Source organism: Brevundimonas nasdae, from assembly GCF_016654005.1.
Lineage (GTDB): Bacteria > Pseudomonadota > Alphaproteobacteria > Caulobacterales > Caulobacteraceae > Brevundimonas > Brevundimonas nasdae.
Genome location: NZ_JAEPWN010000015.1, coordinates 1 through 57,671, shown reverse-complemented (window position 1 = coordinate 57,671; position 57,671 = coordinate 1). Strand labels below are relative to the sequence as shown.

Genomic DNA, 57,671 nt, shown 5'->3' with positions numbered 1-57,671 from the left:
TGATATAGTACGGGATTCAATAGGGGAGGGCGGTTCTAGCCAGGCGGCTGCCAACACGGGGCTATCGAGGTGAGGTTTCGCCGGGGGCTCTGGCTGTTGCGCCCATCGCAGTGGTGGCGGTGGCGGCGCCGATCTCTGTGGTTCGGCCCGTGCTTTGATCCGTGGGAGGAACGGGACGTGCTCGTCTTCGCGATTCTCTACCTAGGACGCAAAGACCGCGACGTCTTTCTGCTCCATCGGTTTAGGGCGATGGGCTACGAGTCCATTGGCTTGCATATGGGAATTCTTCCCGACGAGGTCACCACACGTTTGGCGCAGGCGCTCGTTGGCATCGGCCAAATGACTGCTCTGATCGAACGCAGCCGACCAAAACGGCGGCGCCGTTAGATCAGCCTGGAGGGAGCTAGTAACGTCCCGGTTTGACTCAAGGCGGTCATTGACGACGTCCGCTTTCGGGTAAGATGCCGATTGGCCACCCCAAAAGCAGGTTTGACTCTCAGTGGCGGCTCACAATGCGCACTTTGCGCCGGTCTTCGCTGGATCCGGTGCGGCAAAACTCAGCGCAGCCGTATGGGCGCATCACGTAAGAAAAATTGACCGACCGGCACGCCAATAGGCATCCTCATCAAATCGCTTGCGCACTTTGAATTGCGGGGGCTATGCCCAGATATGGCTGGTTTAATAGGCGATCTGGACGTTCGGCGCGCCGTTCACGCGCGGATGCTACGGTTCGCCCGGGATCGTCAGGATACCCTAGTCATCGACGAGCTTGGCCTCGATCACGGGGCGTGCCGGATCGATATCGCCGTAATTAACGGTCATATCCGCGGGCTCGAGATCAAGTCCGAAGCGGACACCCTGAGCCGGCTACCTAACCAAATTGCCGCCTACGGCACCGTCGTTGACAAGGCTTCCCTCATCGTCGCGGAACGCCATCTAGTTGCCGCATCCACAATGCTTCCGGCTTGGTGGGGCATTGTTCTGGTTAGCCGCGCCAAAAACGGCCAGGTCGCGCTAAAACGGCTCCGTGAGGAGCGCGTTAACCGCAACACCGACGCGTTGACCCTGGCGAGACTGTTGTGGCGGCCAGAAATCGTACAGATGCTGCGAGATCTCGGACATCCGGAGCGGACACTGCGAGCGCCGCGGGATGAGCTCTACGGTGTCTTAGCGCTCAGCCTTCCACGTCGTGCGCTTGGGCAGCGTGTTCGCGCGGCGCTGAAGTCTAGGGAATCCTGGAGAGATCGTCCAAGACCACAGTGATGTGGTGATTGGTCGCAACCCATTTCCAAGTCGTCGGATTGCCCCTTGTCACGGTGCCTGACTGGCAGCCCTGGATGTAGGCGCTGCCTTGCGAAAACGTTGGCCCCATGTACTGGCCTGACGTGATGATCGACAGGCAAAGGCCTGGATACGCGTGGTTGGTCTGACCCTTGACGCGCTTTGTTCTGGCCACCAGCTAGCCGTCCTGAACGGCGTACCGAACATTCGGTGAGCCGCGCATGAAGCGCATGTCGCCCTTCGGGAAGGCGATCGCGGCGACCGCGTAGTCGCCAAAGGCGGGTCGGCGCTCCTCGGCCGTCAGCACGGCGACGAGCGCTTTGTAGAGTCGCCACTCCGGACGATCGACCGTCTGGATCGGCAGAGACAGGGCCGTCAGCGTCTCGGGAAACGAGGCTCCCAGAACGGCCGTGCTGCGTGCGCCGAGGAAGGTCGGCGATGCGAGCGCAGAACGGATGATAGCGATCAAAGCGGACTGCGGCTCGTATGCCGGTGATCGGAGGTCGAGCACGATGTCCAGCTGCGACAGGTCTATGGCGATCCTTCCAAGCAGGGTCGCGACATTGACTGCGAAGTCAGGATCGAGGGCCTCGTCGAGGGTGCAGCGCAGAACCGCGCCATTCATGTCGTGGGCATCTATGTCATGGACAGCGAGCAGGTAATCGACATCGCTGTCCAAGGCTACGACCGGGGTCAGAACCGCCCCCTGCGCCCGCGCCGCGGTGAACAGGAAGGTCATCGGATGGCTTCCATCCGCCATCCGCGTCGCCGGGAGGAGCTGACGCCCGTCCAGCAGCGCCGGGAGCTGTCCCCAGCTCTTCTGAAGTTGTGCTCCGAAGTCCGACAGCTGCTTGTCGATCGTTTTTACCGGTCGCGACTTCTCGAAGTCGAAGTCAGGCTCAAGAACTTCAATCAGGGGGACGACTAGAGATTTGCCAGCGCTGCCAAGCTTGGACAAAGCCCGATACTCCCCTGCGCGCCAACGAAGGACAGGGACATACTGTTTAGGCGTTATGGTCATCACCGATCCTCACAGTCCGAACTGGTGACGGACCTCGCCCGCCCCGACAAGACCCCGCAACAGGGTGTAGTCCCCCGCCTCGCGACGAACCCTCCCCGCGATGACAGCCGGGCCGACTCCGAACCGCTTAGCGTCGATCATCACTGATTGTTCGGTCCGGCTGAATCGGGAGACCGCAAGCCCCCACTGAGCAGCCGGAAGTAAGGCCTCCTGCGCGAATAAATCCGCTTCACTTTCGTGGTCGCTGTCCGAAGGGCTCTCGGTATCATCGAAGATCGCGGCGAAGGCCTCATCTGCCCCGATGTGGAGCTTCAGGTGCCCGATCTCGTGCAGAAGCGTGAACCAGAAATTGTCCAGCCGATCGTGTCGCAGCGTCAGAGCGACGAGGCCAAAACCGTCGAGAGAATATAGGGCCGCTCCGTCGAGCAGGGTCCCGGGGAGATGCCGTTCTATGATCAGGGCAATGCCGGCGTCGCGCAGGTAGTCCACAGCAAGGGCCGGCCCAATCGGTTGCAGCGAAAGGCTGACAAGACCTCGGATCCAGACATCGTCGATCCGCCGACGATCGAAGGCGACAGGCGGAGGATTGATTTGGGCCAAACGGCGCACACGCGCCTCCCAGGCGGCGATCGCGGACTCATGGACAGAGCCGCTGGCCCTGACGGACTTGCGATGGAACGCCAGCGGGGCGAACTGGGCGTTGGCGCCTCTGAGAAAGGCCGGCACAAGTTCGCTGGCGGACTTGCGAGCCTGCGCCATTGTGCCGGCGAAGTCCTCGAACCAGCCGCGCTTGTACATTTCCGCAATCGGGAAGGACCGCCAGGCGACAGGGTCAACCGACTCCATGCGGCTGTCGCCGACTAAAGAGGCTCTGTTCTCGATCGCCACGCCAAGGGCGTCGGAGATTTCGACAAGCCGTTCCAAGCTCGCCGACCGGTACCGCTCCGCTTCGTAGCGCTGGACCTGCTGTTCCTTCATGCCGAGAAAGTCGGCCAGATCCTTCTGGCTCATGCCGCGCGCGATCCGGGCGCGAACGAGGCTATCGGGTAAATCGGACAGCGTCGCGGCCCTGAATTCCTTCACGGTGCCCGACTTCAGGCGCTCATAGTCGGTGACAAGCTCTTCAAGTTCAGCAACCTGGCTGGCGATGGCGCTATCGGCTATTCTGGCGAAGATCGGGTCAACGCCCGCGGCAGCCGGCGCATTGGCCGACGCCGTGAGCTTGTCGAGCATGGCCCGGGTGGATCGATACTGCTTTTCGTTCGTAATCATGGTGCCGCCCCTGTCGAGGTCGTCAATAAAATCCGCAGAATGCCTTTCGGCTGGCCTGAAGCTTTCTCAACTTGGAAAAAATCGACGAATGCTCCGGCACCACTTTGCGCGTAGGCTGGGAACATCTCGCCGAGGTATTTGGCCTTTTGGGCTTCTCGTTTTCCGGTGAAGTCTTGGAGAACAGGATCCAGCCTGGAGAAATCCATACCTGCGTGATCCCAGCATCCGTCAAAGTCGCCGGGGTGGTCTTTGGCCGTGGTGAAACTGCCGTCGAGAAAGACGACATTGCAGCCCGCGGCGCGGAGGCTGTCGACTGCCCGCACGAAGCCCGCGAACAACCACGCGCGATGCGGCGTCGTAGCGAAACGGGCGGCGATCTCCTCGATCGTTGCATCGTGAACACCCGGGGGCAAAACGCCCCAAGGCGCACCGTGACCAATATCGATTAGCGCAGGAATCATCAAACACAACATTATTGTTGGGTGGGATGCAAGTCAAGTTACTGCGGAGCTGGACCGGCACCGTGTCGATGCCGCCAAATACAGAAATCCCAACGCACAGCCGTTCCTACCTCGCCCGTTGGCGCTGTAGCGTCGCGTGAACATCGCGTTTTCGGCTAGCTATCGATTTCCGCTCATGGCGCTGCCCAGACCGGTAGCTCCCGTCGCAACTCGTGGCGCTGGAACAGCCATCCTGGCAGACAAGCGCGCATCCATGGAATGGGAGGCAGGCAGTTATCTAACGATCAATCATCCTCAAGCCAAAAATGCGGCCTAGACGCCCGTCAAGATTGTGGTATCTGCCCAGTGCCGCAACGGGGGTTGTGGGATTTAACTGCCTCGGGGGAAATGTGTTTTTGAAGACGATTGCGGCCGTGTTGGTCGCTGCTGCCGCGTGCGCCGTCACCGACCAAGCTTACGCCCAATCCAGTTCATTGGTGCTCGAAGCCAATGGCGCCGAAGTCTCGGATGTCACGGGCGCTGAGGTTGGTATTGGCTGGCGATTTAATGCCGGTAACTTCCACCTGACGCCGGCTGTTGGCGGGTTCGTCTACCAAGGCGACAACGATCGCTATCAGATGTACGATCAGATCAACGGTTCGCGCTGCCGCGACACCACCAACGGACAATATGCAAAAGAAGAGCTGTGCGATAACACGGCTGTCGATGCCTACGGGCGGATCGAAGCGACGGTGAGCTGGCGCAAGCTCGAGTTCGGAGCCGGATATCGAGTCGCTGATATCGACAGCGCTCTCTACGGCACCGTTGCTCTCCGCGTCACCGACGGCGTTGCGATCAAAGGCAACTTTGGCAGCGACTACATTGGCGTCGGTGTTGCGGTTCGGAGTTGGTGATGCGTAGTTTCGGCATAATCGCGGCGATCATCGCTACGGCTTTGCCAATTACCGTGTCGGCTCACTCAGGTGGCCTAAACGCCGAGGGTTGCCACAACGATCGTCAAAGGGGCGGCTATCACTGTCACAGGGGTAGTGGAGCGAGATCTGTCCCTGCCAGAACGCAAGGTCTAATGTCTGTTCCGTCGTCCGGTCGCGCATTCGCGAACTGCTCGGCGGCGCGGGCGGCTGGCGCAGCTCCCGTTCGCCGGGGTGATCCGGGTTACGGCAGACATCTCGACCGTGATGGAGACGGGGTAGGGTGCGAGTAAGAGCCGGGGCTTTTGGATAAGGCCTTGTTCGCAGTCCTTTGCTCCAAACCTCGCCACTATGGCCACGTATTGGTTTACTAGTGCTCGATATTCAGGGGCGGCAGGCGGGTTGTTCCGATGGTTGTCGTCACGCGACTATCAATCTTGGCTTCGGTTGGACGGACTGAAGAGTGTGCTGGAAGCCACTAGGCTTCGGGAGAAACCTATGACCCGTTTGACCGCCGCCGCCGTATCCGCTGCCTTACTGCTGTCTGGCTGTGCATCAATAGGGACCAACTACAACACTGCTGTCCTCGCGCAGTTGATGCCGGGAATGACAGAGGCCGAAGTGATCGCCCGCATGGGGCCTCCGAATGGGCGCACCGAACTCTATGGCGGCTCCACTCAGCTGATGTGGCTGCATTCCAGCGCCAACGTGTTTGGTTCGGGCGGAGCGAAATCCGCTGCTGTCTTGATCGACCGAAATGGGAAGTTTGTCAGCGTCATCTCGACGACCGAGACGAAGCTCAACTAAGAGTCTCCCGCGTCAGTTTAGCCGCATCACTTCCGCTGACGCGTAGAACCCGGCCGGCCCCATTTTCGGTAGGATGGCGTACTGTCGATCCTCGACCTCGTATAGATGCGTGACCAGCGTATCGAACTCTTCTTCGCAGTCCGGCCTGGGCTGGATGAGGATCGCGCCCGTCAGCGGCACGCAGATGTGGATGTCGCTGCCAGCGGCTAGATCTTCGAACGAAACCATGGCGTAGCCGTATATCGGCGCGGTTGCGCTGTCACGCGCCAAGCCGTCGTGCCTATCGCTTCAAGAACTCCCGGATCATCACCACGACGGCATCACGTTGTGGGTCATGAAGCTGCTCCCAGAGTTTGAGGATCGCACGCTCAGACTTGGTATTCGACGAGACTTCCGGCTCGCCATACAGGTGCGCGACCGAGCAATCGAACGCCTCCGCCAACTTCAGCATGGTGGCGGCGCTGACGCGGTTCACGCCGCGTTCGTACTTTTGCACCTGTTGGAAGGTGACGCCGATCTCACGCGCGAGTTCAGCCTGCGTCATGCGCTGGCTTATCCTCAATGTGCGGATCGTTGCGCCGATCTGAGCGTCGACGTCTGTCGTGGTGCTGCGTGCCATGAGCCTTGATACCTGATTGAGCTAGCGGTGTTTATCTCACACCGGACCGCTACCGCTACGTTTGGTGTTCGGTTCGATATGTAGATCGAACTCGCGTTTCCCACGCCGCCGCCATAGGGCCAACACCTCATCACGCCGGTCGCCGCGCAGCATCATTGCAGCGGTGAGAAACGCGCCATAGAGCGTGGCGCGATCGTCATCCGTCAGCTCGACCAAGCCAGACTTCGCCACCAAGCCGCCAAGCTCGATCAGATGGCGCGTGCGTTCCCGGCGCGTCACGACCCAGTCCCGAACGTCATGTCGTGCTCGGCCCAGTTCCGCCCGACGGTGCATCGTCTCCGCCTTGCGCAGGCTTGCCCCGGTTCGCGTCAGTTGAAGCAACAGGACCCCGTGACCCGTCGCGAAAGAACGCCGCCCCTTGCGCGCGCATGGTCTCCTTTCGACCCGCTTCGGTGACGGTGGTCATGGAGAGTAGACCGCCGGCGAGAACCTCAACGTCTAGAGCGTCGGCGCCCGTGGCGATCACCAGTTCGCCCAGTTGCCGGATTTTCCGCTCTTTTAGCGCCTGGGCCTTCTCGCTCAGCGCCTTCAACTCAGCATCATAGTCGCGGGGTTTGCGCACGGCAGTCTCCATCGGTGACGTGATGCAACCAGTGTAATCCTGGCGTGGATGGAATGCTTCAAGGTCGCCGGGACGGTCTGAGACAACCCGGTCCATCCCGAGATTTAATCTTGGGAGGGCGCGCTTATACGTCGTGCCGACGTGCTCTCAGGGGCGTATTTGGTCTGTCGCCATGGCGATCTACCATCTCTCCGTCAAAGTCATCAGCCGCGCCGCCGGCTCCAGCGTCCTGGCGTCCGCCGCCTATCGCTCGGCGTCTCGCCTGCATGACGAACGGCTGGATCGCGCCCATGACTTCACCCGCAAGACCGGCGTCGCCCATTCCGAGATCCTGCTGCCGGACGGCGCGCCGGACCATCTCGGCGACCGGGAGCGCCTGTGGAATGCCGTCGAGGCGGGAGAGAAGCGTAAGGACGCCCAACTCTCGCGCGAGGTCGAGTTCGCCATCCCGCGAGAAATGACCCAGGCCGACGGGATCGCCCTGGCGCGGGACTTCGTCCAACGAGAGATGGTCGATCGCGGCATGGTCGCTGATCTCAATGTGCATTGGGACATCGGCGCGGACGGTCAGGCCAAACCCCACGCCCATGTCATGCTCACCCTGCGCGAGGTTGGCGAAGGCAGGGCAGGCGCACGAGACTTCGGCGCCAAGGTGCGCGAGTGGAACGCCACGGGCTTGGTCGAGCATTGGCGCGAAGCCTGGGCTGATCACGTCAACGCCCAGCTTGCCGCCCTGGACATCGACGCCAGCATCGATCACCGCAGCCTTGAGGCCCAGGGCCTGGACCTCGAGCCGCAGAACAAGATCGGCGCGGCCGCCGCCCGTCGGTTGGGCAAAGGATTGGAGGTCGAACGCCTCATCGATCATGCTGAGATCGCCCGCCGCAACGGAGCGAAGATCATCGCCGAGCCGAGCATCGCGCTCGACGCAATGACCCACCAGCAGGCGACCCTCACCCGTCGCGACATTGCGATGTTCGTGCATCGCCACTCGGATGGCCAAGAGCAGTTCGACCAGGCCATGAGCGCGGTGATGAACGCGCCGGATCTGGTCGCGCTCGGTCAAGACGGCCGTGGGGCCGAGCGGTTCACCTCACGCGACATGATCGCCACTGAACTGCGGCTTGAGCGGGCTACGGCCCGGCTGGCGACGCAGGTTGGGCATCCCGTGGATCAGCACCATAGGACGGCCGCTCTGGCGCGGTCCCAGGCTGCTGGTCTGACCTTGTCAGGCGAGCAAAGGGCGGCGTTCGAGCACGTCACGGACAGCCGGGACTTCGGGGTGGTCGTGGGCTATGCGGGCACAGGCAAGTCCGCGTTGTTAGGCGTCGCCCGCGAGGCTTGGGAGGATGCGGGCTATACGGTCCGGGGCGCGGCGTTGTCCGGTATCGCAGCGGAGAACCTGGAGAGCGGTTCGGGCATCGCTTCGCGCACCCTCGCCAGCTTGGAGTTGGCTTGGAGCCAGGACCGCGAGCTATTGCGTGCCCGCGATGTGCTGGTGATCGATGAAGCCGGTCTGGTCGGCACACGTCAGATGGAACGGGTGGTGTCCGTCGCGCAGGCGGCGGGCGCCAAGGTGGTTCTGGTCGGCGATCCCGAACAGCTCCAGTCCATCGAGGCCGGCGCTGCCTTCCGGGCGACGGTCGAACGCCATCCCCATGTCGAGATCACTGAAGTTCGACGCCAGCGCGAGGGTTGGCAGCGTGACGCCACGCGGCATCTGGCGACCGGTCGGACGGCCGACGCGCTACAGGCCTATGCTGACCAGGCCATGGTCCACGCCGGCGAAACGCGAGCGGTGGCCCAGGCCGAACTGATCGCTCGCTGGGACAAGGATCGTCTTAAACATCCGGATCGGACCCGGATTATCCTCACCCATACGAATGAAGCGCGTCACGCTCTGAACGCCGCCGCGCGTGACCGGCTGAGCGACGCTGGGCAACTGGGGGAAGACGCGACCGTCCAGACCGCAGCCGGCGCGCGTGTGTTCGCGCCGGGCGACCGCGTCATGCTGCTGAAGAACGATCGCGGCCTTGGCGTGAAGAACGGAATGTTGGGTTCAGTCGGCGCCGTAACGCCGAGGCAGATGACGGTGGATCTGGATGCTGGTCGGTCGGTGGTCTTCGACCTGAGGGACTATGCGCACGTCGATCACGGCTACGCTGCCACCTTGCACAAGAGCCAAGGCGTCACCGTTGATCGCACGCATGTGCTGGCGACGCCGGGACTGGACCGACGCTCGACCTATGTGGCGCTGTCGCGCCATCGCGACCGCGTCGATCTGCATTACGGCAAGGACGACTTCGACGACGGTCCGGGCCTGGCGCGTCGTCTGTCGCGCGAACGCACCAAGGACATGGCGCTCGATAGCCGCGATCCGTCTGATCCTGACGCCGCGCGCCTCTTCGCGGAGCGGCGAGGGATCACCTTCCCTGACCGGATGAAGGCGGTCGTGCGGAAGGTTCGCGACATCTTCGCCGGCTTTAAACCGCTCGATCGGTCATCACCTGAAGCGTCGCAACCGGCATCGCCGGACAGGCCGGCCAAGACCCCGTCGCCCGCCAGTGACGACTTCGGCGATCTGCGCCGTCGCGCAGTACAGGGTCATGCGCGGGCGGTGGGCGAGATCTTCAAGGCGGAGGGGAGGGGACATCCTGCCCTGCCTCATCAGGTGACGGCTTTGCAGAAGGCTCGGACGGCATTGGATCGCTTCGATCGCAATGCCTCATCCTCCCTTGAGCGGTCATATCGCGCCGATAACGGTCTGCCTGAAGAGGTGGCTGGCGGGCGCACGCAGCGTGCCATTCGCATCCTTCAACTGGAGGCGGAACGGCAAGCCGATCCGGTCAAACGCGCCGATCGCTTCGTCAACGACTGGACGCATCTGAATGCGCGCCGCGCCGAGGCTTACGGCGCCGGTGACATGAAGATGATGTCCGACGCGAGGGATCGCATGGCGGCGCTGGCAAAGGCGCTGGAGCGCGATCCGCAGATGGAGTCGGTGTTGCGCGGTCGGCAGGCGACGCTGGGTATCGAGACTGAGGTCGGACGCTCCCTGGGTCAGACGCTGGCGCGGAGCATCGGCGCCGACCGGGGGCGTGGCCGAGGGATGGGCATCTAAGCAGAGGAGCTGGTTTGATGGATACCGACGAAAGCGATGTGGGAGGCGAGGTGACCGCCGCCGAGGCCTTCGAGGCCTTGCGGCGAGAGGTGGCGCTGATGCGTCTCGGTGTAGAAGCGCTGGCCGGGGAACGGCGTGCGCAGCCGGACTATACCGAGACCCTCGGACAGCTCGCTGCCGACATGGCGACCAGCTCGGCGGCGATGGGCCGCCTCGCTGAGCGAGGAGCGTTGAGCCTCACGCCCGAGGACGTGGCGCGGGAAATCAGGATTGCTCAAGGGCATGCGCGCAGGGAAGCCACTGAGATGATGCAGGAGGCCGTGAGGCATCTGTCCGGCGCCGCGCGGGAGATTGGACGGTGGGTTGAACAGGCACGCACTGCGGATCTGCAAAACCGGCGGCTGCTGCAAGTCGGTGTGGTGGCACTGTTGCTTGGAGGCGTGATTGGCTGGGTCCTTCGGGCTGCCTTCTGACGGATCGGACACGATGACGGGGAATGACAGTTGCAAAAACGGTCCGGCGACAACCGCTCAGCTAACCGATTTTCGAGCAGCGCCGTCTATGGCTCAATCATCAAGTCGCCGCCCGGCGCTGTAGCGGTCAGACTTATGCGACGATTCAGGATTTGCGCGGCCCAGCGACCTGGCGCCTCCGCCTCAACGGTGGCGTAGTCCAGAATCTTCTCGCCGCGCTCGCCGTCGATCTCGGCATAGGCTCGAATGAGCGGTGTCCCCCGGCGCCAGCCGTCCAGTACATAGACGATGCGCATGGGTACGCCGAAGTCCACCGGCTCAACGGAGACGTCGGCGTCTTCGGCATGTCCGACGAAACGGACCTGTTCGACCAGCATGCCATGATCGAAGGCTTGACCGTGGGCCACGTAGCCAAGGCTGGGGACGGCGCAGTTCGCTTCCCACCGCGGTTGCCGCGTCCGGGGGCTACGTCCCTGGTAGGGGGCGCACCAGGAGAGCTTTCCGCCGTTGAGTCTTACAGCATAGACGGGCGTCCCGCCCGGTAGTGGGGCGGCGCCGGCGGAATAGCCCCGGAAGGTCAGGGGGCTTCGCAGCCGGCCAGTCAGGCCATGGCGCGCGGGTGCAGACGCGAGGATTTGGCCGACAGCGGCCGTGCCACTGCTGAACTCAAGCGGTCCGCTCGGGGAGAACGCGGCGTCGGATTGCCGTTGAAGCTCGATTTCAGGCTGAAATTGGCGAGGTGGTGCGACACGTTGCCGCGCGCCGCTTGCCGGTGTTTGTGACGGAATGTTTTGAAGACTTCCGTGACCCGACAGTAAGAGGAGAGCAGATAGGGCAAAACCGGCAAGCATTTCAAAGTTCTCGCAATTTGGCTGTCGGGTGGAGGATTGAGGTAGCTGGGACGATGAAATCCCACTGTTGCGGAGAGACTATCAACAACTTCTCTGAATAATGTGTGCGCAACGTAAGCTCCATGCCTTCGCAACCCCAGCCCCATGTGTCATGCCTGCAATATTGGGGGTGCGATACCGATGAATGATGGGCCGGGGGTCAGGAAAGATCTTTGCGAGGTCAGGCTTGCGCTCAGTTGGGTGCGGCTCGCCCCGTCCGGACTCGCCCGGCGGCCTGTGAGGCGATCACCGACGCGCGGCGGCACCCATCACCGGCTCAGGCAGTTCTGCTCTGTCGCCGATCCTTGCCTATCGAATGGTGCGGCGACGTCGCCTATGCTTGAAAAGTTTGGCCAGCGGGGCCGCAATGACCGCATCCAGAAATTCGCAAGTTGTGAGCGCGCCTACGCCCCATGCGTGATGCCTCGTGTCAAAGCGTACGGGGTCAAGCTGGAGTTTTGATGTGAAGTCAAGCCTACTCGAAAGCAAGAAAAACGGGTCCTTGTCTGGATGGCGCGTGAAGACTCTGCTTTGCGCATCCGCCTCGCTCTTCGTGTCATCATGCGGTGCCTACATACCGCTGTGCAAGGGACCGAAGATGACGGAGCAGCAGGCAGTCGAGGCCGCGATACGTTGGATAGAGCGAGACGCGGGAGGCGTCTATTTGCTGGCTGACGGTAGGGTCCAATCTGACCATCCGTTGAATAAAGAAACTTGCTGCGAAGTAAAGAAGAAGCCAATGTCTATCGACAGCCCCGAAGTCTGGTCTGTTTTTATTGAAGCTCCGACTATTAACGGTGGCCGAGTTGTCGCTTTCGTCGAGTTCGATATGTGTGGCGTATTGTTTTCAAGCGGTATTGATATCGATCGCATGTCCGGGGGTGTGAAGTGAATAATGCTGTAACGATTTATAGGGCAATGCAGTATTGGGCCAATCTCGGGCTCGGGCAGTTCAGGCCCGCCGCCGACAGGTATGAGGTTCAGCTTTCCGATGGGCGGAAGTGGACTTATAGCGATTTCGCTCGACACATGGTCAATGGCGCTCAAGCGCCGAATGTTTGGGTCCCGGGCGAAGCTGGCAGGAGAGGCGGGAGAGTGTCGACGTCGACTCATATTGGTATATGCGTCATGGACCAGGTCAAAAGCTAAATATCGGATCTATTGAAGCTGTAAAAGATCTGTTCAGTAGAAACGATCTGTCCCCGGGGACCTATAGTTTTGAGGCGCTATATAGCAAAAGTCAGAGATCCGCTGATCTGAATCAATACATGGAGGATCCGGGAATCCCAGATTATGCGTATCGTGTCGCCGTTTGGGGTAGGACCTCGTTCCTGATCAAGGGCGGAACAGTAGAAGTTTCGGCAAGCGGCGTGGTGAAGTTGATCGGGGCGGAAGTTAAGCCGTTCAACGACAATTTTGATTTTTCCCCTTCCGGGAAGCCATTGGGTTATCAGTTCTTTTCCGACATAGAGCGTCGGAATTTCGACCCGAACCTCGTTGGTGATGGGTTTGAGATCACCTTCGAGGGCGACGGCATGGTGATCGACGAGTTGAATTCAAACAACACGTCATTCTACGGGACGTACGGCGCCCATCGGGACACCCATTGGCGGTACCGTTATTGCTTTGGCGGCTCGACACAGATTTCGATGGCGGACGGGTCGCAACGCGCTATCGCAGACATTCGGATTGATGACGAGGTACTAGCTTTTGACCCGAGCGAAGCCGGTGGCCGAGGGGTATTGTCGCGAGGCCGGGTCACCCGCCTGTTTGAGACGCCCGATCAGCCGGTTTTTGATTTTCATGGCGTCATCGTCACAGCGGACCATCCCTTTCTGACGGAGGAAGGCGCCTTTCGGCCGCTCAGCGAGATCGTTGCCGACGATGGGCTGATCGTTGATGAGAGTGGGGCGTACCATCGCGCCTGCGGCAACTCGCGCACCGATGTCGAGCGGAATACGTCGGCCGAAGCTAGATGGAGCCTCAAGAGCGCCGGAACGGCGACGGTCTACAACATCGAAGTCGAGGGGTTGCATACCTATGTTGCGGCTGGTTGGAGAGTTCACAACGAGTCTGTTTTCTCGCCTGACACCGAAGCAGGTCAGCAAGCCGACCGACTTCTCGACCAGTTTGCGCGCCTGACATTCGCGGATGATCCTCTCGAATACATCGCGTTCGGCTCGGCGCTCAGGGCTCTCGGGAGCACGGCCGTCGACAGCATAGCTGGAGACACGCCGTTCGATTTGCCCCACGTCATGGGGCGTTTCGCCATGACGGCCATCGGCTCCGTCGGCGGCTACGCAGCGCGTGCTCTCGTGAGCGAGCTGCTCGAGGAAACGGGACTGCCGAGCGATCTGGTTGGCGCCTTATCCATATTCGCCGAGACTGCGGGCTCGACTGCGGCGCAGATCGAGGCGATCAGGTTTATCCTGTCAATATCGGAAGATGGGTCGCCTCTCGCTCAGGCGGCGCAGACGTCGCTTGACGCTCTAAATCCCGACCTCTTCTTGAAGAGTGCCGCCTTCTCCGCAATCGCCTCGTTTGCTGCGACCAAGTTTGCGGACCTGATCGGCGTTGACGGCGAACTGGCGCCTTTTGTCAGCGCGCCGGCGGGAGCGGCTCTCAACGAGATCGGTCAAAACCTGCTGGAGGGGCGCCCATGGTCTACCGGCCTGTCAGCTGCGGGTTTCAACGCCCTCGGCTCGGTCGCTGCCAACTACATTTCCAATGAGATCGCCGAGTGGGATTCGTATGGCGAAATCGTCGGTTCAAATCTCGGGAGCGGACTAGGCGGAATAGTCGGGCAGACGCTGATCCCGATCCCCTTCGTCGGTGCCTTCGTCGGGTCGATCGTCGGCGATTTGATCGGGGGGCTGCTTGGCGGATTGATCGGCGGGGATACGCCCATCGCCTGGGCTGACCTGCAGTATGACGCGGCCGCTGGCACGCTCTTCATTTCTCGGGTTTCCTCCGAGGCTGGGGGTTCGCGAGAGCTCGTCGAGGATATCGCGTCGATCGTGCGCGACAACGTGAACTCGGTTCTGCTTTCCGTCGGCGCCGTTACGCTCAATGCGGAAGATATTTCGTCCAGCGGGTACGGCCAGGTCGGTCAAGATAGTCGACTGAAGATGGGCTCCGCTGCGGAAGCCAACTTCGGACAGGACATATCCCAGCTGGTTGAGAATGGGGTCATTCGACTGCTCGAGCAGTTCTCGCTCGGCGGCGGCGATCCGTATGCAATGAGGGCGTTGGCGGCTTCGCTGGAACGAGCTCGCGATGAGAACGGCGACATCGTCGCCGGTGCGTCCACGCTGGTGATAAGCGACATGATCGTCGCAAAAGATTTTCAAACCTATTTGGCCAACGTCGACACCATCAACGCGTTGATTGCGGCTGATCCAAACTCCAACGAATCCGTGGGTTGGCAACTGCTGCTCCAGCGGGCGTTTGATCTTGGACTGCATCGTCGAGCGGAAGTCGACTGGAATGGCGGCTGGACGTTCCTGTTCGAGCAGTGGGGAGTCAATGCCGAGAATATCGGTCTGACCTATATCGACGGCGAGAGGCTGACCTTCGCCGGCGAAGGCGACGATCCGCTGGTGATCGGGGATGTCATTCCGACTGGTTCGAAGGACGAGATCCTCGGCGATGCCGGTTCCGACAGGATCATTCTTGCCGGTGACGTTCTTGACGGCCGCCATTCAATCAGCGGTGATTCTGATAGCTTCATCGCGTTTAATGGCGTCCGGACTTCCAAGAACTTCACGGTGACGGTCGCGGCGAGGGTCGCTGCGGGTGACGGCCACGATTATGTCGTCGCCGGCGACCTCGGTGCCGATGTATTCGGCGGAGCTGGTCACGACAGTCTTCAGGGCGGAAAACTGGACGACTGGCTGTTTGGGGAGTTTGGAGATGATCGCCTTTACGGTCTGGGTGGCCACGGCGACTACCTTAACGGTGGCGCTGGCGATGATGTCGCGTACGGAGATGAAGGCGACGATTGGCTTGAAGGGGGAGATGGTGATGATGAGCTCCATGGCGGTTTAGGGGATGATATCCTGGAGGGCGGCACGGGGCGGAATATTCTGAACGGTGGGCAGGGCTCAGACCATTTCATTCATCGCGGGGGCGGCACAGATCGTGTCGACGACGCGGGCCTCGGTGCGGCCATCGACGAGCTTGTCTTCGCCGATGTGGCCTCGACAGCTATCTCCGTTTGGCTCTCGGGCTCAAGCGAGGACGTCCGGATCACGGTGGCTGGACAGGATGGCGTGGCCGTCGAACTACTCGGCCAGACCTACGCTAACCTCGGTGGGGTCGAGCGCATTCGCTTTTCCGACGGGGTGATTTGGACTCGGTCACAGTTGTTGGCTCAGGCGCAGGTCCCCCATGCAGGTACGACATCGACTGCCACAGGCACGATCTTCGACGACGTACTCTCCGGGGACACCGAGGCCGGCGTTTTGGTGGGCGGCTACGGCTCGGACACCTATGTCATTCGAGCCGGGGATGGTGCCCAGACCATTCGCGATATCGGGGCGCTGAGCGACTACGACCGCCTGGTTCTCGAAGACGCGGCCTCGTCCGCAGTCTCCGTCGTGCGGTCCGCTGATGACGCCTCCCGCTTCGTCCTGATCGCCGGTGGCGTCACCCTAGCCGTTCTGGACGGTCTGGAAGAGGACGATCAAGGGGTAGATTCGGTCGTATTTAGCGACGGCGTCACTTGGACCAAGGACGACATTCTGAGCCGCGCAGTCACTCAAGGTGGGTTCTACGATGACATCGTCGTGGGAACGCGAGGCAATGAGAGCTTGGATGGCGAATTCAACGACGACATACTCGTCGGCGGCAAGGGGAATGACACGCTGCGCGGTGGAGCCGGCGACGACGTTTACCGCTTCAATCTCGGCGACGGCCGCGACAACATTGTCGACATAAGTGGCCAAGATCGTTTGGAGTTTGGAGCCGGAATTTTGCCGGATGACATAATCGTCGAACGGTCCGTGTTCCGCACCGATGAACTCGTACTGAGCATTCCGGGGACCGGTGACCAGATCACACTGAAGTCGCAGAACTCCGGCTCCTACTGGGAAGGGATTGATGAGTTCGTCTTCGCCAATGGCGTCGTCTGGTCACGCGCCGATCTGAATGCTCGTGCCCTGGCGCAGGCGGCCTCGGTCGGAAATGATGTGATTACTGGATTTGACACAGACGATGTGTTGGATGGGGGGGCGGGCGACGACACGCTGCAGGGCGGACGTGGCGCGGACACCTATCGCTACGAGCGTGGCGGTGGCCTCGATCGGATTGCCGACGGCGGCGTTGACGCGGCGATCGACCGCCTAGTGCTCGGGACAGGCATCACACCGGACGATGTCCGCGTGACGCGGTCGTTGAGCAACGACCGGGAGATGATGTTGGCCATCGGCGACGGGGGCGTAGTCATCGGTCCCGACTTGGAAGAAGTTGTGTTCAACAACGGAACAGTCTGGAGCGCCGCTCAACTGCAAAGCCTAGCGATCGCTAGTCGGCAAACGAACGGCGACGACGTCATCGTCGGCGGGACGGGAGCCGATGTGATCGGGATGACCGCCGGCAACGATCTTGTGAAGGGTGGCGCTGGCGTTGACCGCTACGAATATGCAGCGGGGGACGGTTTTGATCGCGTCGCCGCCGGTGCTGCAGGCGAGGGGAGCGCCGACGTTCTAGTTCTGAAGAACGTCACGGCGCAGGAGATCGTGATTGGCCGGCCGAGCTTCGGCTCCGCGGAGTTCGTGCTGTCGTTCACGACCGGCGCGGGAGCAGTCATGCTCGAACGCAATGCCATCGGTCATGTTCAGTTCGCTGATGGCGTCACCTGGTCGATGTCGGGACTGCTCGCGGCTTACCTCGCTCAGGGCGAGGCAGGGACGGCCTCCCTTACTGGAACGACCGGTGAAGACATACTGGTGGGTGGTCCCGGCGCCGACCGTCTAAGCGGCGGTGCGGGGAGTGACGTCTATCGTTATGCTCTAGGCGATGGAAATGACATCATCGCGGACGCCGGGACGGCAGGCGTCGATGTGCTGGCGTTCGGAGCCGGAATCACGGCGTTGAATGTGCAGGTACGCAAGGTGATCGGCGACAACGCTGCCCTAGTCCTGACTGTCGGCGCCGAAAAGATTCTCCTATCGGGGTTTGCGACCGGCGCAAGCATCGATCAGGTGTCTTTCGCTGATGGTTCGCTTTGGACGACGGCTCAACTTCAGGCCTTCGCCGACGGCGCCCCCGCCGTGGCTGTTGATATGCTCGAATTCGCACGATCGCCCACATCAGGGAATGACGACCTTCCCGGGTCCTCATTAAGCGAGGTCTTAGTTGGCGGGGCCGGGAACGATGTAATTATCGGGGGAAGCGGCAGCGACACATTCCTCTTCAACCTTGGCGACGGGTTCGACTTCATCAACGATCAAGGAACCGGGACCTTCGACAGCGACCGGATACTGTTCGGCGCCGGCATCACGCCGGAAATGATCCACATCTCGCGTTACGGCAGCGACACCCTATTGCTTCAGGTTGGTGCAGGCGGAGATGCCATCCTGTTGGACCGTCAACTAGGTCGGTTCTCCGGCATTGAGACCGTTGAGTTTGCCAACGGCACGATATGGGCCAAGACGGAGCTTTTTGCGATCTACGCTCAGGGTCAGGCCGCTTCGAGTTCCTCGGTGATCTTCGACACCGACTACAGCGATGTGATCTATGCCGATCCCGGTGACGACCATTTCATCCACGACACCGGGTCGGACGTTTATGTGTTCGGTCGCGGCGATGGACGTGATGTCCTAAGCGGCGGACCGGGTCACGTATCGGACACGGCGGTTTTGCGCTTTGAGGCTGGAATCTCCGTGGCCGACATTGCGATCACCCGTTCGGACGACGATTATCTTCTGAGTGTTCGCGGAACCACTGACAGCGTGCTTCTGGTAGGCCAGAACTGGATCTACACCGGCGTGGACAGGGTTGAGTTCGCCGACGGCGCTTTCTGGACGCGCACTCAGATCTTTGCAGAATATTTGAAGACTGTCACGACTGGCGGCAATGATAGAATTCTCGACTCGTATGGCTCTGACGTATTCCGCGGAAGCGCTGGAGACGACTATTACGACTCAGATAACGGGTCTGACACCTACTACTTCGGCTTGGGTGACGGTAACGACGTCATCAAAGAGGGCCCTGGTTATGTGTCCGACATTGATCGGTTGATCTTTGAAGAGGGAATTGCACCGGACGACGTGATTGTCACCCTCCCGTCGCTCTATGGGGGCGATGTCAGACTCCAGATCGCCGGACGACCTGACAGCGTTTATATTGTTGGCGGGATAAACACATACTCGGGGATCGAGCAGATATCGTTCGCAGACGGCACGGTTTGGACGAAGGCCAGCTTGGTGTCACTAGCGAGCGGTACTGCCAACGGGCTGCCTGTCGTACGCGGCACAAGCGCTGCCGAGGTATTGAACGGCGGTCTGGGCGCTGACCATCTGATCGGTGCGTCTGGCCATGATGTTCTGCGGGGCGGTGCGGGCTCCGACGTCTACGTCTATGATTTGGGCGATGGTCGCGACTCCATCCAGGACTTCGGTCCCGCCACCGATGTTGATCGCCTAGTGATGGGCGCGGACATCCTTCCCGAAGACGTGCTGATCCTGCAGTCGAGCTCAGACGTCAACGATATCGTTCTGGTGTTGCCGGGCTCCGACGGGGCTATTTACCTCGACCAGCAGGCCGCCGGCGGCGGGATCGAAGAAGTCGTCTTCGCTAATGGCGTGATCTGGACCCGTCAGGATCTGGTTCCTACAGCGATCGCTAATGCCGGAACAGTCGGAGTCGATACTATCGTCGGTACTGGTCTGGCCGATGTCCTGAATGGCGGCGCCGGAGATGACCGTCTAGTTGGGGGCTTCGGCGCGGACATCTATCTCGTCGCCTCCGGAGACGGCCACGACGTCGTCGAAGAACAGGTCGGTTCAACCGATACCGACACAATCGTGTTTGGGACAGGTCTGTCGCTTGCGGCGATGACCGTCTCTCGCTCGGGGCTTGACGTCATTCTGTCGTTCGGCGCCCAGCAGTCGATTACACTCAAGAACCAAGGCGTCGAGGCAGCAGGCTTGGTGGAAGCGTTCCGGTTCAGTGACGGCCAGACGCTCGCCTATGCCGACCTGAAGGCGATCTACCTCGCTGACGCGGCGACGGCCGGCGACGACCTCATCGTCGGTTTCGACGCGGTAGAGGATTTGACCGGCGGCGCGGGTGACGACCAGCTCCGCGGCGAGGGCGGGGCCGACACCTATCGTTACGCCTTAGGCGACGGCGACGATGTGATCGTTGACAACGGGACCGATCTCGGGATCGATCGGGTCGTTTTCGGGCCCGGCGTCACGCCCGCGATGATGCGGGCCGAACGAACCGACGAGCCGGGCGTGTGGCGGCTGAGCTTCTCTGGCGCGACGGGTTCGATCACGCTTCGCCTCGCCGCTGCGCCAGGGCAGGGCGTCGAGGAACTGGTCTTTGACGATGGCACGGTAGCGACGCTGGCCGACGTCGAGGCGCTCCATACCGCATCGGCGACGACGACCGGCGCTGATCGGATCGAAGGCTTCGACGGCGACGACACCCTTTCCGGCGGTGAAGGTGACGACGTCCTCATCGGCGGTGCCGGCGACGACGCCCTAAATGGCGGGGCCGGAAACGATATCCTGAAAGGCGACGCCGGTGACGATACTCTCTTCGGCGGAGACGGCGACGACCTTCTGTCTGGCGGCATGGGCCAAGACAGCTACGACGGGGGCGCGGGGTCCGACACTGTTGACTTCCGCTACTCGAACGCGGGCTGGACGGTCGATTTGACGGCGGGCACCGCCCGCACCACACAGGCGCTTGAGAACCTCACGTCTATCGAGAACGTCATAACCGGCGGCGGCAGTGATGTCCTTACCGGGGACGCTCAGGATAACCGCCTGCAGTCGGGCGCGGGCACCGATCGGTTGTGGGGCGGCGGCGGCGACGACTGGTTGGAAGGCGGCTCTGGGGCCGATCAGATCGACGGCGGCTCCGGTATTGATACCGTCAGCTATGCGAACTCCTCGGCGGCGGTCTCGGTCGCACTGGGCGGGGTCTACTCAGGCGGCGACGCTGAAGGGGATGTCGTGACCAACGTGGAGAATTTAATGGGTAGCGCGTTCGGCGACGCCCTCGTCGGCGACGCATTGGCCAATGCGCTGGATGGCGGCGCCGGGGAAGACATGCTGCTCGGCGGCGGCGGAGACGACTTTCTGACCGGCGGGCTCGGCGACGACCATCTGAATGGCGGGGACGGGCAGGATACGGCTCGCTACGTCCAGTCCCGCAACGCCTTCCTGTTCGCCCTGAGGGCGGACGGACTTGTGATCGCCACGCACACCGCCACCGGAGATGTGGACGTGCTGGAGAGCATCGAGTGGGTCCAGTTCGGCGATGAAGCCTCGCCGGTGGCTCTGGCAAGCCTGTTGGCCATCCAGGGCACAGAAGGGCCCGACAATCTGAGTGGAGGATCTGGCAACGACGTCATCGTGGGCCTTGGGGGCGACGACGTCCTCTATGGAGCGGCGGGCAACGATCTGCTCGACGGCGGCGCGGGCGAGGACCAAGCCTCCTTCGCTGGCAAGCTTGGCGAGGTGCGGTTCGAGCGCCAAGAGAATGGCGATGTTGTCGCGACCGACCTTATCGGGACGGACGGCGCCGACACGCTCCGCAACATTGAGGCAGTCTATTTCGACGGCGACGGCAACTGGAGGACTTTGATCGAGCTGGTCGGGGTCCACGGCACTGCCGGTGATGACGCCTGGATCAGCGGCACGGCCAACAGCGACCGACTGTTCGGCCTGGCCGGCGACGATACGCTCGTCGGTCACGCAGGCGACGACTTCCTCTATGGCGGCGAAGGCTACGATCAGGTCAACTACGCTGGCGACATCGCTGATTTTGTCTTCACACGCCAAGCAGACGGAGCGGTAACTATCGCGGATGTGACGGGCACGGAGGGCGTGGACACCGTCTTTGACATGGAAGCGGTCTATTTCGAAGCCAGCCAGACTTGGTCGTCGCTCAACAATCTTGTCGCCGACTATGGCACCGAAGCGGACGACGACTGGGTTCAGGGCACGTCGGGTTCTGATCGGATTTACGGTCTGGGCGGCGACGACTCACTCGTCGGCCGCCAGGGCGATGATTTTCTGTACGGCGGCGACGGCTATGATCAGGCCAACTACTTCGGCGCTTCCACTAACTTCAGCTTCACGCGCAACCCCAATGGGACTGTAACCATCACCGATCTGGTGGGTGATGAGGGCAGCGATCTTTTGAGCGGAGTCGAGGCGGTGTATTTCGATTCCGACAGTGTCTGGTCCACCTTGGAGGATTTGGTGGGCAGCACTCCGAGCTCAAGCGCCGCCGCTGGATCGGGCTTCCAACCGTCAACCTCGCGGGCGCACGTCCTCTCTATGGAAGCTGTTGACGAGCGGCCTTTCCTTAGTGCTTCCATCCCGGCGGCGGATAATCCGTTCATGCTGTCCGGCTTGCCGGCTATGGACGATGGCGGGTTCGAAGTGGTTCATGGCATGCCGTCGAGCTGGTTCGAGATTCGGGCTGGCGTGCTTCAGGATCACTCCTTCGTCTGAGGAAAAGGCCTGGCCGGGTGCACGCGCGTTCGGTCAGGCAGACCTTTGAAAATATGTTTTATTGACCGCGGGCTGGGAAGTCGAAAAGGCCTCCTCTCAGTGGGAAGACCGGTGTAGGTCGTGCTGAAACTCTTCTTTCCGACCCGCGCCGGCGCTGAGCCCCTCTCCGAGGCGCTGCAGGCCTGCCGCCGACATCTCCTCACGGCCGCCCTATTCAGCGCCCTAGTCAACATCCTCTATCTGACGCCGACCCTCTACATGATGCAGGTCTACGACCGTGTCGTGCCGACGGGGGGCGTCACCACCCTGCTTCTGGTCAGCACGGCGGCCTTGTTCGCCCTGCTGAGCCTTGCCGCGCTAGACTGGCTGCGCGGCCGGGTGCTTCTGCGCGCCGCCCTGCGGCTTGATCGTCTGCTGGCGCCTGTGATCCTGACCCGTGTGGTGGATGCCCCGTCCCAGCTGGCTAGGAGCCAGGCGTTGCGGGAGTTCGACAATGTGCGCTCGGCATTGTCGGGGCAGGGGGCGCTCGCGCTCCTCGATGCACCATGGACGCCGCTCTATCTGGCCTGTTGCTTCCTCCTTCACCCTGCAATCGGCGTGCTGACGCTGGTGGGGGGGATCTGTCTGTTTGTCCTGGCCTGGCTGAACGAGCGCGAGTCCCGCGCGCGTTTGGCGCGGTCGATGCAGTCGAGCGCAGCCGCCTACGTTTCGCAGGAAGCCGTCGCCGCCCAAGCCGAGGTCGTGCGCGCCTTGGGCATGCGCGGATCTAGCGTCGCCCGGCAGGTTGATCAACGCAGGCTCGCCGTGGGCCAACAGGCCGACGCCCAGCTGACCGGTGGAAAATACTCTGGCGCGATCAAATTCGTCCGTCTCGCCCTGCAGTCGACAGCTCTAGGCCTTTCAGCCTGGCTTGTCGTTCAAGGGCAGATGTCGGCCGGCTCGATCATCGCCTCCTCGGTTCTGCTGAGCCGCGCGGTCGCGCCGGTGGAGCTGCTGGTCGGCGCCTGGCCGGCACTGATCCAGGCGAGAACGAGCTGGAAGGTCTTGGTGGACCTCTTCGTCGGCACAGCCGCACAGACGCGAGATCGTACCAGCTTGCCGACGCCCGTCGGCAAGCTCGCACTCGAGGGGATCGGGGTGCGTCTTCCGGAAACAGAGCGACCGCAGCTCAACAACATCGGGCTACGGCTAGAGCCCGGGCAGACACTCGGCGTGATCGGAGCCAGCGGCTCGGGCAAGACGACCCTGGCGCGGGTCATCGCCGGCGGACTTAAGCCCGATCAAGGATCCGTCCGTCTGGATGGTGCGGACTATGATGCTCGGGACGGCGATGTCCTGGCCCGATACATCGGCTATCTGCCGCAGACGCCAAGTCTGTTCGCCGGATCGATCCGCGACAATATCTCCCGGTTCGCCGCCGCCAGTGGAGAAGATGCGGAGGCTGTCGATCAGGCGGTCGTCCGGGCGGCCGTCGCGGCCGGCGTCCATGAGCTCATCCAGCGTCTGCCTCAAGGCTATGACATGGTGCTCGGACCCTATGGTGCAGGCGTTTCCGCCGGCCAGGCCCAGAGGATTGCCCTCGCGCGAGCCCTCTATCGCGACCCGGTCCTGCTTGTGCTCGACGAGCCCAACTCCAACCTCGACCAAGAGGGTGAAACCGCGCTCATGGCCGCGATCCTCGCCGCCGCTCACCGGGGCGCCGCAGTCGTGATCGTCGCCCATCGGGCCGGCGTCCTTGCCCGAGTTGACCGGCTGATGGTGATGCGCGATGGCGCAGTCCAGGTGGAAGGCGCCCGTGAAGAAGTCTTGGCGAAACTGCGGAGCGCCAAGGCTCCTGCCGGCAAACCTGAGACGGGAGCGGATTTCGGATGAGCGGTCCATCGGCACACTCGACCCCGTCCGTTGGCGCTCTGAAAGATGGCGTAGGATGGGAGCTCAAGGTCGGCGGTACAGTCATCCTGCTGTTCTTCGGTCTCTTCCTCGGATGGGCGGCGCTGGCGCCGCTGGACGCCGGAGCCTACGCCAGCGGTCAGGTTGCGGTTACCGGCAATCGTCAGGCTGTTCAGCATCGTGACGGAGGCGTGGTCCGGTCGTTGTCCGTAAGGGAGGGCGACCGGGTCCGGCAGGGGCAGGTCCTGATGCGTCTCAACGCCGGCGAGTTGAGAGCCTCGGAGCGTGGTGTCGCCGGCCAGGTGCTAGCGCTTCTTGCCCAGCGAGCGCGTCTGGTCGCCGAACGCGATAGGACGGCGCGTGTTCAAGCGCCGCCTGAGTTCGCGGAGTTGCACCCGGAAGATCGCCAGCTGGCGAACGAGGCGTTGCTCCTTCAGCAACGTCAGTTCGCGGCACGCGGAGCGGGTCGTTCGACGGAAACCGGCGTCTTGAGCCAGAGGGTCAGTCAGTTGCAGGACCAGATGGAGGGATATGAGCGCCAGATCGACGCTAACGCCAAGCAGCAGCGGCTGATCGAGGAGGAGCTGACCGGGATTCGCTCTCTTGCGGCGCGGGGCTATGCGCCGCAAACGCAGGTCCGTGCGCTGGAGCGGACTGCGGCGGCGCTTGAGGGCGAGCAGGGCTCGCTGCGAGCCGAAGTTGCCCGTACCCAGGAACAGATCGGTGAAGCGCGGTTACAGACGCTCGGGGTCTCGACGGAGCTTGACGAGGACGTCGCCGAGCAGTTGCGGCAGGTCGAGGTTCAACTGAACGAACTACAGCCGCGGCTGGCCGAGCTACAGGCGCAGATCGCCCGCACGGAAATCCGCAGCCCCGTTACCGGTCAGGTCGTGGGCCTCACGGTCTTCACTCAAGGCGGCGTCATCCAGGCCGGGCAGCTGCTGATGGACATCGTCCCGGAAGAGGCCGAACAGGTGCTCGTCGCTCGGGTCGCTCCTTCGGACATCGACAATCTATCGATCGGCCAGCCGACAGAGGTGCAGTTCTCCGGATTGCGCGAGCGGAATCTGGAGACCCTCCGTGGGCGCGTGCGCCAACTTTCCGCTGACAGCTTCACTGACGAGGGGACAGGAGCTAGCTATTACCGGGTGGAAATCGTCATCCCTGCGCAAGAGCTCGCTAAACTCGGCCGGGCGGCCAAAACAATCCGTGCAGGCATGCCGGTCGAGGTCGTCATCCTAACCCGCAAACGGACAGCGTTAGCCTATCTGACCGAGCCCTTGATCAAGAGTCTTTGGCGTTCAGGTAACGAGCAGTAACGGACTTAGCCATCAAAAACCAGCTTTTGGCCGTAGCGGTGGCACTGGTTCAACACGACCTTCGATGCGGAGTTTAGACGAGAGCTGTCAGGATATGTCTTCCTCGGACGGATCGCCCTCCCGCACCCAAACAACCAAAACGCCCTCGCTCAAAACGCGAGGGCGTTTTGCTGTGTGCCCTACGCGCCCCTCACACCACGCCGCGCGCCATCACCACATGACGCAACGGCCCACGGAGCTTTGGCGTCGAACGGCCAGCGGGATCTGTCGACCGGGCCGCGGTTGGCAAGTGTTCACGTCGCTGATTTTGCCAGCTGCGAACGATCGTGTCGCAATCTTCGCCCCTATAAGCCCAACTCAGCGACCATGTCGTAGGCGTCGCCGCGGTAGAACGAGCGCGTCAACTCCACGGGTCGTCCATCGGCGAGGAAGGCGCGGCGTTCGATCAGCAGGCCTGCATGGCCTGCATCGACCTCCAGCAGCTTGGCGCGTTCGTCGCCGGCCGTCTCGGCGCGCAGGCGCTGCAGGGCGCGCACGGGGCGGCAGCCTGTGGCGCTGAGGGCGTCGTAGAGCGAGGCGCCGACCGCCTCGACGCCGGGCAGGGCGAAGCCGGTGATCGTTGACGCCTCAATGGCCATCGGCGCCCCGTCCGCCAGCCTGAGACGGCGGAAGCGGTGCACTGGCGAACCGGGCGACAAGCCGAACGACAAGGCCTCTTCAGGCGTGACAAACCCTGATCCGCGCGCCAGCCATCGGCTGCCAGGCAGGCGGTCACGCGCCTGCATGTCTTCCGAGAATGAAGACAGGGTCGAAAAACTCTTCTCCACCCTTTCGGTGCGGGGCGCCGTGTCGGAGACGAAGGTGCCGGAACCCCGCCGACGACTGAGGAAGCCGTCATCCACCAGTTCGTCGATGGCGCGGCGCACGGTCACGCGTGACAGGTTGTAGGCCTCGCTCAGGTCGCGTTCGCTGGGCAGGGCGGCGCCGATGACCAGCCGGTTGTCGTTGACGGCGGCGCGTATGAGCCGTTGCAGTCGGACGTATAGGGGCCCGCCTTCGCCCAGTTGCCCAAGGTCGGTCGAGGATCGGTAGATGACGGGTCTCTGGGCTGCTGATGTCAATGATCTAGACAATCCTGACTGGAAATGTAGAAATCCTTGTGTGGTCCACTTGGTGTTGGTGTCAATACCGCTGATGGATGGATTGGTATTGTCCAAGGGGAGAGCGATGATGCGGCATATGAATAGACTGGCAGGCTTGGCGACGCGTGCGAGCGGCGCGGCTATTCTGGCGGTTCTGTCCTTGGGGAGCGCTTCGGCGCACGCGAGCGAGGCGGCGCTTATGCCCTTGCCGGTGTCAGCGACGGTGAATGCGGCTGAGGGTCAGACGCTGGCGATTACAGGGCGGTTCGTGGTTCGTTTCGAAGGCTTTTCGGATGCGCGGCTGCAGCGCGCCGTTTCGCGTTTCCAGGCTGACATCAATGCGCTGACGGGCGCCGCTCCGACAAGCGACGGACCGGCCCTGGTGATTGCGGTGTCGGCGGATCCGGCCGCAGGCACGCTTGAGGCCAAGGAAGCCTATTCGCTGAAGGTCACGGAAGGCGGCGTGCATTTGACGGCTGCCGGGCAGGACGGGGTTCTGCGTGGCCTGGCGACGCTGCGCCAACTGGTTCAGCCGCAAGGTGCAGGTTTTGTCCTGCCTTACGCGCAGATCGAGGATTCGCCCCGTTTCCCCTGGCGCGGCCTGATGGTCGACACGGCCCGTCACTTTGTCGAACTGGACACCTTGAAGCGCCAGATCGACGCCATGGAGCGCGTGAAGCTGAACGTGCTTCACTTCCACTTCAGCGACAACGAAGGCTTTCGCATCGAAAGCCTGCGCTATCCGCGTCTGACCGAAATTTCGTCGCATGGTCAGTATTACACCCAGGCGCAGGTGCGTGAACTGGTGGCCTATGCCGCGGACCGGGGCATCCGGGTGGTGCCTGAGTTGGATGTGCCGGCCCATACGGGCGCCATCATGATCGCCTATCCGGAGCTGAAGGCGGCGCCGTTTGATGAAACCAGCCGTCTGGCCATGTTCCGTGCGGCGGTCGATCCGACCAAGCCGGAAACCTTCGCCTTCATCAAAGGACTGTTGGAGGAGATGATCCCGCTCTTCCCGGACGCCTATTTCCATGTGGGCGGAGATGAGGTGGCGCCGACGGCCTGGACGGCTAACCCTGACATCGTCGCCTATATGGCCGCCAATGGTTACGAGGATACGGCGGCGCTGCAGGATCATTTCTTCCGCCAGGTGAACGAGATTGTGCGCAGCCTTGGTAAGACGACCATGGGCTGGGAAGAGGTCGCGCACCTGCCCATTGATGATGATGTGGTCGTCCAGGCCTGGAGAAGCTCTCACATCGTGGGCCACATCACGGGCCAGAATAATCGCGCCGTGGTGTCGGCTGGCTATTATCTGGATCTGCTCTGGGATGGGCTGGACCACTATTCGCGCGATCCGCTCGATACGGCGGCGACCCTGCTGGACAAGCCGGAAGAACAGGTCGGGCCGGGTCCTGAAGTGCCGCTGAACGATCATCAGAAGGCGCTCGTCCTTGGGGCGGAGGCGCCGCTGTGGAGCGAGGCTGTGACCGATGAAATGGTGGACCATCGCTTCTGGCCGCGTGCTGCATTACTGGCCGAACGCTTCTGGTCGCCGGAGAGCGTGCGCGATCCCGTGGACGCCATGCGGCGCGCCGTGCCGGTTCAGGAAGCCCTCAGAATTCAGGGGCTGGAAGACCTGACACGTCGTCAGCGAATGGCGGCTCGTCTGGCGCCTCATGACGCCGAGGCGGTGGAAATCCTCTCCGAAGTGACCGTTCCGGTCCGCAACATGGGGCGACTGGCCGAGGTCTTTGCGGCAGTACGTACCGGGCGACCGATCCGCCTGCCCAGCTTTACGGCCCCGGTGGATATTGCCGGTACCGACAGCCTGGAAATCTATCGCCTGTCCGTCTGGGCGGATGCTGTGGCGAAGGGTGATGCCGCCGCCGCGGGGCCGTTGCGGACCGCGCTGCAGAAATATCGCGACAACCACCCGCGTTTCGTTGCGGCGGCGCAGGGGGTGGACAGCCTGGAGCAGGCGGTGCCGATTTCCGAAGAGGTTGCGCGTCTGGCTGTCGTGGGGCTGGAGGCGATTGATCTGAAGACGCGTGGCGCGCGGCCAACGGCGGCATGGACCGAGAATGCTCGGGCCCTGCTGGCCAAACAGGCCCAGGCGGCTGAGGCCTCGTCGTCTTCCGCCAAGATCCTGATGGGCGTGCCGCAACCCCCCGCCTTGCTGCTGGTGGGTCTGACGCCGGTTATCGACCGGCTGGTGTCGAGTGTGAGCCCGCGTCCATGAGGTCGGTGATCGCCGGTGTCGCTTTGATGATGGCGATGGTCAGCGGCGGTGTTCAGGCGCAGGAGGTTTCATCTGCGCCTGCTGTCGGCATGATAGACAATCCTTGTCCCGTCATGCCGCCAAAGCCTCAACCGGTCATCGACTTGGAGGAGGCCATGATCCGACCTGGCCCGGTCAATCTGCCGGCAATCATGGCTCTGACCCAGAAGCCGGATTACCAAGCCTATGCCGCCGCCAAGACGGCGCGGGAAGCGGCGGACTGGGCTGGGCTGTGTGTTTATCGCGAAGACAATGCAGCCTTGGCGGCGGGGGGTGTTCGGCCCGATGTCGTCATGATGGGGGATTCCATCACTGAGAACTGGGCGCGTGCGGATGAAGCCCTGTTCGCAGAGAAACGCATCGTAGGGCGCGGCATCGGCGGTCAGGCCAGCGCGCAGATGCTGGTGCGGTTCCGCGCCGATGTCATCGCCCTGCGGCCGCGCGTGGTTCATATTCTGGCTGGCACCAATGATGTCGCGGGCAATGGCGGGTTGACCAGTCCTGACGCCTACAGGAACACCATTATGAGCATGGTGGATCTGGCCCGGGCCAATGGAATCCAGGTCGTCCTGGGGGCGCTGCCTCCAGCTGAGCGGTTCTTCTGGCGGCCTGGTCTGAAGCCTGCGGATCAGATCGTCGCCCTGAATGATTGGCTGCGGACCTACGCCGCCGAGCAGGGCGTCGCCTTTGTCGATTATCATGCCGCCCTGACCAATGAGCGGGGCGGACTTCCTGGCGCCCTCAGCGTCGACGGAACCCATCCGAATCGCGACGCCTACGCGATTATGGATCGTCTGCTTCTCGCAGCGGTGAACTAATACCAATTGGCCCGTAATCGGCCTTTTCCATACCGCTTTGGTGTTCTCGCAGTCACGCATCCGTCATCAGGTCGATCAGGCGCGAAATCGTGCTTGCGATAACTTCCAAGCAGTGCTGACTATAACCGGCATGGCGGGGCCGTGAGCCTCGACCGACAAAAGCAATATAATGCGAGGGGAACGGACAAATGCGTAAATCATACGGACGTGCGGCCTGGATGGCGGCGTCAGGCGTGGCGACGGTTCTGGCCATGGCTCTGCCAGCCAGCGCCCAGGATGCAGCGGGCGCAAACGCCACTCAATTGGGCGAGATCGTGGTGACGGCGACGCGCCGTGAACAACGACTGCAGGACGTGCCGGTGTCGGTCACGGCAGTGTCGGGCGAGACGCTCGAAAAATCCAACTTCCGGGAAGTGTCCGATCTTCAGTACCTGGCCCCGAACGTCACCTTCTCCTCAACCAACGCCGTCTCCAGCGGCGGCGGCTATCAGGTGCGCGGTGTCGGCACCCAGACCTTTGACGGCGGCGTGGAGCAGACGGTTGGCCTGGTGGTCGATGGCGTGGTGATCGGCCTGCCGCGCGACCCGGGCGCGACCGGTTTCGCCGATGTTGAGCGGGTTGAAGTTCTGCGCGGGCCCCAGGGCACCCTGTTCGGCAAGAACGCATCGGCGGGCGTGATTCAGATCATCAGCCGCGATCCGCGCCTTGATGAGACATCCGGCAACCTCAGCCTGTCTTACGGCGAACGCGACGAGCAGATGGCGCGCGGTGTGATCAATGTGCCGTTGGGCTCTACTGCGGCTGCGCGCATCTCAGGTTTCTACACGTCTCAGGACGGCGCCATCCCGTACGTGAACCGCGGCGGCCATATTGGCGATCGGGAAAACAAGGGTGTTCGCGGCAAGCTGTTGTGGCGGCCCAATGACGACCTGTCGTTCGTTCTGACGGCTGATTATCAGGAAGGGTTCGCCCGCGACGCCCCCATCATCAAGACACTGGGTGTAAACCCGCGTTTCAACGCTCTGTTTGACGGCTATGCGGTCAAACCGGGGCCGAACACCTACCTGGCCTATGACGATGGCGACTGGCGGTCGAATACGACCGTGAAGGGTGTTTCGCTGCAGGCGAACTACAGCCTTGGCGACTATACGCTGACCTCCATCACGGCCTACCGCACGTCGGAACTGACGCAGTTGGCGGATATTGATCACGCGCCGATCAACATCTTCAACAACAGCGATGGCGGGATGGACAACAACCAGTTCACCCAAGAATTCAGGATCGCCTCGCCCTCGGGACATCGTCTGGAGTACGTCGCAGGCCTGTTTTACTTCAAGACGGACATCAACGGCTGGACGACACAGAAGGGTGACTTCCTGAAGTTCGTCACCGGTAATCCGTCTTCACCGCCCGCGGTCATCTATGGCGAGCGTCTGCAGCATTCGGCGACAGAAAGCTATGCGGCCTATGGTCAGGCGACCTATGCCCTGACGGATACGTTCAAGCTGATTGGTGGTCTGCGCTACACGAATGACAGCACGTCCGGTTCGTTGAAGGTCAATCCTGTGCCTGGTTATTTCAGCTACGGCACATTGGCGGGCTATGACGGCAAGGTCACTGCGGACAATGTCTCGGGCCGTGTCGGTCTTCAGTATGAACCCAGCCGCAATCTGATGGTCTATGGCACCTATTCGACGGGCTATAAGGGGCCGGCGATTGACTCCGTCAGCGGCGTGGTTCAGCGCGTGAAGCCCGAAACGGTCGAGAGCTTCGAGATCGGCGTCAAGTCCAGCCTGTTCAACAATCGCATGATCCTGAACGGCGCCATCTACACCGCTGACTACACGGACTTCCAGGCGCAAGCTCTGGATCTGACATCGGCGACGCCGCGTCTGGGTCTGACAAATGCAGGGCTGATGCGGGCGCGCGGCGTCGAACTGGAAACCAGGTTGAGGCTGATGCAGGGCCTTACGGTGGGGGGCAGCGCGGCCTACAGCGATGCGACCTACAAGGATTATACGGGAGCCTGCTACACGGGGCAGCCCAAGTCGCCGACGGTCGGGGAAGGCTGCTATCTCGTGCCTGGAACGGTTGACACCTATGCAGCCAACTTCGCCGGGTACCGCCTCGCTGATGCTCCGGAGTGGAGCTATAATCTGAACGTGAACTATGAGCGTTCGGTGGGGCCGGGCCTCCAAATCGACGCCAGCGCAAACTGGTCGTGGCGCGATGACGCCTATGCCCTGACGGGGGATCCGGAATCGGTTGTGGACGCCCACGGCATCCTGAACGTGAATCTTGGTTTCGGTCGTGATGACGGGTCGTGGCGTCTGGGGCTGTATGCCCGCAACCTGCTGGATCAGATGTTCTATGGCTCGGTGCCGTCGCTCTACATCGCCAATGTCGGCGGTTATGAGCGTGTCATCAGCCCGAATGCTTTCCGCACCGTGGGCATGAACCTGACCGTCGCATTCTAAGCTTCTGAGCCTGCCCGGTTTGGGCACGGGCCGGACTGCGTCCGGCCCGTCTTTTTTTATATTAACGCCGTCAGTCGCGTCGTGTGCGGTTGAAGTATGGCGGGGCGTTGTTCGGCATCACTCGCGACTGTCGACTGAATGTCGATAATCGGTGTCGCCTTCAGTTTTCGACCGTGCCGATCCTTCCTGTCGTCGACCGATCAGCAGTCGCCGCCGTCGCCAAAAAGTAAGTTACAAACAATATTGACTGTTTTTGATCCGGCCCATAGGGTCGGGAATATGGGTGGTGGAACCGGCAGGACGAAGTGAGGCGATGAGCAGGCGGGGCGACCACTTCGAAGACGGTTTCGGCGCGCGGCGTTCGATGTCCGGCTGGTCAGTTCCGGGCGTGCTGTCCTCTTTTTTCTGCAGCCTGGTCTTGCGGGGTTACATCCGCTGGTCGTTCCCGGATAACTGCGGGTGGTTCGCGAGGGCGGGCCTGCCAGGAGATCTTCGACCTTGACCCAGACCAAGCCGCCGCGCCGCACCCAGGAAAGCCGCAGCGCAGAAACCCGCGCCCGGCTGCTCGAAGCCGCGATCCAGTCCCTGTATTCGCGGGGATATTCCGCCACGACCACTATGGCCGTGGCTGCGGACGCCAAGGTCAGCCGGGGCGCAATGCTGCATCAGTTCCCCACCAAGGTGGATATGATGCTGTTCGTGGTGGAGAGCGTCTACGCCGAGGAAATGGTCCTGTATCGCGAGATGCTGGCGGCGTTCGACGACCCCAAGGAACGGTTGCTGTCTCTGCCCGAAGTCATGTGGAAGGTGCTGTCGCGGCCCGAAGGCGTGGCTGTGCTGGAAGTGCTGCAGGGCGCACGCAGCGATGAAGAACTGAACCGCCGCCTGAAGCCGCTGCAGATCGCCATCGAAAAGGACTCCTTCATCGCCGTGGACATGGTGGCGGAGGCCGCCGGCATTCCGGTGCCGCCTGTGATGAAGCGGCTGATCGTCTGGTCCATTCGCGGCCTGTCGGTCGCCGAACTGACGGCGGAAGAACCCGGCGAAATGGTCAAGTCGGTGCGGCTTCTTCGTCGGCTGCTGTCCTACGGCATCAACGAAACCATCGAACCTGAACCTGCTGCAGGCGGATTCCGCGTGCGCGGGCGAATAAAACCAAAGGAAACGAATCCATGAAGTTGACGGGAATTCTGCTGGCCTCGACGATCCTTGTGTCGGCCACGCCCGTACTGGCCGAAACGGTCGCCCAGCCGACGCAGGCCGCCGCTGCGCGCCCGTGGGCCAACACCGCCCTGTCGCCTGATGAGCGGGCGCGACTGGCGGTCGCCGCCATGACGCTGGATGAGCAGATTCAACTGCTGCGGACACAGTCGGGCTTCGGCCTGTTGTCGCTGGGCGTGCCTCTGCCGGCTTCGATTCCCGAAAACATGCGTAAGGAAACCCCGCCCGGCGCCCTGGGTTCTGCAGGTTATGTGGCCGGTGTCGATCGCCTGGGCATTCCCGCGCAACAGATGTCGGACGCCAGCCTGGGCGTCGCCAATCTGGGCGGCATCCTGCGTCGCGGCGACGAGGCGACGGCGCTGCCCGCCAGCCTGGCCCTGGCCTCGACCTTCAACACCGAACTGGCGCGTGAGGCGGGCCGCGTCGTCGGCGCCGAGGCCTTCGCCAAGGGCTTCAACATCCAGCTGGCGGGGGGCGTCAACCTGGCGCGCGAACCCCGCAACGGCCGCAACTTCGAATATGCCGGCGAAGACCCGCTGCTGAGCGGCCTGATCATTGGCGAGACCATCGCCGGGATCCAGGACAAGCACGTCGTCTCGACCATCAAACATTACGCCCTGAACAATCAGGAGACGGGCCGTTTCGTCCACGACGCCCGCATCGAAGAGGGGGCGCTGCGCGAATCCGACCTTTTGGCCTTCGAGATCGCCAATGCGCGCGGTCGGCCCGGATCGGTCATGTGCGCCTATAACAAGATCAACGGCGTCTATGCCTGCGAACACCCGTTCCTGCTGAACGATGTCCTGCGCAACGAGTGGAGCTATGCCGGTTGGGTCATGTCCGACTGGGGGGCGGTCCACAGCATGAAGACGGCGCTTGAGGCCGGTCTGGATCAGGAGTCCCCGCAGGACGAAAACTATTTCGCGGGGCTGAAGGCCGCCGTCGAGTCCGGTGAGATTTCGGCGGATCGCGTGGCCCTGTCGGCGCATCGCATCCTGCGCAGCCTGTTCGCCGTCGGCGCCATCGACAATGTCGCGGTAAAGGGCGGCGCCATTGACCAGGCCGCCAATGCGGCTGTCGCCGAGCAGGTGGCCCTGCAGGGCATTGTTCTGCTGAAGAACGAGGGCGGCCTGCTGCCTCTGGCGGCGACGGCCAAGAAAATCGTGGTGATCGGCGGCTTCGCGGATCGCGGCGTTCTGGCGGGCGGCGGTGGTTCGTCCCAGGTCATGCCCTATGGCGGCAGCTTCCGCGACGGACGCGGGCGTGAAGGCATCTCGGCCCTGCTGGCGCCGGTCTATGGCCTGTCGTCGCCGCTGAAGGCGTTGCAGGCTCTGCGCCCCGACGCCGACATTCAGTTCGACGACGGTTCCGACCCGACCCGCGCGGCGGCGCTCGCCCGCGCCGCCGATGTCGCCATCGTCTTCGCCACCCGTCCCGAAGAAGAAGGGATGGACGCCGAGAACCTGCTGTTCCCGTTCGGTCAGGATGATCTGATCGCGGCCGTCGCCGGGGCCAACCCGCGCACCGTCGCTGTTCTGGAAAGCGGAAACCCGACCGCCATGCCGTGGCTGTCCAAGGTCGGGGCAGTGCTTCAGGCCTGGTATCCCGGCCAGCGCGGAGGCGAGGCCATCGCCAAGCTGCTGACCGGCGAGGTGTCGCCCTCGGGCCGTCTGCCGATGACCTTCCCCGCTTCGGTCGAACAACTGCCGCGCCCCGAAATCCCCGGCTTTGATCCGACCCAGCGCACGCCCTTTGGTCTGGGCAAGCCGGTCGCGCCGTTCGGTTTCGACATGCAGGAAGGTTCGGACGTCGGTTATCGCTGGTTCGAACGGACGGGCGCCAAGCCGCTGTTCGCCTTTGGCCACGGTCTGACCTACACCAGCTTCCGTTACGCCAATGCACGGTTCAACGGCGGCGCAGACCTCAGCGCCACCGTCACCCTGACCAACACAGGCGCCCGTGCGGGAACCGAAGTGGCCCAGCTTTATGCGGCGCCTCCGGGACGCACGCATCGTCTGGTCGGCTGGGCGCGGGTCGAGCTTCAGCCCGGCGAAAGCCGCACGGTCACAGTGTCCGCAGACCCCCGTCTGCTGGCCTCGTGGGACACGGCGGCCAGCGGCTGGCGCCGCGCAGGCGGTGAGTATCAGGTCTATATCGGCCGCGCCGCCGATGCGCCGGAAGGCCGGGCGAACGTCCGTCTGAACGCAGCGAGCCAGATCGCCCGCACTGTCGCCGGAGACCAGTAAGAATGAAACCGGCGCTCGTTCTGGCCCTTGTCGGCGTTCTGGGCGCCGGTCTTCCTGCGCTGGCCCATGCCGGTCAGTCGCAGCCGGTCGCCCAGGTCCAGAGCGGCGCCGTGCGCGGCGTGGTTCAGGACGGTGTCGCCGCCTGGCGCGGCGTGCCCTATGCGGCGGCGCCCGTCGGTGATCTGCGTTGGCGCCCGCCCCAGCCCGTCGCGGCCTGGGCGGGGGTGCGCGACGCGGGTGCGCTTAGCCCGGACTGTATGCAGGGGCGGATGCCGAACCTGCCAGGGGTGAAGGTCACGCCGCCCGCGCCTCTGTCTGAGGACTGCCTGTATCTGAATGTCTGGCGGCCTGAACGGGTATCGGCGCGCCAGAAGCTGCCGGTTCTGGTCTGGATCCACGGCGGCGGGTTCGTGAACGGCGGGTCGTCTTCACCGGAAACCTATGGCGATCAGCTGGCCAAACGCGGCCTGGTGGTCGTCACCTTCAACTACCGGCTGGGGCGGCTGGGCTTCTTCGGCCACCCTGGCCTGACGGCGGAACATCCTGACGAGCCCAAGGGCGATTACGGCCTGATGGATCAGATGGCGGCCCTGCGCTGGGTCCGGGCCAATATCTCAGCCTTCGGCGGTGATCCCGCCAATGTCACGGTGATGGGCGAATCTGCGGGCGGCATTTCCATCAATCTGCTGCTCGGCTCGCCAATGGGGGAGGGGCTGTTCGACCGCGCCATCATCCAGTCCGGCGCCGGGCGTGATTTCCTGGGGCGCGAACGCCGCCTGTCCGAAGACCTGGAGGGCGCGCCTTCCGCTGACAGCCTGGGCGCAGCCTTTGCAGAGCGGCTCGGCGTCACGTCCACGGGCGCCGAGGCGGTCGCAGCCCTGCGCGACCTTCCTGCGGAACGGATCAATGGCGACCTGAACATGATGACCCTGGTCGTCGCGGGCCCCCGCGCCCTCTATGCCGGGCCGGTGGTCGATGGCCGCGTCGTCGCCATGACGCCGGAGGCCCAATATCGTCAGGGGCGTCAGCGGTCGGTTCCGGTCCTGATCGGCGCCACCACGGCGGATCTCAGTCTGGAGTTCGCCAACAACAAGGACGCGACCTTCGCCAAGTTCGGCGCCGATGAAGCCGCCGCCCGCCATCTGTATGATCCCGATGGTCAGACCCCGGTCGAAGGCGTCAACCGGGCGGTAGGCAGCGACAAGAACATGGTCGAGCCTGCGCGTTTCGTGGCCCGCGCCTTCGCCGCTCAAGGCGCACCCGTCTATCAGTACCGCTTCGGCTATGTGGCCGAGGAGAAGCGTGAGGTCGATGTCTGGGGCGCCGGTCATGCTTCCGACGTCGCCTATGGTTTTGATCGGTTGAGCGCCATGCTGGATCACCCGACCCAGCAGGATCAGGCGGTGGCGACGCGTCTGGCGGACTATTGGGCCAACTTCGCCCGCAACGGCGATCCGAATGGACACGGTCTGCCGAACTGGCCGCGCTTTGAGACACAGACGGATCGCCTGTTGTCGGTGACGCCGCAGGGCGGTTTCGTCGGCGAGACCGATCCGCTGAAAGCCCGGCTGGATTTCATGCAGGGCCGCGCGGACAATCACTGATTTCTAGGCTGAGGGGGAGGGCGCAAAATGCTGTCACGGCGTGGATTACTGGCGATGGCGGGGGCCGCGCCCCTTGTCTGGTCCTTGAGTGAAGGCGGATCGGCGTCAGCGGCGGTCGCCCCGCCTGCGGATCTGGGCGTCCAGTTGTGGATGGTGCGCCAGTCGATGGCGCAGGATTTTCCCGGCACGCTGAAGGCCCTGGCCGATCTGGGGGTCCGCAAGGTGGAGCTGGCGGGCGCGCCCGACCTGTCCGGCGCCGAACTGAGGGCGGCCTTTGACGCGGCGGGCCTGGCCTGCGTCAGCGGTCACCTGCCCATCCTGCAGATGACCGATGCGGAGCTGGACCACCGTCTGGCCTATGCGCGTGAGATCGGCATGACCACGGTGGCGGCGCCCATGCCCGGCTTCGCCGGTCTGTTGGAGATCGCGCCTGCGGATCGTTTTGCGGCCCTGCTGGCGCATCCCCTGACGGCGGACGACTGGCGCTGGAACGCGGATCGCCTGAACCAGATCGGCGAGAAGGCCCGCTCGGCAGGCGTGGCCATCGCCTATCACAACCACAATGTCGAGTTCGCCGATGTCGGCGGACAGGCGGCCATGGACCTGTTGCTTGAGCGGGTCGATCCCGCGCAGGCGCATTTCCAGTTCGATGTCGGCAACGCCGTTCTGGGCGGGGCCGATCCGTTCGACCTTCTGGCCCGTCATCCGGGGCGGTTCCGCTCGGCCCATCTGAAGGATTGGCGCGCGCCGTTGCAGCCCACGACACGGCTTGCGTCGCCTGCGTCCGCCGCTTTCGGCCAAGGGGTGATCGACTGGGCGAGCTGGCGCCGCGCCTCCGCCGAGGCCGGGATCGCCATCTCCTTCATCGAGCGCGAGAACATGCCGGTTGGCGAGGAAGTCGCCGCCGCCGGTCAGGCGCTGCAATACTTCACCACACTGCAAGGACAACGGGCATGAGGCGCAAGGGTTGGGCGGGGCGGCTGCTGACTGTCTTCGGTATCGCTATCGCCGCATTGGTTCTGCTGATCGCCGTTCTGGTGGTCCGCACCCTGATGTTGAAACCGACCGCACTGGCGACGGATCAAGCGCCTGCTGTCGTGGCGTTCGACCTCAATCAGGCGGCGGACCGGCTGGGTCAGGCGATCCGCTTCGAAACCGTGTCGCATCAGGACAAGGCCGAGAATGACCTGAGCCAATGGACCGCCTTCCATGACTGGATGGCCCAGACCTATCCCGCCTTCCACGCCGCCGCCAAACGCGAAACCGTCGGCGAGGGCGCCCTGATCTGGACGTGGACGGGGCGCAATCCGGCGCTTCAGCCGATCATCCTGATGGCGCACCAGGACGTGGTCCCCGCCTCGCCCGAAACCCTAAACGAATGGAAGACGCCGCCCTTCTCCGGCCTGGTGGCGGATGGCGCGGTCTGGGGGCGCGGCGCCATCGACGACAAGGGCTCGCTGATCGCCCTGCTGGAGGCGGGCGAGGCCCTGGCCAAGGCCGGCCGCCAGCCGGAACGCACCATCATCGTCGTCTCCGGCCATGACGAAGAGGTCCAGGGCAATGGCGCCAAGGCCGTCGCAGAGGTGCTGAAGGCGCGCAACATCCGCGCCTGGTTCGTGCTGGACGAAGGCTCGGCCATCATCGAAGACCACCCCGCCGTCAAAGGCCCCGCCGCCCTGATCGCCGTGGCGGAAAAGGGCTATGTCACCTTGAAGATCACGGCCAAGGGGCAGGGCGGTCATGCGTCGGCCCCGCCCAGCCAGACCGCCGTGTCGGTTCTGGCCCGCGCCATCACCGCCATCGAGGGCAAGGCCTGGCCGCTGCGTTACGACGGCGCCACGCGTGAGGGTCTGCGCGAACTTGCGCCCTATGCGCCCTTCTCGACGCGGCTGTTCCTGGCCAACGACTGGCTGTTCGGCGGTCTTCTGGCCAAGCAGATGGCGGCCAACCCCGCCGCCGCCGCCGGAATGCACACCACCATCGCCCCGACCATGCTGAGCGGATCGCCCAAGGAGAATGTCCTGCCCCAGACCGCCAGCGTCTGGATCAACTACCGCATCGCGCCGGGCGCCTCGGTTCAGGATGTCGTGGACCGCGCGCGTGCGGCGACCAAGGGGCTGCCGGTCGAAGTCGAGATCGAGGGGATGGGGCGTGAGCCGACGCCGGTCTCGTCGTCTAGGTCCGACGCCTACCGCTATCTGGCCAGCGCGCTGGGTGATGAGGCGCCCGCCACCCCGATCGCGCCCTCGCTGATGATCGCGGGTTCGGATTCCCGCTATCTGACGCCTGTGGCGCAGGACGTGTACCGGTTCGCGCCCAACCGTTTCCACCTGTCGGAACTGGGCATGATCCACGGCGTCAACGAACATATGACGCTGGATAATCTGGAGCGGAATATTCGCTTCTACGCCCGGCTGATGGCCGGCGAAGCCGGAACGGCCGCCCATGCGAACTGATCGCCGTAATCTGCTGGGCGCGGCTCTGCTGGGGGCGGTCTGTTTCAGTGCGGGCGCGTCGCTGGCTCAGACCACGCCGCTGAAGCCGCGTGCGCCGGAGATGACCCGACCCGCCGCCTGGGACGCCGCCGAGGAGATCATGCTATGGCCTGCCGACGCGCCGGGACGCGAAAGCTACAGGCCCCTTGCGGACTTTCCCAACTGGCCCGGCTCCTTCCTGAAGTCGACGCCCGCGCCGTCGATGCGGATCTGGCGTCCGGCCCAGCCAAACGGCCGTGCGTTGCTGGTCATCCCGGGCGGCGGCTATATGTTCGTCTCCATCGCCAATGAAGGCGTCGAGGTCGCAGAATATTTCGCCGCAAAGGGCTATCTGGTCGCGGTGCTGAACTACCGCCTGCCGGGCGAGGGCTGGCCCAATCGCGCCGATGTGCCTTTGCAGGACGCCCAGCGCGCCATCCGCCTGCTGCGTCAGCGTGCGCAGACTCTGTCCATCCAGCCTGATCATGTGGCGGTGGTCGGGTTCTCGGCGGGCGGGCATCTGGCGGGCAGTCTGGCGACCGGTTGGACAGAGGCCGTCTATGCGCCCGTCGACGCCGCCGACGCGCTCAACGCCCGCCCTGACGCAGTCGGCCTGATCTATCCGGTTCTGTCGCTTGAGGCGCCGCTGGTCCACAGCGGTTCGCGTGGTCTGCTTCTGGGCGCCAACGCCCCCGCCGAACTGAGCCAGAAACGCTCGCCCGTCCTGCACGTCGGCGTCGAAACCCCGCCCAGCTTCCTGGTCCACGCCTGGGACGACACGACCGTATCCGCCGACAACAGCCTGGCCTGGATCGCCGCCGCCCGCGCCGCCCACCGCCCTGTCGAGGCCCACCTCTATCAAGAAGGCGGCCACGGCTTCGGCCTTGGCGTTCCGGTTTCTCCGTCAACCACCTGGGCCGCTCTGTTCGTGAACTGGTTGGACCGGATTTTGGAGTAGATATTTGTACGGCGGCACTGTGCAGGGCCTCTTCGCCGACGGCCAACAGGGTCTGTACGTCGCGTGTCTGTACCAGCAACAGATCGCGCGGCGACAGGTCCATCTCATGCAGCCTTGGGCCGTGGGGCCGTCCCGCCGCTAAAGTCTGATCAAATAACTTGGAAATCTGAACGGTCGTTTTGATTGACTAGGTCGTTGTCTAGGTTCCACCACCATCAATTAGCTTCCACTGTTGTTTTGGGGGCCATTGTTCATGGTCATTAAATGGTGGGAAATCATTGGCATGTTTGGCGTTGCGATTGGTTCGCAAGAAGGGTAATCACGCACCGGCCTTGCTTCATCGGGCGCTGGATTTAGTCTGACTTGCCGCCCTGCTTTCCATTGCCAATGCGTGAAATCGACGAGGCTGATCGTCGATTGCAGACCTATGTGCGGGGCAAGGTCAGCAACCGTCAGGACGCAGAGGATATCGCCCAGGAGAGCTGGGCGCGGATGGCGGCGGCGACGCGGAGCGATCGAGGCGCTGTCGAGAATGTGCGGAGTTATCTGTTCCGCATCGCCCGCAATCTGGTGATCGATCATCGTCGCCGGGCCGCCTCCATGGTCGAGGTCAAGGTGGACGAGGCGGTGATGGAGCGGGTGGCGGAGGCGCGACCTGATCCTGAGTCTGCGCTGATCACCCGCACGGAGTTGCTGCGCATGGATCGGATCATGGCGGCCATGCCGGCCCGACCGAGGGAGGTCTTTCGCCTGTCGCGCATCGAGGGTTTGTCGTTTGCAGAGATCGGGCGTCGGTTGGGCACGTCACGCCAGACTGTGCACGAGCATATGACGCGAGCCCTCCTGGCTATCCAGATCGCCGCCGAAACCGATTTCGATCCAGAACCCTGACATTCAGCAGGGTCATTCGTCTCTATGTCTGGGAGGCCGGCGTGGCGCGCGCCTTCAAGGAAGAACAGGCCTGTGACCCGACCTAAGCCGAGTACCGCTTTGCACGACGACGTCGAACCGGTCATGGCCGAGGCGACGCGCTGGTTCGTGACCCTGCATGAAGACCCGACCGATGCGCAGGCGCGGCCCGCGTTCGAGGCATGGCGAGACGCCGATCCCCGCCACGCCGCCGCCTATGCTCGGCTTCAGCAGTTGTGGGGGGCGTCTGGGCATCTGCCCAGTCTGGCGCGCCCAGCAGCGACGGTCGGTCGCCGCGCGGTCCTGCAGGGGGCTGTGAGCGCAGGGGCTGCGGTCGTCTTGGTTGCGGGCGCCGGGCGGCTGTTTCTGGGCGCGCACCCGTTCGCGGACCAACGCACAAGTGCTGGCGAGCGCAGCACTGTCATTCTGGCCGATGGATCACGGATCGAACTGTCGACCGCCACGGCCCTGGCGACGGATTTTTCTGAGGGCAGGCGCAGGATCCGCCTGCTGGAGGGCGAGGCTTGGTTTCAGGTTGCGCCTGATCCGAACCGTCCTTTTGTCGTCGAGGCGGCCGGGGGATCGACCACGGCTCTGGGCACTGCTTTTTCCGTCGCACTGAACGGCGAGGGGGCCGAGGTGTCGGTCACCGAACATGCTGTGCGTGTCAACGCCAGGGGCGGCAAGGCGCGTGTTTCTGAGGGTGAAAGCCTGAGCTATGGCGCGAGCGGACCGGGGCGGGTGCAGGTCGCCGACCCGTCGGTTCTGGCGTGGCGCGAGGGACGTCTGGACTTTGTGAACCGGCCCCTGGGCATGGTCGCCGCGACGCTGGATCGCTGGACTGGCGGGCGCACTGTCATTCTGGACAAGGTGGCGGCTGATCTGCCGGTGACCTTGACCCTGGGTGTCGAGGATGCGGCGCAGGGCCTGGATCGATTGGCGGAAGTGACGCCGATGCGTGTCACGCGCCTGATGCCCGGCTTGACCGTCGTTCGGTTTATATGAAAATAAATCGCATTCGCACCTGACAAATCGCCCCGTCGCCCGTCTCTACAGTCGAGGGCAGGTGACGCGCCTGCCGACATGCACCAGGGGCGCAAATGAAAACCATCCTGAACGGCCGCCACAGACTCCGTTTTGCCCTGCTGATGGGCGCCACGGCTGTCGGGGCGGCGCTGACCCATGCGACGCCGGTCTATGCCCAGGCGGCAGGCCACGTCAGCCTGAACATCCCGGCCCAGCCCGTCGGCTCGGCTCTGACGGCCTTCAGCCGCGCGACCGGCGTGGACATCGTCTATGGGGCGTCGCTTCCCAATGCCACGTCGCCGGGCGTGTCGGGGCGGTTTGCGCCCAGCGAAGGCCTGTCGCGCCTGCTGGCCGGGACGGGCCTGACCTATCGCTTCACGAGTGTGGACACGGTGCGGCTGGAGCTTGCACCACAGGCGGCGGACGGGGTCATTCAGTTGGGCGCGGTTCGGGTTGAGGGCGTAACGGGTGCGGCGCAGAGCGGCGGCAACGGCGCCGCGGCCGGATGGGATGGTGTGGCCTCGTCTATCTATACGACGGCGGGTTCCGTCAGCGTGATCTCCCGCGATGCGCTGGAGGCCTATCCGGGCACGACGCCCGCTGATGTGTTGAAGAACGTCACTGGCGTTTTGTCGGGAGAAGCGACCAGCAGCGGCAGTCTGGATGTCAACATACGCGGCATGCAGGGGCAGGGCCGGGTGCCGGTCACCGTTGACGGTTCACTGAACGGCACGACCGTTTATCGGGGCTATCAGGGCACCAGCAACCGCACCTTCATCGATCCGGACTTCATCAGCAGCATCGCCATCGAAAAAGGCCCGGCGATGGGCAACGCCGTTGCGGGCGGCATCGGCGGTTCGGTCAGCATGACCACGCTGAAGGCTGACGATATCGTGCCAGAGGGCAGCGACACGGGCCTGCGCTTCCGTCTTTCAGTGTCAAACAACACGTCTCAGCCCGGCAGCACCGAGCGGACCAATCTGTTGGTGTCCAACTACTCCCGGCAGAAGCCGCTGGCGGCGCTGCGCGGAACCGACCGCCCGACCTTCCTTGATCCAACTGCTGGATCAGGCAGTCTGGTCTTCGCCCGCAAAAGCGACTGGATGGACCTGGTCGCGGGCTACGCCTTCCGCCGCACGGGCAACTATCATGCGGGCACGAATGGCGACGGCGCGCCCAAACGAGCGAGCGCGCCGTCGGCCTACTGCGCCTCGGGACAGGCGAACGGTTATCTGGCGGAACTCTGCGCCAGCGCGGCAGGCTTTTACGAATCTGCCGGATCGACCCCCTTCGTCGGCGGCGAAGAGGTTCTGAACACCGCCAGCAACACGGAATCCGTAATGCTGAAGGCGACGATCCGCCCCGCGCCCGATCACACGGTGGAACTGGGCTATGGCGGCTATTGGAGCCAGTTCAGCGAAAACTATCCATCAGAAGTCTATGAGGGCGGCACGGTCAGCCAGCGTGGCGTGCCGTCAGAAACCAGCCTGAACCGGTTCACCGTGCGTCATCGCTGGAACCCTGAAAACGCTCTGATCGATCTAAAGTCGAACCTGTGGTTCACCCAGTTGCACGAAAGCTCGGCAGCCATCATCAACACGCCGGTGGTGCGGCGCTATGTCGATACGTTCGGCGCTGATGTGTCCAACGGTTCGATCCTGAGCACGCCGCTCGGTCTGTTTTCAGCGGACTACGGCGTCTCCTATCTTAATGAAGAGACGGGGCCGGATGGGGCCTGGGCGCCGGTCGGGCAGGGCACGCCGGGCCGTGAAGGGCAACGCGAAGAAGTCAGCCTATTCACCCAGATGCAGTTGGACCCGACTGACTGGCTGCGTCTGAACGGCGGACTGCGATATCAGGAGTATTGGCTCAAGGACAAACAGAGCGGCACGAACTTCTACTCCGCGATCTTGGATCGAAACGAGGACGCCTTCAGCTTCTCGCTGGGCGCCACCGTCATGCCCGCCGACGGCTGGCAGGTGTTCGCCACCTACAAGCAGGCTTCGCGTCTGCCGTCCCTGATGGAGGCGACCGCCGGCTTCTTTATGATCGCCAACCCTGACCTGCACGGTGAAGAGGCGCGCAATTGGGAGATCGGGGCCAACTACACCCGCGCCAATCTGTTCACGGCGGATGACCAACTGGGCTTGAAGCTGGTGTGGTTCGACAACGACATCCGCGATTACATCGCCCGCCGCTACATCCGCAAAAGCTTCTCGATGCAGATGTACAACATCGACCGCGCCAAGTTCAGCGGCGTCGAGGCCAGCGCCAGCTACCGTATCGGCAGCCTGAACATCGACGCGGGCGCCACCTGGTATGACAAGGTCTCCTTCTGCCGTCCGGGCGAATCCTGCCTGTCCAGTTCATTGGCCTCGGACTACGCCACAAACTACATCCCGCCCGAGTTTGCGGCCAATCTGACCGTCAGCCGCGACTTCCTGCATGACCGGATGAACCTCGGTGCGCGCCTGATTTATCGTGGCGAACGCGCCGCCGCCTTCGAGCCCACCGACAGCGGTTTTGCGCCGCTTCTCTCCGCCATTCCGTGGAAGGCCTATACGACCGCTGACCTGACAGGGCGATATAAACTGGGCCAGGGCCTGACGCTGGACTGGAGCGTCGAGAACCTGACGGACCGATACTATATCGAGCCGCTCAGCCTGGGCGTCATTCCCGCACCGGGCCGCACCTTCCGCATCGGCCTGACGGGCCAGATCGGCGCTAGCGGTTTTGACTGGCCTGCAAACTGGTTCTCCGGCCGTGGCAATGAAGAGGCCTTGGACTGGAGCGGCGCCTATGCGGGCCTGAGCATGGGGCATGGTTTCGGGCGTGAGCAGGGGTGCATCACCGATCGGTTCGGCGCCTCCGTCGACGGAGGTCTGGTCGATGAGCGGATGCATAACGCCACGGTCGGCGTCTTCGGCGGGGTCAACTGGCAGATTCGAAACAACATCGTCCTGGGCGTCGAGGCAGATGTCATGACCGGTGCGCTGGAAAGCGGCTCCAGCGTCCTGGTCACGGACCCCGACCTTGACAATCTGGTCTTCTACAAGCGTCTGGAATCCAGCGCGGAATACAGCTGGGACTGGTTCGCCAGCCTGCGGGGTCGTGTCGGTTATTCGTTCGGGCGATCGCTGATCTACCTCACCGGCGGACCGGCCTTCCTGCGCGAAACCCAGAACCGGACCCAGTATCGCAGCGATCAGGAAGGGGACAATGTCCGCGTCGCATTCCGCGAGACATCCAAGGCGAACCGCTCCGGCTGGGCCCTGGGCGGCGGCGTTGAGCGCGCCATCGGCGAGCACTGGTCGTTCCGCGCCGAATATCTGTACGCCGACTTCGGCAAGGGCGGCTTCGACTTCGATCAGGCGCGCGCTGGGGTCGGGCCGGACACGTCGAGCTATGAGTTCAAGCGCGACCCTGTGACGGGCGATCTGGTGTTCGACGACAACGGCTGGCCGATCGGCGAGTTCGTGACCAAGACCGGGTCAGCGAACATCATCAACGGTCGCAAGAGCCGCACTGACGCTGACATGCACACTGTGCGTATCGGCTTCAGCTACCGCTTCTGATTGGGAGATTGAGACATGACCGATCTCATCGCCTTGCCCCGTTCCAAGCGGCTGAAGGCTCTGACCCACGACACCCATGATCGGCTGGACAAATCGATCATGGAGGCGTCGTCCTTCGATACTCTGGAGGGCTACGGCCGCTTCGCAGGCGTGCAGTGGGCCTTCCACCGCGACATTGACGCGCTGTATGACGACGCGGGCCTGATCGCCCTGCTGCCGGGCCTGGCCGAGCGCCGTCGTCTGGGGCTGATCGCGCAGGATCTGATCGACCTTGGCCTGTCAGAACCGCTCGTTGATACGCCGCCGGTCTTCCCGTCCGAGCAGTCGGTCGATGCCGCCACGGCGCTGGGCTGGCTCTATGTGGCCGAAGGATCGAACCTGGGTGCGGCCCTGCTGCGAAAAGCGGCGGCCAAACTGGGTCTGTCGGACGATTATGGCGCGCGCCATCTGGCGCCGTTCGGCGAGGGGCCTGCCGCCCATTGGCGCGTGTTCACCACAGCTCTGGACGCGGCCGTCCTGACGTCGGAAGAGGAAGGCCGCGCGGTCGCCGGGGCCAAGGCGGCCTTCGCGCGAGTTCAGGCGCTGGCCAATGCCGCCCTGCGCTGAGGTGGGCGCAGGCATCGGCCTGTGGCGGTTGAGACCGTGAAGGGCGCCACGCCGAGCGGCTCCTTTCGCCTGTCGAACCGCTCGCGCAGTCACAGGGGCAGGTTGGGAACGGGCGTCGCTGTTTCGGTGTTTCTTCACGCCTCGCCCCTGATCCTGGCAGGTGTCTATTGGGCCAACCGGCCGCCCGTCGTTCAACCGCCCGATGCGGTGTTCGAGATCGAACTGTTTCGTCTTCAAGCCCTGCCCAAGCCGCCGTCGGAACACCCGCCGGGGCCCAAACAGGTCGAGGCGGTGAAAGAGGCCCGGCCGAGGGCGCCGATCCAGCCCCGGATTCAGACGCCGCAGCCGCCGACAGACGTGGAGCCGCTGGCCATGCCTTCGACGCCGCCCTCCATCACGCGTCCGCTTCAGACGACGCCCGCACCCGAAACCACGGCGCCGCCCACACTTTCAGCCCCGCCTGCCGCCAACGCCTCTTCGGCGACGGACACCTGGCAGGGGCGGCTGCTGGCGCATCTGGAGCGGCTGAAGCGCTATCCGCCAGAAGCCCGTGCAAGGCGGTTGCAGGGCGTGGCCTATGTCCGTCTCACCATGGATCGCGAAGGCAGGGTGCTGTCATCCGTCATCGAACGCAGTTCAGGCCAGCCCGCCTTCGACCGTGAAGCGCTGGCTCTGCTTCAACGCGCTCAACCCCTGCCTAAGCCGCCCGCCGAAATCTCCGGCGACCGTATCACCCTGTCCATGCCGGTCGAGTTCTTCATGCGGGGAAGGTAACGGCTAATTCGGCGAGGGGCTTCGGTATCGCGAAAGCCGACGAGGTCATCCGATCCTACAAGGTCGGATTTCTCATGAACGACGGCTTTGACCCGGAAGGGCTCGGGTGTGAGACGTGGGGCTGTTGTAGATGCCCCAAGAAGCGCTGGTCGTCTTTCGCCCTGATCCTTAGGTGAAGCGACGAGGCACGTGTCATGATTTGTATCGGCAGTGCGCTGGTTCGGCGCGTCTGTGCAGACGCACTGTCTGTGCTTTCTTCCGGCGAGCCCAAGCGTCTGCGGTATTCGAAATTCGGGTTCTACCAGCCCTTGACCCTCAGTAGGGTGCCGCAGCGACGCCTCGACCGGAAAATGACGTTTGTCTTACCCTCTGCAGAGAAAATCTGTGTAATCAGTGCCATAAGTCAGACCAGTTCTTGGTTCGGATGTCCCCTCAAAACTGCTCTTCTGCCACCGAACGTCAGGAAGCTGAGCAACGAAAGCCCCCATGCTGAGGCGGCACCGTAAAGCGTGGCCCAGGCGACGCCGTTGGTCAGGGCGTCGCGGGCTGTGGTGACGGACAAGCCGCTTGTTTCGGCGACGCCTAGGTTTCCTGCCGCAACGGTGTCAGCCAATGTCTTCAGTGTGGTCGTCGAAACTGGCGGCAGGGCCTGACTGAGGTGGGTATGAACGCCGCTCAAGAGGATCAGGCCCATCAAGGCGATGTTCACGGACAGGGAGATGAATCGTGCGCTCATATCCATGCCTGAAGCCATGCCGGCTCGTTCTGGCGGAACCGCTGCAGTCGTAGTGTTCGTGACGGTGGTGTTGGTCAGTCCTAGACCGGTTCCCGCGATGATGCAGCCAGGGAGCAGGGTCATCCAGTTCGCCTGGCGACTGGCGATGGCGAGGTGCAGAAGGGCGAAACCTGCGCCAATGGTGAATAGGCCAAGCGGAATGACCAGGCCCGGGCCGCGACGCAGCAGCAGGCGTTCCCCCAGGGGCGGGGCCACGATGGTCGGCACCGTATAGGCCAGTATGGCCAACCCTGTTGCTATGGCGTCATAGCCGAGGCCTGCGTGCAGATAGAGCGGCAGGTAGACCACGAAGGGCCAGAAGCTGAAGTTCATCCCGCTGGATCCTAGCAGGGCGCCGGACAACTTGCGGATGTGCAAGGCGCTGAAGTCAAACATCGGCCGCTTTGCGCGCGTCTCCACGATGATGAACAGGATCAGGGTCAATGTGCTGATTGCCAGGATCGTCAGGGCGGCTGGGCTGGTCAGGCCCAGCTCTTGCCCCTGGGTCAGCAGATACACGCTGCCGATCACCGTAATGGACAATGTGATCATCCCCGCAAGATCGACCTTCGTGGCGTGGGGATCAGAGGATTCCTCGATGCCTTTCTGGGCGAGGATCAACGTGGTTGCCGCAAGCGCAACGTGTATCAGAAACACCCAGTTCCAACTGGCCAGGGTGATGATCGCCCCGCCGACGATCGGACCGAAGCCTAGACCGATGCCGAAGATGACACCCCACCAGCTGAAGGCCCCGCCACGCTCCGCGCCATCACGAAATTGGTGCGACAGGATGGCCACCTGACATGCCAGCATGGCGGCGGCGCTGAGCCCCTGCAGGAAGCGTGCGGCAATCAGAAGCGGCGCGCTGGTCGCCAGGCCACAGATTAGTGAGGCGATGCCGAAGACTGCGACGCCGGACATGAAGGCGCGCTTACGGCCGAAACGATCCCCTAGAGCGCCCATCGCCATCAGCACAGCGCACATGGCGATGGTGTAGGCGTTCATGATCCATTGCAGTTGCCTGAAATCGGCCGGCAGAACGTTTTCCAGCGTCGGCAGGATGGATGGGATGCTGGTGATCTCAAGCCCGAGCATAAGTGACGACAGACATACGGCGGCAAGTGCGAAGCCGTTTCTTGGGGACGGAGAGGGGGGCATGTCTGGCCTTGTTATTGAAGTGGCGCGTTACGAGGGATTTCAGCGCGACCCTTTGATGGGTTGCAGACATGCGGCTGGCGTCACCATTTGAAAATGGCGAGATTTTCCATTTCAGTGACAACAAAAACGGATAGATGGGGCCATGTTGGAAGTTGACGCCGTTCGGGCCTTTGTGCTGATCGTCGATCTTCAGAGCTTCACCCGCGCGGCGGAAGCTCTGGGTTCGACGCAGGGCGCAGTTAGTGTGAAGCTGAAGCGACTTGAGGAGCGGCTCGGTAAAAAACTGATCGAGCGCACGCCGCGCCAGGTGCGCCTGTCCGTCCAAGGCGAGGCCTTCCTGTCGCCTGCGCGTGAGTTTCTGGCTGCACATGAGCGCGCTTACGCTGCCCTGGCCGCCGAGAAACGAAAGTTCCGACTCGGGATCGCAGCTCATGTCATGGGGCCGGAGGTTCCGACCCTGCTAGCGAAGTTGAGAAGATTGGATCCCTGTCTGACGATCGAGGTGCTGGTCGATAACTCCCGCGCCTTGTTGGACGCTTATGAGGAGGGGAGGCTGGACGCGGTCATTGTGCGCAGCGACGACGACCGACGAGACGGCGAGGTTCTCGGGCCTGAGCATTTCGGCTGGTTCGCATCGGCGGATTTCGAGCACCGTGTCGGTGAGCCGTTGCGCCTGGCCAGCCACCCGCCGTGCTGCAAGGTGCGCGAGGTGGCGATGCGGCTGCTGGATGGTGCGCAAATCCCTTGGACAGAGGCGTTCGTAGGGGCCACCCCTGCAGTGATGGCGGCTCTATCTGCAGGCCTGGCGGCGGCCGCTTTTCCGCGACGATTGGCAACGCCTGACATGATTGAGGTGAGCCAAAAACTCGGGCTGCCTGAGATTCCGTCCTTGTCGATTATCCTGCACTCATCCCTAACCGACGCCAGAACACGTGAGACCCTGCGCGCCATCACGGCCGCCTTCAGCGAACACAGAAGGCCGTCATGAAGGCAGATTCAATACGAACAAGTCGTGGCGCTTTCTTAAGTGAAGCAGGTGCGATCTGACGCGGAAGGCTGAGTTTATTGAAGTCAGTTCCAACGTTCTGCTGTGATGATCTTATGGATTGTAACGCGACATAATTAAATATCGTGCTTGTCGCGGCGTCGAACGCCCATCAGCAGCCGTTGCTCCAGCCGACCGCGCAGGGCGGCGTAGTAGGCGCTGAGGAAGTCGTAGTCCCTGTCGTCGGTGCGGGACCAGTCGATCTTGTCGGCGATGCGTTCGGCGACGGCCTTCATGGTGTTGCGGTCGCGCTGGCGCAGGACGGTTTCAAGGACATGCAACTCCTTGGCGCCATAGGCGTCAATCTGCGCCGAGGTGAAGTCATAGGCGGCCAGGCGTTCTGAACCGTCGTCGGCCATGTCGCGGGTCAGCTTGCGTTTGGGCGTACGCACGACCCAGGTGCCGCCCACAAGATCGCCCGCACGCAGGCGGTCCTTGTTGAAAAGGGGGAAGAAGACGAAAATCCCGGCCCAGACCAGCGCCAGGAGATACATCCAGGCGTCGACGCCCTGACCCGCCCGGCTGATCAACAGGGACAGCGGCAGGAACACTTCCAGTTCGCGCAGGGCGTTGCGGGCGAAAACCGATTCCGCCTTCAATCGCCCGCCATCGCGTGAGGCGACGCGCAGGCCCATGACGCGTTTGCCTGGCGTTGCGGCGGCTGCGGACAGTTCGAACCCGGTGAAATAGAAGTTCCGCAATACGAAGAAGACCAACAGCCAGATGACGGCGACGATCTCTGCGCCTTGTCTGCCTCCCCCTGCGGCCGCGCCGATTCCCATCAACAAGGCGATGATGGTGAAGGCGATCAGCACGCCGATGATGATGGCGGCGTCCAGCAGGAAGGCGGCGGCGCGCTGACCAGCCTCGCCGATGTTCAGACGCAGATCGACGCCTTCCGGCGTGACGAAGGTGCGTTCGGTTCCGGAGCGGGCGACGGGTTCAGCGGCCAAGACGCGCCTCTCTGCGGGGGAAGTAGAAATAGGCGGCCCAGACCAGGGCGGTGAACGCCGCGACGCCGTAGCGAAGACCGGTGTGGACGATCAACTGGCGGCCAAACCCTTCCAGCAACCCCGCAAAGAACAGCATGACCACCACCCCGCCCATGACGATGGCGGCGGTGCGTCCAGCCTCTACTGCGGCGTCCAGACGGCGTTTCTGTCCCGGGAAGGCCACGGCCCAGCCGATGCGGAAGCCTGCCGCGCCCGCCAGGATGACGGCGAACAGTTCAGTCACGCCGTGGATCAGCAGCCAGCCGCCAACCTCAACACCCAGACCCCGACTGGCGAACAGGGCGACGAAGGCGCCCAATGTCGCGCCGTTATAAAGGATCAGCATCCCCGTCGGCAGGCAAAGGGCGAACCCCAGTGCAAAGGCCAGGATGGCGACCTGGGCGTTATGGGTGAACAGGAAGGCGGCGAAGACGGACAGGCCGCCACTACCGTCTGATCCGTCCAAGGTGGAGCGCAGCGTTTCAGTCGAGGCGGCGGGATCGCGCCCGCCGGCCAGTTCGCCCGGCACGAAGGCGTAGAACCATTCCGGTTCATGAAGCACCAGCCAGGCCGCCACCGCCGCGCCCAGCAGCATCAGGGCGGTCGAGATCAGTGTTTCGCGCCACAGACCACGCACGGCATTGGGCCAGTCGTTGCGGAAGAAGCTGGTCAGGCGATCCTGCAGGGTGGCGCGAGACCCATAGACGAAGAAATAGGCGCGGGCGGACAGGGTCTCCAGATATTCGACCAGCCCCCGGTCCAGCGAGGTTTCCCGCGCGACAGACAGGGCCGAAAGGGTCGAACGATAGAGAACTGGGATGGCCAGGATCTCTTCGTCCGTCAACTTGGACGCCGACCCCGCCTCGGCCTTGGTCATCAGTTGTTCAAGGCGGCGCCAGTCGCCCTCGCGCTGCTGGCGGAAACGCTGGCTTTTCAGCAGTTGGGCGGGACGAACGTCGGTCACAGCAGGTCCCTCCGCTTCAGATCCAGATAGGCGTTGATGACTTCCGGGCCGATCCGGTCGGCGGGGGTGTCGACGATGTGGGCCCCCATGCGGCGCAGGCGGCTCACCACCACATCACGCTCACGCAGCAGGGATCCGGCGACGACGGCGCGGGCGACATCCTCTGGCTCCTGCGGTTCAGCGGCGGTCAGGCTTTCCAGTTCCTCGTCGCGCATGACCACAAACAGCACCAGATGCCGCCGCAGCAGACGGCCCAGGGACTCGATCATCAGTTCGGCGGCGGTGGAATCGGTGAAGTCGGTGAAGACGACGATCAGCGAACGGCGTTGAAGCTGGCCGGACAGGGTCGAGAGAGCCAGGGTGTAGTTGGTCTCGTGCGTCGAATAGTCGATGCGTCCTGCGACCGCTTGAAGGCTGCGGAAGGCGTTGAGGCCGCCCAGGGCGCCGGTCGTCACGCGCGGCGCGGAATCGAAGGCGAACAGGCCCGCGCGATCGCCGGATCGCAGGCAGGCGTAAGACAACAGAAGGGCGGCGTTGATGGCGCGGTCGATGCGGGGCACGCCGCCGACCGGTTCGCAGGCTGCGCGTCCGCAATCCAGCGCCATGATGACATTGTGGTTGCGTTCGGTGCGGAATTCCTTGGCCAGCAAGGCGGCGTGGCGGGCCGACTGTTTCCAGTCGATGGCGCGACGATCCATGCCCGCCTGGTAATCGCGCAGGGACTGGAACTCCGAGCCCTCGCCCATTTCGATCTGGGTCTTGGCGCCGAACAGGGCGTCGCGAGCGAACAGGCGCACGGCCTGGTCGCGCACGGACTGAAGATCGGTCAGGACCGGGGCGGGCAGGTTCAGGCTGAAAATCTTCTGCTTCCACGCCAACCCCAGAGGGCCGCGCCAGCGCACCCAAAGGTTTTCAAACTCCGCCGTTCCGCGTCGTTCCGGCGTGAAGGGGAAGGTCAGGATGGCGGAACGATCTTCAACCTTCGCCTGTCGGGATGCTGTGGTCAGGCCCAGGCGCGCGTCGGCGGAGGCGGCGGCCTCCACCGTCTGCGGCACCGGACCCTTGCTTGCGAACCGAACAATGAAGCCCGTCACGCCGGGGCGGCCCACCGCTGCGCGCACTGGCTCTGGCGCGTCGAGGCTTAGCCCTGTGCGTGATCCGGCGCGCACGGCGTCGATCGCAATCAAGGCGTAGACGGCGAGGATCCAGATGGGGCCAGCCAGCCAGCCCGCAGGCGTCAGCACGCCGGCCAGCAGCGCGACAGGCGCGCCGACGCCCATGACCATCACCGCTCGCCGCGTGGGATAGATCACCGGGGCGCTGCGACCCGCTCGACCAGACCGGCCAGAACCTGATCCACGCGACGGCCTTCGATCTCTGCGGCGGGCGACAGGACCAGGCGGTGGCGCAGGGCAGGCAGCGCCAGCAGCTTCACGTCGTCAGGGATGACATAGTCGCGTCCGTCCAGCGCCGCGCGGGCGCGGGCGCCGACGGCCAGCATGGCGGCGGCGCGGGGCGATGCGCCTGTGTCCACATCGGCCGAGTCCCGTGTGGCGCGGACCAGATCGGCGACATAGCCGATGACCTCGTCTGTCAGGCGCACATCGGCGACAGCATTGACGGCGGCGTCGATCGTTGCGGCGTCGGCGACGACTTCGACGCCCAAGGCGATGGGGTCCATCTGGCCGGTGCGCGATCCGTGGGCGGCGATGATGGCGCGTTCCTGCTCCAGCGACGGATAGGCCAGGACGTGCTTGAACAGAAAGCGGTCAAGCTGGGCCTCGGGCAGGGGATAGGTGCCCTGCTGCTCGATGGGGTTCTGGGTGGCGACGACGGTGAACCGTTTGCTGAGGGCGTGCGCCTGTCCGTCGATGGTGATGTGCCGCTCCTGCATGGCTTCCAGCAGGGCCGCCTGTGTCTTGGGCGGAGTACGGTTGATCTCGTCCGCCAGCAGCAGTTCGCAGAAGATCGGCCCGCGCGTCAGGGTGAAGGCCGAGGTCTGGAAGTTGAACAGATTCGATCCGATGATATCGCCCGGCATCAGGTCCGGGGTGAACTGGATCCGTCCGTAATCCAGGCCGACGGCCCGCGCGAAGGCCTGGGCCAACAGGGTCTTTGCGGTTCCGGGCGGACCTTCCAGCAGGACGTGGCCGCCCGCGAACAGGGCGGTCAGCAACAGATCGACGGCGCCGTCCTGACCGACGACCGCCTTGGCGATTTCGGTGCGGATGCGATCGGCGACCGCCTTCACCTCATTGACGTGCACGGGTCAGCTCCTGGTTCCAGCGATAGAGGTCGCCGGCCACCTGCATCAGGTCGCCGGGTGTCTTGGCCGCCTTGGCGCGCTCGGCCAAGGCGGAATAGGTCGAATGTGCGCCGGTCGTGCGGCTGACGCGGTCGAGGAAGGCGTTCAACTCATCGTCGCTCAGGCTGCGCGGGGCCCCAATGACGCGCGCGACCGCGGCCCGGACCAGCAGGGCGTAGGGGGCGGCCATATGGTGTTCGCGCTTGGCCAGCCGCACCAGAGCCGCTGTGTTGTCGGCTAGGCCGCGCTTGCCCAGCGCGATGATGCGGGCGTGGTCGCGCGCCGGACCGAAACGCACGGCCGCCTGGAACCCCGCCAGCACAGCCAGCGCCGCCAGGATCAGGGTCAGCCCCAGCAAGGGCGGCTCAAGCATCAGCCGCAACAGGCTGCGCGTGCGCTGGAACCCATGCAGGGTCAGGTCGAACACCACGGGAGAACCATCGGGCCGCAATATCTCGATCAGATCGACCGCCGTGCGGGCGCCGGCCAAGCTCTTGAGTGCAGAAGTGTCCAGGAAGTCGGAATCGGCCAGCACATAGGTGCGGGTTTTACGGTGCATGGCCAGGATGGCGTCACCCTGTTGTGTCACCACGACCGGAATCCAGGCATCGCCGCCGATGGTCCGCAGCGCCTCGATCTGCACCGGCTTGCCGAAAGACGTTCCGTTTGGGCGACGTAAAGACACGGTCGCGCGACCCTCTCGCTCGATCAGGGTCGTATCCTTGAGCAGGCCTTCCGGCAGAATCTCCAAACTGCTCTTGCCGCTGTAGGAGTTCAGCGTCCGGACCCATCCTTCATGATTGGCGTCCGGCGCCGCCACCCATTTCGGCAGGATGATCAAGGTCGGGCCATAGTGAATGATGTCGTCGATCTGCTCCGGCTTGGTCTGAACCGCAGGTGTCAGAACCAGAAGGCTGTCATCCGAAGCGTCGGTCAGAACGCCGCGATTCAGAACGACCGGGACGCCAAGGCTGCGCAATAGAACGGGCAGGGTGCCAAAGCCGGTGGAAGCCTTTGACAGGGCATGGCCGCCGCCGTCGTTGCCGGACTTAAGCTCTGGCGAATAGGCCGACAGGATGCCGACGCCAGCCAGCGCCAGCACGCCGACAACCAGGATGACGATCATGGTGACGGGTGAAAAGGCGCCGCTGGCCGCCCGGGATGTCCGGCTCATGCGCGCCAGCCTTCTGGAAGAGCGAAGGCTTCATAGGCGTCGCGGCAGTCGGCGAAATCCTCAGCGTCAACGGGTGCACCGCCAAACAGGCTGCGCTCCACGACACGACCAATCTTCATGAAGGCCGGGCGCGCCGCCTCTGGCAGAGAGGTCAGCCCTGCGATCTCGCGCGTTGTCAGGGAGATGCGCAGGGCGCGCGGTTGATGTTTGTCGATATCCTCGACGCTGCGCAGCAGAAGCAGGTGTGCAGCCTCGGCATAGCGGCCTTCGGCGGCGAGGGCGTCCGCGCCTGCCAGTAGGTCGCGCGCCGCCTGTGCGTCAGGCCGCCACTCTGCATCAACCGCCGCCTTGGGCTTGTCAGGCTTGGCGCGCGGCGCACGTAGCCGCAGAATTTCACGGATGATGAGGTATAGGATCGCGGCGGCGAGCAGGGCCAGACCGATCCACAGCACCCATTTGAGAGCCGGGGCGATGGCATCCAGCATGTCGCCTATCCACTTGGGCCACTGCGGAATTTTCGGCGGATGATAGCCCGTGCGGTCGAACTGGAACGAATCGTCACGCAGCAGCCGGTCATGCGCCTGCTGCAGGGCGTCGTCAGAGGGCTTTGCCCTATCCTGCATGATTGAAAGAGGCGTGCATGGAGATGTTTCAGCCATAACGGCGGTGGCCGGACAGTCAACCGTGCGTAGCGTAGCGCGCCATTTATTCCGTAAGGGAGGCGCAGGGACGGCATGACGGCGGATAATAATGCGGTCTTTTCATCCGGGCGCCGTCCTAGTTCATAGGATTAACGCGTTCGGGGGGCGAACATGTTGCTGGCGATCGCCTTGGGTGAAACCGTTTACTGGGCGCATCGGTGTCGGCGCCTGATCCTTTTGTCCTCACTGACAGCCATGATCGTTACCCTAGGACTGTTTGCAGCGCGCCACGTACATCTGGCGCAGCATTTCACCACGCTGTTGTGAACGGAAAACGACGTTCTCTGATTGTGCTGAGATGCTGCGAGGGCGCTGGCGGAAGCGGTGGGATTCGAACATCACTCCATCGACCTCCACGACCCTCCACAGGCCCTGAACTTTAGGCCTTGTTAGGCCTGCCAATCCTCCACCTAACTCCATCGACCTCGCCTGACAGCGGCGGGGCGAACTTAGGGTGGCGACCGATGCTGGCGTTAGACTATGGTCGCCTACGTGTCCAAGGCTGAGAATGATCGGCTGGTCAGCCAAGCCATTGCCATGGGGCTGGTTCCAAGGCCGATGACCGCCACGATTGCCGATCTGATCGAGAAGCAGGCCAAAGTCTATTGGCGGTGTCCGGTCCGGACGCACCTACGTTACTCGCTAGATCGAATGCGGCCGTTAAGAAGTTACACCCTTGACGGGTATAATTTTATTCACACATAACGATATACAATCTTGACGTGTGTGGAGATTGGCCGTGCGTTCATTGTCCGTGAAGTCGAGTTTCGTGCGTGCGGATGGCGGCAGCGCCGCGGTTGAGTTCGCCTTGGTCGGGCCGATCATGGTGGTGCTGATGATCGCCATCGTCGTCTATGGCAGCTGGTTTCTGATGGCCCAGTCGGTCCAGAGCCTGGCGTCCGAGGGCGCGCGAGCGGCGATCGGCGGCTTGGACGCCAGCGAGCGCGAAGCCCTGGCGCGGGCAGAGATCGCAACCTCTGTCGCGCGCATGGGGGCGCTGGAGCCCGCCAAGACGACTGTGCGGACCGTCAGCGACGCCCAGCGCATGCAGGTCATCGT

Annotated in this window: 45 protein-coding genes and 1 pseudogene (1 of these 46 running past the window's edge); 29 read left to right on the top strand and 17 right to left on the bottom strand. The window is 63.3% G+C overall.

The genetic code is table 11. The features are described 5' to 3' along the window. The 3 genes from JKF87_RS17095 to JKF87_RS17085 all read left to right on the top strand — a co-directional run. Positions 1–73 carry the 3' end of a HEPN domain-containing protein gene (locus tag JKF87_RS17095; RefSeq protein ID WP_201101088.1) on the top strand. It extends 404 nt beyond the left edge of the window, so 73 of the gene's 477 nt are visible here — the last part of the coding sequence; the start codon falls outside the window, past its left edge; it ends in the stop codon at positions 71–73. A 104-nt stretch (positions 74–177) separates the two neighbouring features. Beyond that, positions 178–387, top strand: coding sequence for a hypothetical protein (locus tag JKF87_RS17090; RefSeq protein ID WP_201101087.1), 210 nt, complete (start codon positions 178–180; stop codon positions 385–387). A 282-nt stretch (positions 388–669) separates the two neighbouring features. Continuing rightward, a complete protein-coding gene (locus tag JKF87_RS17085) occupies positions 670–1,263 on the top strand; it encodes a sce7726 family protein (protein WP_275945271.1) in 594 nt (197 codons plus the stop codon). On the opposite strand, the pseudogene JKF87_RS17075 reads toward JKF87_RS17085, so the two are convergent. From JKF87_RS17075 to JKF87_RS17065, 3 genes and pseudogenes are all read right to left on the bottom strand, one after another. Continuing rightward, positions 1,226–2,239, bottom strand: a pseudogene (locus tag JKF87_RS17075) (beta family protein). The gene JKF87_RS17085 and the pseudogene JKF87_RS17075 overlap by 38 nt on opposite strands. 72 nt (positions 2,240–2,311) lie before the next feature. Continuing rightward, positions 2,312–3,574 (bottom strand): XRE family transcriptional regulator, encoded by a 1,263-nt coding sequence (locus tag JKF87_RS17070; protein WP_201101083.1) that lies wholly within the window; start codon positions 3,572–3,574, stop codon positions 2,312–2,314. Next, a complete protein-coding gene (locus JKF87_RS17065; protein WP_370874359.1) occupies positions 3,571–4,035 on the bottom strand; it encodes a DUF6932 family protein in 465 nt (154 codons plus the stop codon). The genes JKF87_RS17070 and JKF87_RS17065 overlap by 4 nt, the downstream gene beginning before the upstream one ends. Before the next feature lie 395 nt (positions 4,036–4,430). Here JKF87_RS17065 and JKF87_RS17060 point away from each other — a divergent pair, with 395 nt between their 5' ends. The 3 genes from JKF87_RS17060 to JKF87_RS17050 all read left to right on the top strand — a co-directional run bounded on the left by JKF87_RS17060 (position 4,431) and on the right by JKF87_RS17050 (position 5,753). After that, on the top strand, positions 4,431–4,928 hold the full coding sequence (locus JKF87_RS17060; RefSeq protein WP_201101081.1) for a hypothetical protein: 498 nt from the start codon (positions 4,431–4,433) through the stop codon (positions 4,926–4,928). After that, a complete protein-coding gene (locus JKF87_RS18680) occupies positions 4,928–5,239 on the top strand; it encodes an excalibur calcium-binding domain-containing protein (RefSeq protein ID WP_201101080.1) in 312 nt (103 codons plus the stop codon). Before JKF87_RS17060 ends, JKF87_RS18680 begins: the two co-directional genes overlap by 1 nt. A gap of 205 nt (positions 5,240–5,444) precedes the next feature. Beyond that, complete coding sequence (locus tag JKF87_RS17050; protein ID WP_201101079.1) at positions 5,445–5,753, top strand: hypothetical protein; 309 nt, start codon at positions 5,445–5,447, stop codon at positions 5,751–5,753. A gap of 12 nt (positions 5,754–5,765) precedes the next feature. On the opposite strand, the gene JKF87_RS17045 is transcribed toward JKF87_RS17050, so the two are convergent. The 4 genes from JKF87_RS17045 to JKF87_RS17030 are packed head-to-tail and all read right to left on the bottom strand — an operon-like array spanning position 5,766 to position 6,994. After that, a complete protein-coding gene (locus tag JKF87_RS17045; protein WP_201101078.1) occupies positions 5,766–6,023 on the bottom strand; it encodes a hypothetical protein in 258 nt (85 codons plus the stop codon). Positions 6,024–6,033: 10 nt separating this feature from the next. Further along, positions 6,034–6,372: a helix-turn-helix domain-containing protein gene (locus JKF87_RS17040; protein ID WP_201101077.1), complete on the bottom strand. Its 339-nt coding sequence runs from the start codon at positions 6,370–6,372 to the stop codon at positions 6,034–6,036. A 36-nt stretch (positions 6,373–6,408) separates the two neighbouring features. Beyond that, positions 6,409–6,651, bottom strand: a complete 243-nt coding sequence (locus JKF87_RS17035) for a conjugal transfer protein TraD (RefSeq protein WP_307418329.1) — start codon at positions 6,649–6,651, stop codon at positions 6,409–6,411. Between the two features lie 16 nt (positions 6,652–6,667). Further along, positions 6,668–6,994 (bottom strand): conjugal transfer protein TraD, encoded by a 327-nt coding sequence (locus JKF87_RS17030; RefSeq protein ID WP_201101075.1) that lies wholly within the window; start codon positions 6,992–6,994, stop codon positions 6,668–6,670. A 172-nt stretch (positions 6,995–7,166) separates the two neighbouring features. On the opposite strand from JKF87_RS17030, the gene traA reads away from it, so the two are divergent. Further along, positions 7,167–10,115: a Ti-type conjugative transfer relaxase TraA gene (gene traA, locus JKF87_RS17025; protein ID WP_201101074.1), complete on the top strand. Its 2,949-nt coding sequence runs from the start codon at positions 7,167–7,169 to the stop codon at positions 10,113–10,115. A 17-nt stretch (positions 10,116–10,132) separates the two neighbouring features. Further along, on the top strand, positions 10,133–10,588 hold the full coding sequence (locus JKF87_RS17020) for a hypothetical protein (RefSeq protein ID WP_201101073.1): 456 nt from the start codon (positions 10,133–10,135) through the stop codon (positions 10,586–10,588). A gap of 86 nt (positions 10,589–10,674) precedes the next feature. On the opposite strand, the gene JKF87_RS17015 is transcribed toward JKF87_RS17020, so the two are convergent. Both JKF87_RS17015 and JKF87_RS17010 read right to left on the bottom strand, forming a co-directional pair. After that, positions 10,675–10,965 (bottom strand): hypothetical protein, encoded by a 291-nt coding sequence (locus tag JKF87_RS17015; RefSeq protein WP_201101072.1) that lies wholly within the window; start codon positions 10,963–10,965, stop codon positions 10,675–10,677. A 224-nt stretch (positions 10,966–11,189) separates the two neighbouring features. Continuing rightward, positions 11,190–11,426 (bottom strand): hypothetical protein, encoded by a 237-nt coding sequence (locus tag JKF87_RS17010; RefSeq protein WP_201101071.1) that lies wholly within the window; start codon positions 11,424–11,426, stop codon positions 11,190–11,192. Between the two features lie 569 nt (positions 11,427–11,995). Between JKF87_RS17010 and JKF87_RS17005 the strand changes: the two genes are divergently transcribed. The 4 genes from JKF87_RS17005 to JKF87_RS16990 all read left to right on the top strand — a co-directional run bounded on the left by JKF87_RS17005 (position 11,996) and on the right by JKF87_RS16990 (position 25,384). Beyond that, positions 11,996–12,370, top strand: a complete 375-nt coding sequence (locus tag JKF87_RS17005) for a hypothetical protein (RefSeq protein ID WP_201101070.1) — start codon at positions 11,996–11,998, stop codon at positions 12,368–12,370. Between the two features lie 376 nt (positions 12,371–12,746). Next, positions 12,747–22,175, top strand: coding sequence for a calcium-binding protein (locus tag JKF87_RS17000; RefSeq protein WP_201101069.1), 9,429 nt, complete (start codon positions 12,747–12,749; stop codon positions 22,173–22,175). A gap of 120 nt (positions 22,176–22,295) precedes the next feature. After that, complete coding sequence (locus JKF87_RS16995) at positions 22,296–24,047, top strand: type I secretion system permease/ATPase (protein WP_201101068.1); 1,752 nt, start codon at positions 22,296–22,298, stop codon at positions 24,045–24,047. Continuing rightward, positions 24,044–25,384 carry an HlyD family type I secretion periplasmic adaptor subunit gene (locus JKF87_RS16990; protein ID WP_201101067.1) on the top strand — a complete coding sequence of 447 codons (1,341 nt, stop codon included), beginning with the start codon at positions 24,044–24,046 and terminating at the stop codon, positions 25,382–25,384. Before JKF87_RS16995 ends, JKF87_RS16990 begins: the two co-directional genes overlap by 4 nt. 344 nt (positions 25,385–25,728) lie before the next feature. Here JKF87_RS16990 and JKF87_RS16985 read toward each other — a convergent pair whose 3' ends face one another. Continuing rightward, positions 25,729–26,478: a GntR family transcriptional regulator gene (locus JKF87_RS16985; RefSeq protein ID WP_201101096.1), complete on the bottom strand. Its 750-nt coding sequence runs from the start codon at positions 26,476–26,478 to the stop codon at positions 25,729–25,731. Between the two features lie 145 nt (positions 26,479–26,623). Between JKF87_RS16985 and JKF87_RS16980 the strand changes: the two genes are divergently transcribed. From JKF87_RS16980 to JKF87_RS18605, 14 genes are all read left to right on the top strand, one after another. After that, on the top strand, positions 26,624–28,771 hold the full coding sequence (locus JKF87_RS16980) for a beta-N-acetylhexosaminidase (RefSeq protein WP_201101066.1): 2,148 nt from the start codon (positions 26,624–26,626) through the stop codon (positions 28,769–28,771). 155 nt (positions 28,772–28,926) lie between these two features. Further along, positions 28,927–29,628 carry a GDSL-type esterase/lipase family protein gene (locus JKF87_RS16975; protein WP_201101065.1) on the top strand — a complete coding sequence of 234 codons (702 nt, stop codon included), beginning with the start codon at positions 28,927–28,929 and terminating at the stop codon, positions 29,626–29,628. Between the two features lie 188 nt (positions 29,629–29,816). Continuing rightward, on the top strand, positions 29,817–32,105 hold the full coding sequence (locus JKF87_RS16970) for a TonB-dependent receptor (RefSeq protein ID WP_201101064.1): 2,289 nt from the start codon (positions 29,817–29,819) through the stop codon (positions 32,103–32,105). Between the two features lie 498 nt (positions 32,106–32,603). Next, a complete protein-coding gene (locus JKF87_RS16965; RefSeq protein ID WP_201101063.1) occupies positions 32,604–33,281 on the top strand; it encodes a TetR/AcrR family transcriptional regulator in 678 nt (225 codons plus the stop codon). Then, a complete protein-coding gene (locus JKF87_RS16960; protein ID WP_201101062.1) occupies positions 33,278–35,572 on the top strand; it encodes a beta-glucosidase in 2,295 nt (764 codons plus the stop codon). The genes JKF87_RS16965 and JKF87_RS16960 overlap by 4 nt, the downstream gene beginning before the upstream one ends. A gap of 2 nt (positions 35,573–35,574) precedes the next feature. Then, complete coding sequence (locus tag JKF87_RS16955; protein ID WP_201101061.1) at positions 35,575–37,176, top strand: carboxylesterase/lipase family protein; 1,602 nt, start codon at positions 35,575–35,577, stop codon at positions 37,174–37,176. Between the two features lie 27 nt (positions 37,177–37,203). Beyond that, positions 37,204–38,133 carry a sugar phosphate isomerase/epimerase family protein gene (locus JKF87_RS16950; RefSeq protein ID WP_201101060.1) on the top strand — a complete coding sequence of 310 codons (930 nt, stop codon included), beginning with the start codon at positions 37,204–37,206 and terminating at the stop codon, positions 38,131–38,133. Further along, complete coding sequence (locus JKF87_RS16945; protein ID WP_201101059.1) at positions 38,130–39,632, top strand: M20 family peptidase; 1,503 nt, start codon at positions 38,130–38,132, stop codon at positions 39,630–39,632. Before JKF87_RS16950 ends, JKF87_RS16945 begins: the two co-directional genes overlap by 4 nt. Next, positions 39,622–40,608, top strand: coding sequence for an alpha/beta hydrolase (locus tag JKF87_RS16940; RefSeq protein ID WP_201101058.1), 987 nt, complete (start codon positions 39,622–39,624; stop codon positions 40,606–40,608). Before JKF87_RS16945 ends, JKF87_RS16940 begins: the two co-directional genes overlap by 11 nt. Before the next feature lie 387 nt (positions 40,609–40,995). Beyond that, entirely contained in the window at positions 40,996–41,499 is a 504-nt protein-coding gene (locus JKF87_RS16935; protein ID WP_201101057.1) for an RNA polymerase sigma factor, read from the top strand. A gap of 99 nt (positions 41,500–41,598) precedes the next feature. Further along, the gene (locus tag JKF87_RS16930; protein ID WP_201101056.1) at positions 41,599–42,522 is read left to right on the top strand and encodes a FecR family protein; all 924 of its coding nucleotides are present in this window, start codon (positions 41,599–41,601) and stop codon (positions 42,520–42,522) included. Positions 42,523–42,617: 95 nt separating this feature from the next. After that, positions 42,618–46,118: a TonB-dependent receptor domain-containing protein gene (locus JKF87_RS16925; RefSeq protein WP_201101055.1), complete on the top strand. Its 3,501-nt coding sequence runs from the start codon at positions 42,618–42,620 to the stop codon at positions 46,116–46,118. 15 nt (positions 46,119–46,133) lie between these two features. After that, positions 46,134–46,724, top strand: a complete 591-nt coding sequence (locus JKF87_RS16920; RefSeq protein WP_201101054.1) for a biliverdin-producing heme oxygenase — start codon at positions 46,134–46,136, stop codon at positions 46,722–46,724. A gap of 21 nt (positions 46,725–46,745) precedes the next feature. Further along, positions 46,746–47,498: a TonB family protein gene (locus JKF87_RS18605; RefSeq protein ID WP_201101053.1), complete on the top strand. Its 753-nt coding sequence runs from the start codon at positions 46,746–46,748 to the stop codon at positions 47,496–47,498. A gap of 403 nt (positions 47,499–47,901) precedes the next feature. Here JKF87_RS18605 and JKF87_RS16910 read toward each other — a convergent pair whose 3' ends face one another. Further along, positions 47,902–49,431: an MFS transporter gene (locus JKF87_RS16910; protein WP_201101052.1), complete on the bottom strand. Its 1,530-nt coding sequence runs from the start codon at positions 49,429–49,431 to the stop codon at positions 47,902–47,904. Between the two features lie 142 nt (positions 49,432–49,573). Here JKF87_RS16910 and JKF87_RS16905 point away from each other — a divergent pair, with 142 nt between their 5' ends. Then, entirely contained in the window at positions 49,574–50,419 is an 846-nt protein-coding gene (locus tag JKF87_RS16905; protein ID WP_201101051.1) for a LysR family transcriptional regulator, read from the top strand. Positions 50,420–50,553: 134 nt separating this feature from the next. On the opposite strand, the gene JKF87_RS16900 is transcribed toward JKF87_RS16905, so the two are convergent. Genes JKF87_RS16900 through JKF87_RS16875 form a run of 6 tightly spaced genes read right to left on the bottom strand, consistent with a single transcriptional unit; the run spans position 50,554 to position 56,534 of the window. Beyond that, positions 50,554–51,429 (bottom strand): RDD family protein, encoded by an 876-nt coding sequence (locus JKF87_RS16900; RefSeq protein WP_201101050.1) that lies wholly within the window; start codon positions 51,427–51,429, stop codon positions 50,554–50,556. Beyond that, on the bottom strand, positions 51,419–52,432 hold the full coding sequence (locus tag JKF87_RS16895) for a stage II sporulation protein M (RefSeq protein ID WP_307418330.1): 1,014 nt from the start codon (positions 52,430–52,432) through the stop codon (positions 51,419–51,421). The genes JKF87_RS16900 and JKF87_RS16895 overlap by 11 nt, the downstream gene beginning before the upstream one ends. Then, positions 52,429–53,745: a DUF58 domain-containing protein gene (locus tag JKF87_RS16890; RefSeq protein WP_201101049.1), complete on the bottom strand. Its 1,317-nt coding sequence runs from the start codon at positions 53,743–53,745 to the stop codon at positions 52,429–52,431. The genes JKF87_RS16895 and JKF87_RS16890 overlap by 4 nt, the downstream gene beginning before the upstream one ends. Continuing rightward, positions 53,742–54,698: an AAA family ATPase gene (locus tag JKF87_RS16885; RefSeq protein WP_201101048.1), complete on the bottom strand. Its 957-nt coding sequence runs from the start codon at positions 54,696–54,698 to the stop codon at positions 53,742–53,744. Before JKF87_RS16885 ends, JKF87_RS16890 begins: the two co-directional genes overlap by 4 nt. Continuing rightward, on the bottom strand, positions 54,685–55,911 hold the full coding sequence (locus JKF87_RS16880; RefSeq protein ID WP_236261471.1) for a DUF4350 domain-containing protein: 1,227 nt from the start codon (positions 55,909–55,911) through the stop codon (positions 54,685–54,687). The genes JKF87_RS16885 and JKF87_RS16880 overlap by 14 nt, the downstream gene beginning before the upstream one ends. Then, positions 55,908–56,534 (bottom strand): DUF4129 domain-containing protein, encoded by a 627-nt coding sequence (locus JKF87_RS16875; protein WP_201101047.1) that lies wholly within the window; start codon positions 56,532–56,534, stop codon positions 55,908–55,910. Before JKF87_RS16875 ends, JKF87_RS16880 begins: the two co-directional genes overlap by 4 nt. A 189-nt stretch (positions 56,535–56,723) precedes the next feature. Between JKF87_RS16875 and JKF87_RS16870 the strand changes: the two genes are divergently transcribed. Both JKF87_RS16870 and JKF87_RS16865 read left to right on the top strand, forming a co-directional pair. Continuing rightward, positions 56,724–56,879: a hypothetical protein gene (locus JKF87_RS16870; RefSeq protein ID WP_201101046.1), complete on the top strand. Its 156-nt coding sequence runs from the start codon at positions 56,724–56,726 to the stop codon at positions 56,877–56,879. Between the two features lie 472 nt (positions 56,880–57,351). Then, positions 57,352–57,671, top strand: a 320-nt coding sequence (locus JKF87_RS16865; protein ID WP_201101045.1) for a TadE/TadG family type IV pilus assembly protein, incomplete at its 3' end; no start/stop codon positions are given.

Bases quoted from the DNA above. Each gene is read 5' to 3' on its own strand.
- JKF87_RS16935 (WP_201101057.1), top strand. From the start codon at position 40,996: ATGCGTGAAATCGACGAGGCTGATCGTCGATTGCAGACCTATGTGCGG.
- JKF87_RS16945 (WP_201101059.1), top strand. From the start codon at position 38,130: ATGAGGCGCAAGGGTTGGGCGGGGCGGCTGCTGACTGTCTTCGGTATC.
- JKF87_RS17000 (WP_201101069.1), top strand. From the start codon at position 12,747: ATGGAGGATCCGGGAATCCCAGATTATGCGTATCGTGTCGCCGTTTGG.
- JKF87_RS16980 (WP_201101066.1), top strand. From the start codon at position 26,624: ATGAATAGACTGGCAGGCTTGGCGACGCGTGCGAGCGGCGCGGCTATT.
- JKF87_RS16925 (WP_201101055.1), top strand. From the start codon at position 42,618: ATGAAAACCATCCTGAACGGCCGCCACAGACTCCGTTTTGCCCTGCTG.
- traA (WP_201101074.1), top strand. From the start codon at position 7,167: ATGGCGATCTACCATCTCTCCGTCAAAGTCATCAGCCGCGCCGCCGGC.
- JKF87_RS16955 (WP_201101061.1), top strand. From the start codon at position 35,575: ATGAAACCGGCGCTCGTTCTGGCCCTTGTCGGCGTTCTGGGCGCCGGT.
- JKF87_RS16970 (WP_201101064.1), top strand. From the start codon at position 29,817: ATGCGTAAATCATACGGACGTGCGGCCTGGATGGCGGCGTCAGGCGTG.
- JKF87_RS16990 (WP_201101067.1), top strand. From the start codon at position 24,044: ATGAGCGGTCCATCGGCACACTCGACCCCGTCCGTTGGCGCTCTGAAA.
- JKF87_RS16910 (WP_201101052.1), bottom strand. From the start codon at position 49,431: ATGCCCCCCTCTCCGTCCCCAAGAAACGGCTTCGCACTTGCCGCCGTA.
- JKF87_RS16905 (WP_201101051.1), top strand. From the start codon at position 49,574: ATGTTGGAAGTTGACGCCGTTCGGGCCTTTGTGCTGATCGTCGATCTT.
- JKF87_RS17070 (WP_201101083.1), bottom strand. From the start codon at position 3,574: ATGATTACGAACGAAAAGCAGTATCGATCCACCCGGGCCATGCTCGAC.
- JKF87_RS16870 (WP_201101046.1), top strand. From the start codon at position 56,724: ATGTTGCTGGCGATCGCCTTGGGTGAAACCGTTTACTGGGCGCATCGG.
- JKF87_RS16880 (WP_236261471.1), bottom strand. From the start codon at position 55,911: ATGAGCCGGACATCCCGGGCGGCCAGCGGCGCCTTTTCACCCGTCACC.
- JKF87_RS17040 (WP_201101077.1), bottom strand. From the start codon at position 6,372: ATGGCACGCAGCACCACGACAGACGTCGACGCTCAGATCGGCGCAACG.
- JKF87_RS17050 (WP_201101079.1), top strand. From the start codon at position 5,445: ATGACCCGTTTGACCGCCGCCGCCGTATCCGCTGCCTTACTGCTGTCT.
- JKF87_RS18680 (WP_201101080.1), top strand. From the start codon at position 4,928: ATGCGTAGTTTCGGCATAATCGCGGCGATCATCGCTACGGCTTTGCCA.
- JKF87_RS16875 (WP_201101047.1), bottom strand. From the start codon at position 56,534: ATGCAGGATAGGGCAAAGCCCTCTGACGACGCCCTGCAGCAGGCGCAT.
- JKF87_RS16975 (WP_201101065.1), top strand. From the start codon at position 28,927: ATGATCCGACCTGGCCCGGTCAATCTGCCGGCAATCATGGCTCTGACC.
- JKF87_RS16960 (WP_201101062.1), top strand. From the start codon at position 33,278: ATGAAGTTGACGGGAATTCTGCTGGCCTCGACGATCCTTGTGTCGGCC.
- JKF87_RS17065 (WP_370874359.1), bottom strand. From the start codon at position 4,035: ATGATTCCTGCGCTAATCGATATTGGTCACGGTGCGCCTTGGGGCGTT.
- JKF87_RS17085 (WP_275945271.1), top strand. From the start codon at position 670: ATGGCTGGTTTAATAGGCGATCTGGACGTTCGGCGCGCCGTTCACGCG.
- JKF87_RS17020 (WP_201101073.1), top strand. From the start codon at position 10,133: ATGGATACCGACGAAAGCGATGTGGGAGGCGAGGTGACCGCCGCCGAG.
- JKF87_RS16920 (WP_201101054.1), top strand. From the start codon at position 46,134: ATGACCGATCTCATCGCCTTGCCCCGTTCCAAGCGGCTGAAGGCTCTG.
- JKF87_RS16950 (WP_201101060.1), top strand. From the start codon at position 37,204: ATGCTGTCACGGCGTGGATTACTGGCGATGGCGGGGGCCGCGCCCCTT.
- JKF87_RS16940 (WP_201101058.1), top strand. From the start codon at position 39,622: ATGCGAACTGATCGCCGTAATCTGCTGGGCGCGGCTCTGCTGGGGGCG.
- JKF87_RS17015 (WP_201101072.1), bottom strand. From the start codon at position 10,965: ATGCTGGTCGAACAGGTCCGTTTCGTCGGACATGCCGAAGACGCCGAC.